Source organism: Ewingella sp. AOP8-B2-18 (assembly GCF_052376015.1).
Taxonomy (GTDB): Bacteria; Pseudomonadota; Gammaproteobacteria; order Enterobacterales; family Enterobacteriaceae; genus Ewingella; species Ewingella allii.
Window position 1 is genome coordinate 113055 of sequence record NZ_JBQSVB010000007.1, and the last position, 56852, is coordinate 169906.

Consider the following 56852-nt stretch of genomic DNA (forward strand, 5'->3'; position numbering starts at 1 on the left):
ATGAATGAGCTGATGGCGAAACATACGGGCAAAACTCTTGAAGAAATAGAGCGTGACACTGAGCGCGACCGTTTCTTGTCTGCTGAAGAATCTGTAGAGTACGGTTTAGTTGACTCCGTATTTACCCATCGCGTCTGACGACTTATTTCTGCCGGACTGATGGTCTATAGTTAAGTCATGCTGTGGCGCGTATGCGCAGTGTTGGTTGCTGCAATTACGCGTCAATTCGTCTTTGACGGAACTGACATTGGTCAACGATATGGCAGCAGTTTAAAATAGTCGTGCCGCAGTCACCCTGCGAAACAGATATTAAAGAAGAGGTTTACTGATGACAGATAAGCGCAAAGACGGTTCAGGAAAGCTGCTGTACTGCTCTTTTTGCGGCAAAAGCCAGCATGAAGTTCGCAAGCTGATTGCCGGGCCGTCAGTGTATATCTGCGATGAATGTGTCGATCTGTGCAATGACATTATTCGCGAAGAGATTAAAGAAGTTGCTCCGCATCGCGAACGCAGCGCACTGCCAACGCCACATGAAATCCGCCAACACCTCGATGATTATGTCATCGGGCAAGAGCCTGCGAAAAAGGTTCTGGCCGTTGCGGTTTATAACCACTACAAGCGCTTGCGTAACGGTGATACCAACAACGGTATTGAACTGGGCAAGAGCAACATTTTGCTGATCGGTCCAACAGGTAGCGGTAAAACGCTGTTGGCTGAGACTCTGGCTCGTTTCCTCGACGTTCCTTTCACCATGGCGGATGCCACCACCTTGACTGAAGCCGGTTACGTGGGTGAAGACGTTGAAAACATTATCCAGAAACTGCTACAGAAATGTGATTACGACGTACAGAAAGCGCAACGCGGTATCGTGTATATCGATGAAATCGACAAGATTTCCCGCAAGTCTGACAACCCATCTATCACCCGTGATGTTTCAGGTGAAGGTGTTCAGCAGGCGCTGTTGAAACTGATTGAAGGTACGGTTGCTGCTGTGCCTCCTCAGGGCGGTCGTAAGCATCCGCAACAAGAGTTCTTGCAGGTTGATACCTCAAAAATTCTGTTCATCTGTGGCGGTGCTTTTGCTGGCTTAGATAAAGTGATTGGTCAACGCATTAACACCGGTACAGGTATCGGTTTTGGTGCAGAGATCAAAGGTAAAGCTGAGAAAGCCACTGAAGGCCAATTGCTGGCTCAGGCTGAACCAGAAGATTTGATCAAATTTGGTCTGATCCCTGAGTTCATCGGTCGTTTACCCGTAGTGGCTACGCTGAGCGAGTTGAGCGAAGACGCGCTGATTCAGATCCTGAAAGAGCCGAAAAATGCCCTGACTAAGCAGTATCAGGCATTGTTCAATCTGGAAGGTGTCGAGCTAGAGTTCCGCGACGAAGCACTGGTGGCGATTGCTAAGAAAGCGATGATCCGTAAAACCGGTGCTCGTGGCCTGCGCTCTATCGTTGAAGGGGCACTTTTGGACACTATGTACGACTTGCCATCCCTCGACAGCGTCGACAAAGTGGTAATCGATGAATCCGTCATCGCGGGTCAATCCGAGCCGTTGATGATTTATGGCAAACCCGAGGCACAGCAAGCATCTGGCGAATAATTCACCAGCTGTTCCAGTGGGTTAGTTAATAAATGGGGGATTTTGTCCCCCATTTTTTTTTACTCGCATTCTTGTCGTTGAATGTCAGATATTCATCCCCATATACTCCAATAACGACTTGCTGAAACCCGTCTGACTCGTGTTTCACGAGATTTCCTTAACCTGGCGGAAGCTAAACTAAGAGAGAGCTCTATGAACCCTGAGCGTTCCGAACGCATTGAAATCCCCGTATTGCCTTTGCGCGATGTGGTGGTTTATCCGCACATGGTGATCCCGTTGTTTGTTGGCAGGGAAAAATCGATTCGGTGCCTTGAAGCCGCGATGGATCACGACAAAAAAATCATGCTGGTGGCACAGAAAGAAGCCTCTACTGATGAGCCGGGCGTTAATGATCTCTTTTCTGTAGGCACCGTTGCCTCCATATTACAGATGCTGAAACTGCCCGACGGCACCGTGAAGGTGCTGGTTGAAGGGTTACAGCGTGCGCGCATCACCACGTTGTCTGACAACGGGGAGCATTTCGCGGCACAGGCTGAATATCTCGAATCTCCGGCTGTGGACGAGCGCGAACAGGAAGTTCTGGTGCGCACGGCCATTAATCAGTTTGAAGGCTATATCAAACTGAATAAAAAAATTCCGCCGGAAGTGCTGACTTCGCTTAACAGCATTGAAGATGCAGCCCGTCTGGCTGACACCATCGCCGCGCATATGCCGTTGAAACTTAGTGACAAACAGTCCGTTCTGGAAATGTTTGATATCACTGAGCGTCTGGAATATCTGATGGCGATGATGGAATCGGAAATCGACTTGTTACAAGTTGAGAAACGCATCCGTAATCGTGTCAAAAAGCAGATGGAAAAGAGCCAGCGTGAGTACTATCTGAATGAGCAAATGAAAGCCATTCAGAAAGAATTGGGTGAGATGGATGATGCACCTGATGAGCACGAGGCGCTGAAACGCAAAATCGAAGCGGCGAAAATGCCGAAAGAAGCGCGTGAAAAAACCGAAGCTGAGCTGCAAAAACTGAAAATGATGTCCCCGATGTCCGCCGAAGCGACCGTGGTTCGCGGCTACATCGACTGGATGCTTCAGGTGCCGTGGAATTCACGCAGTAAAGTGAAAAAAGACCTGCGTAAAGCCCAGGAAGTTCTGGATACCGACCATTTTGGCCTCGAACGTGTCAAAGACCGTATCCTTGAATATCTTGCGGTGCAAACGCGTGTCAGCAAAATCAAAGGGCCAATCCTCTGTCTGGTTGGGCCTCCGGGCGTGGGTAAAACCTCTCTGGGTCAGTCCATTGCGCGTGCAACGGGCCGTGAGTATGTGCGTATGGCGCTGGGCGGCGTGCGTGACGAAGCCGAAATCCGCGGCCACCGTCGTACTTACATCGGTTCTATGCCGGGTAAATTGATCCAGAAGATGGCGAAAGTTGGCGTTAAAAACCCACTGTTCCTGCTCGATGAGATTGACAAAATGTCTTCCGACATGCGTGGCGATCCGTCGTCAGCTCTGCTGGAAGTGCTTGATCCAGAACAGAACGTGGCCTTTAACGATCACTATCTGGAAGTCGATTATGACCTGTCAGACGTGATGTTCGTGGCGACCTCCAACTCAATGAACATTCCAGCTCCGCTGTTGGACCGTATGGAAGTGATTCGTCTTTCCGGCTATACCGAAGATGAAAAGCTGAACATCGCCAAACAGCACCTGCTGCCGAAGCAAATTGAGCGTAACGCCCTGAAGAAAACCGAGCTGACAGTGGATGACAGCGCGATCATTGGCATTATCCGTTTCTACACCCGCGAAGCCGGCGTGCGTAGTCTGGAACGCGAATTGTCCAAGCTGTGTCGCAAAGCGGTTAAACAGCTGCTGCTGGATAAGACTCTGAAGCACATCGAAATCAACGGCGATAACCTGAAAGATTTCCTTGGCGTGCAGAAAGTGGATTACGGCCGTGCAGATACCGAAAACCGCGTAGGTCAGGTGACTGGCCTGGCGTGGACCGAAGTGGGCGGCGAGCTGCTGACCATCGAAACGGCCTGCGTACCGGGTAAAGGTAAGTTGACCTACACCGGTTCACTCGGCGAAGTGATGCAAGAGTCGATTCAGGCCGCGCTGACCGTGGTCCGCGCTCGTGCGGACAAGCTGGGCATCAACGCTGACTTCTACGAAAAACGTGATATTCACGTTCACGTACCAGAAGGTGCGACGCCGAAAGATGGCCCGAGTGCCGGTATTGCGATGTGTACCGCATTAGTATCTTGCCTGACAGGTAACCCGGTTCGCGCCGATGTTGCTATGACTGGCGAAATAACTTTACGTGGTCAGGTTCTGCCAATCGGCGGCCTGAAAGAGAAGCTGTTAGCTGCTCACCGCGGCGGTATCAAAGTAGTGCTGATCCCTGATGACAACAAACGTGACCTGGAAGAGATCCCAGCCAACGTTTTAGGTGATTTGGAGATCCATCCGGTTAAGCGTATTGACGACGTTTTGAATCTTGCTCTGCAAAATCCAGCGTTCGGCGCACTTCCGGTAGCGGCAAAATAGTGATCTCGACCATCACAGTTCAATAAAACTCAGGCTGGCAGGTGAAATCCCACTTGCCAGCCTTTTTTTGTGTCGTTAAGTTAGTCAGTTGTCAGCGCGTTTAAGACTGGTTTCGGTTGCTTGCATAGCCCTGACAAGCTTGATATAAAAGCTTCGCTGTCATATTCGCAGGGAAAATGCGACGTGACGATAGTATTTCAAGAGGGGATGAATAGAGTGAATAAGTCACAATTGATCGACAAAATTGCCGCCGGTGCTGATATTTCTAAAGCGGCTGCTGGACGTGTATTAGATGCAGTACTGGGATCGGTAACTGAAACTCTGAAATCAGGGGAAGAAGTTGCACTGGTTGGTTTTGGTACGTTCTCTGTACGTGAGCGTTCTGCGCGTACCGGCCGTAACCCACAGACTGGTAAAGAAATCAGCATTGCTGCGGCAAAAGTGCCTGGTTTCCGTGCTGGTAAAGCGTTGAAAGACGCCGTTAACGGTTAATTACCTGCAGGTCAGGCGTCAAACCTGCGTGACAAAAGCGAGCATGGTGCTTTTACTCTCAGGTCTGGTTGTTAAACAATAACCTGACGTCACCGGGCTGGTAAGGTAAGATACAAGGCGCATCGAATTCGATGCGCTTTTTTTATTACAGCGGAGTGTTGCCTCACTATGATGGACAATTTACGCGCGGCCGCCAATCACGTCGTGCTCAAAATCATTCTGGCCCTGATTATTCTGTCCTTTATTTTGACAGGGGTGGGCAACTACCTGATCGGCGGTTCAGGCGACTATGCAGCGAAAGTGAATGGTCAGGAGATCGGACGTGCTCAGTTGGAAGAAGCTGTGCAAAACCAGCGTAGCCGACTGCAACAACAGCTTGGAGAGCAATTCTCTGCGCTGGCTGGCAGCGAAGGTTATATGCAACAACTGCGTCAAGAGTCCCTGAATAACCTGATTGACGTCACTTTGCTGGATCAGTATTCCAAGAAGCTAGGCATCACCGTTAGCGATCAGCAGATCAAAGACGCGATTCTGGCGACCCCACAATTCCAAACTGACGGCCGTTTCGACAATGCCAAGTATCTGCAAAGTATCCAGGGTATGGGTTACAGCGCGGACAACTTCGCCAAATTGATGAAACAGCAATTGGTTAGCCAGCAGTTAGCACAGGCATTTGGTACTTCAGACTTCGTTTTGCCGTCTGAAACCAGCGCCATGTCAGACTTGCTGCTGCAAGAGCGTGATGTTCGCACTGCAACGCTGGACACCGCAGCCCTTGCGGCCAAGCAGCAGGTTAGCGACAGCGAAGCGCAGGCTTTCTACGACCAGAACAAAAACAACTTCGTTTCTCCTGAAGCAGTCAAAGTGAGCTACATCGAAATGGATGCTGCTGCTTTGCAAGGAAAAACGACAGTAAGCGATGCAGATATCACGGCTTACTACGACCAGCATAAAAGCGAGTTTGGTCAGCCGGAGCGCCGTCGTTACAGCGTTATCGTGTTGAAAAACCAAGCTGACGCCGATGCGGTTGCCGCTGAACTGAAAAAAGGCGCTGATTTTGCCGAGCTGGCAAAAACCAAGTCTATCGATACCTTGAGCGGTAAGCAGGGTGGTTTGATGGATTGGGTTGAGCCTGAAACCACGCTACCAGAGTTTAAAAGTGCCAATCTGACCACCAAAGGTCAGGTATCCGGCGTGATTAAGTCTGACAGCGGGTTCTTCATTCTGCGTCTGGAAGATATTAAACCAGAGCAAATCAAGCCTTTGGCTCAGGTTCGTGACAGCATTGTTGATAAGCTGAAACAAGATAAAGCGACTGACGCTTACTACGCGTTGCAGCAGAAAGTTAGCGAAGCCGCGAACAACGACAACGAATCTTTGGCTTCTGCTGAAGAGGTGGCTGGCGTTAAGGCGACTCACACCGACTGGTTCACTCAGCAATCTATTCCTGCGGCCATCAACTTCAAACCTGTCATTCAGGCAATCTTTGATGGCGGCCTGATTGGTCAAGACGGTACGCCGGGCAGCAACTCTGACATCATCACCGTGGATGGCGATCGCGCCTTCGTGGTACGTGTTGATGCTCACAAGGCGGAAGGCGTTAAACCTTTTGCTGAAGTGAAAGAGCAGGTTGTGACTATGGTGAAACGCCAGAAAGCTGAAGATCAGGCACGTTTGGACGGTGAGAAGCTGCTGACGGCTCTGAAAGCAGGCAAAGGCGATGAAGCTCTCAAAGCTGCTGGCCTGAGTTTCGGCGACGTGCAGAAGGTTCAGCGTTCACAACAGCCTTCGGCTTTCGAGCAGAATGTCTATGCGCTGCCTCATCCGCAAAAAGACCAGCCGGTTTACGGTTTGTCTCAGGATGATCAGGGCAATAGCGTGCTGGTTGAGCTGACGGCGGTCAACGCTGGTAAGCTGCCTGACAATGAAATCGCTCGCTTCGAGCAAGAGTTGCAGCAATCTTCTTCTAACGTGACCTTCGACGCTCTGCTGTCGAACCTGCGTCAGGAAGCAAAAATTAAGCTGGGTTCTGGCGCACAACTCCAGTAAACCTCGCAGCGTTATGCAACGTGTTGCAACAAACAAAGGCCGCTTTCGCGGCCTTTTCCACATTTTGAATCTGCCAATTGTTGCCCGAATAAACTTGCTGCACTCTGTCCGTGCTGAAAACACATGGAGGATACAGCATGAAAAAATTGGGTATTACATCACTGTCACTGGCCTTAGCGCTTGGCCTTTCCACTCTGCCGGTTATGTTACAGGCAGCCCCCGCGGCCACCAGTAAGGTTGCTACGACGGCATCTACGGCCACTCAAGCCCCGACCAGCAAGGTTGAAGCTTCTAAGGCTAAGCAGGAGAAGGCCACGACCACTGACGACACCACGGTGAGCATCAACACGGCTTCCGCAGAGGACTTCGCCCGCGTGATGAATGGCGTTGGCGTTAAGAAGGGGCAGGCTATCGTTAACTACCGTGATGACTTGGGACAGTTCACGGAAATCGAACAGCTACAGGAAGTCCCGGGGATTGGTGCCGCGCTGTTTGAGCGCAACAAGGACCGATTGAAATTGTGACGAAAGTCGCGGCGCTGACCTGTTCACGGTTAGTGCCGTTTTCTTCTGCTAATCTCAAAAGACATCTGACCAGTTGTCAGGATTTAATGACTATTTTGCAGGAGCCGGAAAGCAATTATGCATACATTTATTACCGTTCGTGGTTTTCATATTGATGTTTATCAGCACGTTAACAATGCCCGTTATCTGGAATTTCTAGAAACAGCACGTTGGGAGTGGCTGGATAACAAAAGCGGATTTAAATGGATGAGCGAGAATAACATCGCGTTCATCGTGGTAAACATCAACATTAACTACCGCAAACCCGCCACGCTGGGCAACGTGTTGCGTATCGACAGCAGCCTGCAGCAGCTGAATACCCGCAGCGGCGTGCTGGAGCAAGTAGTCACCCACGATGGCGATATCGTCGCTGACGCCACGCTGACCTTTGTGTGCATTGATCTACGCACCCAGAAGGCGCTGACGCTGGAAGGCGAGTTGTTGGAAAGATTGCGCGAGTTAGAGCTGAAAGAGGAAGAGGCGCGAGGAGGCTGAGGAAGGCGTGAACGACCGGGCTAAAGAGTTAGCCCGGCCAAGAGAGCGGATTATTTCAGCCCGGTTTTCTGCTTCAGGCTAGCCATAACGCCGACTTTGTCTTGCTGATACTGCTGCAGGCCATTGGCGCGCAGGTTACAGGCGGCGCATTCGCCACAGCCATCACCCGCGATGCCGTTGTAGCACGTCAGGGTGTGATGGCGAATCAAATCCAGCTGTTGGTAATAATCGGCCAGGGCCCATGTCTCAGCTTTGTTCAGCCACATCAGCGGCGTGTCGAAACGGATATCGCGCGCGATGCCCAAGCAAACAGCGTGTTTCAGCGCTTTGACGAATTCGTCGCGGCAATCCGGGTAGCCGGAGAAGTCGGTTTCACAGACGCCCGTTATGACGGCTTCAGCCTGAACTTGATAAGCATAAATAGCCGCCAGAGTGAGGAACAGAATATTGCGGCCCGGCACGAAAGTGCTCGGTAAGCCGTTTTCCTCAGTTTCGCCCAGCGCCGGCACCGGAATGTTGTCACGGGTCAGGCTGCTCACTGCCAGCTCGTTAAGTAAACCCACGTCCAAAACTTTGTGAGCTTTGGCGCCCAGTTCTACAGACAGCTTCTGAGCAATGTCGATCTCAGCGCGATGTCGTTGACCATAATCGAAGGTAATGCAATGTACTTCGTCATATTGCGTCAAAGCCTGAATCAGACAGGTGGTTGAATCCTGACCGCCGCTGAAAACCACTACTGCTCTTTTCATGTTTTTATCCATTTGTACTTGAATCAATTGCCACCGATTTCGGCAAATTCTATGAGGCTCATGTTACTTTTCTTTGGGATCGCTGAACAGCATCAATCATAGACTGTCACGAGAGCGGCGGGGGGATCCACGCCTGACAAAAATCGAACCATCCCCACGCGGTGAGCTGTACGCCGTTGACCCGCGGCGGCGCGCTGACCTGATATTGATAGTTGAACAGCGGCGTAATAGTGCCGCGCTTCATCAAATGGTAAAAATGGTCGCGAAGTTCTTCAGCGCGAATGTCGGCCAGAGGGAGTTGTTGAATAGTCTTAAGGCGCTGCGCCTGCTGCTCCAACTCTTCATCACTCAGAATACCCGACCACAACATATCCTGACGCAGCCAGTTCTCTAAAGTGGCCTCCGGCGCTTCGCCGATCAGACGGTCGCCCAAAAGAATATCGGCCTCATTGATACCACTTTCGTCATCCCACACGCGGCCCTGATGATAAACGATTTCTAACTCACAGTTCTCGGCGCGCAGTGCCTCTTGCAGCGCCTGCGCGACAAACTCCAACTCGACCGGCGGGTGGAACAGCAATCTCAGGGTTTTCGGTAAGATGACGTCATCGGCATGATGCTCGGGGATCGGCCATTCCGGCAGCATCTCACTGCTCGGCTTCACCAAGTCATGGTCAATAGGCAGATTATTGAGCAGGCCAGAGCGCTGGATAATCATCACCACCTTTTGCGCCTGTTCAGAGGTTAAATGCTGCCGACGCAGATTGGCGGCGATGTAGCAAAAACCCAGGCTGGTGCTGCGTTTGACCGGTTTGACATCCGCCAGTTCATCCTGCTCCCCCAGCATGATACGCACCGGGTGCTGGCAACTGACATTATCCCGCTGCGCGAACAGCTGCGGGGTTATCCAGAACTCAATGGCGGCAAGGAAAGGGCGCTGCAAGTGGTAGTAGGCATGCTGCTCGAGGCGCACCAGCTCGGCGGCAAAGCTGGCTAAACGGAAAGGCCCCGCGCCGCAGAAGGCATCGTCGGGGTGAGACAGCAAACAGCTAAGATCAGCCAGACGGTGCGCCAGCCAGTAGTCCGGCACCTCGAGGTCAAATTGCAGGCAGAGCGCGTGGGGCAGTTTTATCTCCGCTACGGCGGCGAAGGCGTGCCTGCTGCGTGGCGAAAGGCGCAGTCGCTCCAACTGCTGGCGCAGCTGCTCGGCACGGATCGGCTCGCCGTTGTGCCAATAAAGCTGGCTGCGCAGGAAGAAATACCAGGTTTTGCCGTTATTACTGATTTGCCAATGGTGCGCCAAATCAGGCTGGGGCAGCGGATCCCCGGTGGTGAAGCGAGTTAGCCCGGCGTGCAAAGTATGCGCCAAGTGCTGCTCGGCGCGGCCGGTCAGGGTTTGCGGGTCCAGTGGCTGCATGCTGCGATAGTAGGGGATACGCAGGGTCGGCGCGTCGGCCTGCCACTGGCCGCCAAGGTGGGGAGCGAGCAGGGCGTTTAAATGATTCGGGTCGACTTCGCTAAATTGCAGCGCCGCCGAGTGTTCACCGTTTTTCAGCAACTGCTGTAAGTAATTTCCCCGTAAACTTTCTGGCGTATACAGGCAGTGTAGCTCGGCGCGTTTGCCACGACCGGCTTGCGAATGCCAGTTTATCCAGCCTGCGTGCTGAAATTGCGATAGCAAAGTGCGGGTGTGGCGTTCGCTACAGCAGAAGATTTCCGCCAGCTCGCCGACATTCACCGTGGCGGGCTGACTGCCCACGCTGGCATACAGCCGTTGAAACTGATTAAGACGATTTTGCAAACGCATGCCACACCTACTCCCCTCTGAGAGAAACTCGTGGCTTGAGCATAACTCAGCGGCTGGCGGGAGACATGGAGCAAATTCACGGAGTGTGAGCTAAATCAGGAACACTATTTTTAAAATGTTCACTATTACTTCCGCAAATCGAGTTGCATACTCAGTTTGCTTACTTTCCACACCAAGGCGGCTGAAATTGTTCATCCTGCCCGGTGGGATAATCGCGAGGTGTTATGTTTCGTTTGGCTGCATTTGATATGGACGGCACGCTGTTAATGCCTGATCACCGTTTAGGTGAAAAGACACTGGCCACGCTGGCTCAGCTGGCTGAGAAGCCCATGACGCTGACTTTTGCAACCGGGCGTCACTACCTTGAGATGAAAGACATTCTGGCGAATCTCGGCCTGGAGGGTTATCTCATTACCGGCAACGGCACGCGCATCCACAATCTGCACGGCGATCGCCTTTACGCCAGTGATTTACCCGACGACTGCGCCGAAGAACTGCTGAGAACCCAATGGGATACCCCGGCCAGTCGCCACGTTTTCCGTGATGAAGGTTGGTTTACCGACCTCGACGACCCTAAGTTGCTGATCCCCCATGAGTTCAGCGGATTCCGCTATCAGCTGTGCAACTTTGCCGAACTGCCTATCAGCGGCAACAGCAAAGTCTGCTTCTGCGCACCGCACGACGTCCTGCTGCAACTGGTGCCACAGTTGGAAAGCCACTTTGGCGGACGCATTGATTTATGCTTTTCGGCGGCGGACTGTCTGGACATCATGCCAGCTGGGAGCAATAAAGGGAGCGCCTTGGCGTTTCTCACCCAGCAATTGGATATCGAAATGGCCGAGTGCATGGCCTTCGGCGACGCCATGAATGACCGCGAAATGCTGGAAAGCGTGGGTATGGGGCTGGTAATGGGCAACGCCCTGCCGGTCCTCAAACAGCAGGCTCCACACTTACAAGTTATTGGACATTGCCAACATCAGGCGGTGTCCCACTTTTTACAACATTGGCTGCATTCACCACACCTCACCTATTCCCCCGAATATTAAGGTTATTTCAGCCAGCCGGGCTATCTGTCCCGGCTTTTTTCTGTCTAACGGGCATGTGTCACAAAACTGTCATATGACTTTCATATAGTTCGCCCATTCTCCGCCACGCGTCTTTTTCTTATTTTCGCTTTTATTTATAGTCCAGACAGGTAGTTAACCTTTTAAGGATAAAATAATGATCACTACTCCACGAGTAACCCGCGTTGCTCTTGCTTTAGCTTTTTTGATTTCTGCCAACGTGTCCGCCAGGGCCATCGATACCGTTCAGCCACAGGCTGATTATCAACAATATATTTCCGAACGCCAAACCGTTGATTTTCTGATTCAAGATGCGCTGACGGCGTTTAAATCTCCGGCGCGCGTGTCCGACGCTGGCTTTACTGGCAAGCTGCCAACCAATATGGAAATTGTCGCCGACAGGCTGCAACAGGCCAGTAAGTTAGAGCCTTACCGTGCCGATCTGCTGTTCAGCACCGCCAGCGCGTACATCTACAATAACAACGTGGATAAAGCCCTTGAGCTGTACAAACAGATTCTGGAGATCGCGCCGGACGACGTTGACGCCCACAGCTACATCGCGGCTTGGGATCGTTTCAAAGGTGACACTGCCGGAACCGACGCCCAGCTCGCCGCATTGCAGCAGCTGAATCCGGGTCGCGTGGACCAACTGAAGAAAGTGTTCGCGGTAATTGACCACGTCACCACCATGCCGCTGCGCGACCATCTGCCTGCTGACGAAGCCAAATCCTTCACCGGGCCGACGGCGATTGTGACGCTGGGCTACGCGCTGGACCCAGATGGCTCGATGAATAAAATCCTGATTCAGCGTCTGGAGAAAACGCTGGAGCTGGCTAAACAGCTGCCTGACGCGATGATCGTGGTCACCGGCGGCGTGCCGCAGAACCATCAAACCGAAGGTAAACTGATGGCGCAGTGGCTGGTGGAGAAGGGCGTGGACAGTAAACGCATCTATCAGGACAACTTCGCTCGCTCGACGGTGGAAAACGCGCTGTTCAGCCGTTACGCCTTGGCTAAACACCGCATCAAGAATGCCGTGATTGTCAGCTCTGGCAGCCACGTGCGCCGCTCGCAGGCTCTGTTCACCATCGCCAGTTGGGAAACCGGCCCGCGTGACATTAAGTATGTTTCGGTGGCCGCCATCGACAAGCCGCTGGCTGAGATGCAAAGCGTTTCTCAGGGCGATAAGCAGGGGATTTACCGCGATGCGCTGAAAACCATGGGGTTGTGGAGCTTCCGCAGCTATCCATTGGAAGAGCGTTAATAGCCTGATACACAGAACTTTGATCCACAAAACATTGATGCAAAAAAGGCGACCTCAGGTCGCCTTTTCACTTTTGAGCAGTCTTAGCGGATGCCCGCCAGCTGCGCGCTGTAGTGGCTGATATCGCCGATATTCGCCGCCACCCATTCCGGATCGAAATAGGTATTCAGGTAGCGCTCGCCGCTGTCGCACAGCAGGGTGACGATGGAGCCGGTTTCGCCTTTCTCGCGCATCTGTTTCGCCAATTGCAGCGCGCCCCAGACGTTGGTGCCGGTTGAACCGCCGACTTTGCGACCCAGCACCACTTCCAGCCATTGCACGGTCGCCACGCTGGCGGCGTCGGGCACGCGCATCATGCTGTCGATAACGCTCGGAATGAAAGACGGCTCGGCACGCGGTCGGCCAATGCCTTCAATCTTACTGCTGCACTGCGCGGTGACGCTCGGGTCGCGCTGCTGGTAATAGTCGTAGAAAACTGAGTTTTCCGGGTCAACTACCACCAGTTCGGTGTCGTAGCCCTGATAGCGAATATAGCGGCCGAGCGTGGCCGAGGTGCCGCCGGTCCCGGCGCTCATCACCAGATAACGCGGCACCGGGTTAGGTTCCAGCGACATCTGGCGGAAGATGCTGTCGGCAATATTGTTGTTGCCGCGCCAGTCGGTGGCTCGCTCGGCATAGGTGAATTGATCCATATAGTGACCGTTCATTTCGCGCGCCAGCTGCTCGGAGGCAGCGTAGATCTGGCTGGAATTTTCTACGAAGTGACAGCGCCCGCCGTAGAACTCAATTTGCTGAATTTTACGCGGCGCGGTGCAGGATGGCATAACTGCGATAAAGGGTAGGCCGAGTAAACGTGCAAAATAGGCTTCGGAAATGGCGGTACTGCCTGAAGAGGCTTCAATGATCGGCGTATTTTCGCGGATCCAGCCGTTGCACAGCCCGTAAAGGAACAGCGAGCGGGCCAGACGGTGCTTCAGGCTGCCCGACGGATGGGTGCTTTCATCTTTCAGATAGAGCGCGATGCCGGGGAAATCGCTGAGGCTCAGGCGCATTAAGTGGGTATCGGCTGAGCGCTGGAAGTCGGCGTCGATTTCTTTTATGGCGTGGTTTACCCAAGCATTAGTCATGATGAAGTCCGTCGGCAAAGAGATGTTGATTGCGCTTAGATTAACGCATTGTGCAGAGAAATAAGTTACTCTTTAGCCCATAAATGAAGACCTAAAGAGAATGATTTTCTCTCAGGAGGCGACTTGGTAGATAAAATTGACCGCAAGCTGCTGTCGATGCTGCAACAGGACTGCACCCAGTCCATCAATGTGTTGGCTGAGGCGGTGAACCTGACCACCACGCCTTGTTGGAAGCGTCTGAAGCGCCTCGAGGATGAGGGCATTATTCGTGGCCGGGTGGCGTTGCTGGATAACGAGAAGCTGGGGCTGGATCTCACGGCCTTCGTGCTGATAAAAACTCAGCACCACAGCAGCGATTGGTACCAACATTTTGTCGGTCAAGTGGCAGCATTACCCGAAGTGTTGGGCTTTTATCGCATGGCGGGGGAGTACGACTATTTGCTGCAAGTGCAGGTGGCCGACATGAAAAGCTACGACAGCTTTTACAAACGTCTGGTAAACGGTGTGCCGGGATTGATCGACGTGACCTCGAGTTTCGCGATGGAGCGGATTAAATCCACCACCGAGCTGCCGCTGTAACCAGCTCTTGAACTGGCAAGCCGTGAAGGCCAGCTCGAAAAAAGTTTCATCTGTCTGGCATGTTAAGGATGGTATTCTTGCCGCTGCTTGATAATAAAAATCTTAAGAATATGGATAAATCTGCGTGAGACTGTTTGCTCAACTGGGTTGGTATTTCCGCCGCGAATGGCGACGTTACCTCGGGGCCGTTGCATTGCTGATCATTATCGCTATTTTGCAACTGCTGCCGCCGAAATTGGTCGGTATTGTTATTGATGGCGTGACCTCTAAACAGATGACTTCCGGCGTGTTATTCGCCTGGTTGGGTCTGATGCTGGGCACTGCTATTTTGGTTTACCTGCTGCGCTACGTCTGGCGCGTGCTGCTGTTCGGTGCCTCTTATCAGCTGGCGGTGGAGCTACGGCAGAATTTCTTCAAACAGCTGAGTCGTCAGCATCCGGCGTTTTATCTGCGCCATCGCACCGGTGACCTGATCGCTCGCGCCACCAATGACGTCGACCGCGTGGTGTTTGCCGCCGGTGAAGGGGTGCTGACGCTGGTGGACTCGCTGGTGATGGGGCTGGCGGTGTTGATCGTCATGGCGACGCAAATCAGCTGGGAGCTGACGCTGCTGTCGCTGGTGCCGATGCCTATTATGGCGATTGTGATCAAACGCTACGGCGACCAGTTGCATCAGCGGTTTAAAACCGCGCAGGCCGCGTTCTCTTCCCTCAACGATCAGGCGCAAGAGAGCCTGACCAGTATTCGCATGATCAAAGCCTTCGGCCTTGAGAATCACCAGTCTTCGCAGTTTGCCGATGTCGCCGCAGATACCGGCGTGAAGAACATGCACGTCGCGCGCGTGGATGCCCGTTTTGACCCGACGATCTATGTCGCCATCGGCATGGCTAACATGCTGGCGATTGGCGGCGGCAGCTGGATGGTGGTCAATGACCACCTGACGCTCGGCCAGCTCACCAGTTTCGTGATGTACCTTGGCCTGATGATTTGGCCCATGCTGGCGCTGGCGTGGATGTTCAACATCGTTGAGCGCGGAAGTGCCGCCTATAGCCGTATTCGCAGCCTGTTACAGGAAGCGCCGAGCGTGGTGGATGGCAAAACGCCTCTGCCTGCCGGGCGTGGCACGCTGGAGGTGAAGATTGATGATTTCCACTATCCAGAGAACAGCCAGCCTGCGCTGCACGCCGTGGACTTTGTGCTCAAGCCGGGCCAGATGCTGGGCCTCTGCGGCCCGACGGGTTCAGGCAAAAGCACCTTGCTGGCTTTGATTCAGCGCCAGTTCGACATCACGCAGGGTGACATTCAGTTCCACGGCCTGCCACTGCCAGAAATCCAGCTGGACGACTGGCGCGGGCGCATGGCGGTGGTCAGCCAGACGCCATTCTTATTCTCCGATACCGTCGCGCAGAACATCGCGCTCGGCCGCCCTGATGCCACCCAGCAGGAGATTGAAGAGGCCGCGCGGTTAGCCAGCGTCCATGAAGATATCCTGCGCCTGCCGCAGGGCTACGAAACGGAAGTCGGCGAGCGCGGCGTGATGCTCTCCGGTGGCCAGAAGCAGCGTATTTCCATTGCCCGCGCCTTGCTGCTTCAGGCTGAAATCCTGATTTTGGACGATGCGCTTTCCGCCGTCGATGGTCGCACCGAGCACCAAATTCTGCATAACTTGCGGACCTGGGGCAGCGACCGCACGGTGATCATCAGCGCCCATCGCCTGTCAGCGCTGGTGGATGCCAGCGAAATTCTGGTGTTCAGCAATGGCACCGTGGCCGAACGCGGCAACCACGAGCAGCTCTCCTCAAGGCCCGGCTGGTATCGCGATATGTATCGCTATCAGCAGTTAGAGGCTGCGCTGGACGATGTTCCGGCGGATGACCTTCCAGTGGATCAGCTTCCTGTGGATCAACAACCCCCGAGTTTGGTTGACATAAAACATGATTAAAATTCAGAAAAGCTGGCCGACGCTCAAAAGGCTATTGAGCTACGGCAAGCCTTACAGCAAACCCCTGTCGATAGCCGTGTTGATGCTGTGGGTGGCGGCGGGCGCCGAAGTGCTCGGGCCGATCCTCATCAGCTACTTTATTGATAACTATGTGGCGAAGGGCCAGTTGCCGCTGGGCATGGTCAGCCTGCTGGCGATAAGCTTTATCGTGCTGCAATTCCTCGCCGCCGGCCTGCATTACTATCAGGCGCTGCTGTTCAACCGCGCCGCGGTGGGCGTGGTACAGAAGCTGCGCACCGACGTGATGGACGCCGCGCTGCGCCAGCCTCTCAGCGCTTTCGACACCCAGCCGGTAGGGCAGTTGATCTCCCGCGTCACCAACGACACCGAGGTGATCCGCGACCTGTACGTCACCGTGGTATCCACCGTGCTGCGCAGCGTGGCGCTGATTGGCGCCATGCTGATTGCCATGTTTAGCCTCGACTGGCGGCTGGCGACCATCTCTGCCTGCATCTTCCCGGCAGTGTTTATCGTGATGGCTATCTATCAGGTGTACAGTACGCCGGTGGTGAGACGCGTTCGCAGCTATCTGGCTGATATTAATGACGGTTTTAACGAAGTCATTAACGGCATGGGCGTTATTCAACAGTTCCGCCAGCAGAAGCGTTTCGGGCAGCGTTTGACCAATGCCAGCCAGTCCCACTACGCGGCGCGCATGCAGACGCTGCGGCTGGAAGGCTTTCTGCTGCGCCCGCTGTTGAGCCTGTTTGCCTCGCTGATCCTCTGCGGCCTGCTGCTGTTATTCGGCTTCAGCGCCGAAGGGACGATTGGCGTCGGCGTGCTTTACGCCTTCATTAACTACCTCGGGCGTTTAAACGAGCCGTTAATTGCGCTGACCTCGCAGCAGTCTATCTACCAGCAAGCCGTGGTGGCCGGGGAGCGCATTTTTGATTTGATGGATCGCACCCAGCAGCAGTACGGCAGCGATGACAAGCCGCTGTGCAGCGGCGAGATTGATATTCGTAATGTCAGCTTCGCCTATCGCCCGGACAAATGGGTGCTGGAGAATATCTCCCTGCAGGTGCCGTCGCGCGGCTTTGCGGCGCTGGTTGGCCACACCGGTAGTGGTAAAAGCACCTTAGCCAACCTGCTGATGGGCTACTACCCGGTGAATCAGGGGGAGATCCGCGTGGACGGCCGCCCGCTGTCCGAGCTTTCCCATACCAGCCTGCGTAAAGGCATCGCCATGGTGCAACAGGACCCCGTAGTACTGGCGGAGTCGGTTTTTGCCAACGTTACTTTGGGCCGTGACATTGATGAAGAACAGGTGTGGCACGCACTTGAAGTGGTGCAACTCGCGCCGCTGATCCGCGCAATGCCGGATGGCATCAACACCCGTCTCGGCGAGCAGGGGAATAATCTGTCGGTCGGGCAGAAGCAGTTGCTGGCCATGGCGCGCGTTCTGGTGCAAGCGCCAGAAATTTTGATCCTTGACGAGGCAACCGCCAACATCGACTCCGGCACAGAACAGGCGATTCAGCGCGCGCTGCGGGCTATTCGCCAGCAGACCACGCTGGTAGTCATCGCCCACCGTCTTTCCACCATTGTCGATGCCGATAACATTCTGGTGCTGCATCGTGGGCAGGCGGTAGAGCAGGGTAACCATCTCCAGCTGTTAGCCGAAAAAGGCCGTTATTATCAAATGTATCAGTTGCAGCTGGTGGGCGAGGAGCTCGCCTCTTCGCAACACGAGCAGCCAGTCGCTGAAAACGGCTAAGCCTCTCGCGGTGACCTGACGCCCTCCGGTCACCGCGCTTCTTTTCTCTCCTGTTTCCCAAGCCTTGCCCTTTAGCGTTGCACCAACTTCATGCAGCCTTTCTTTAGGTCAAATTTCCCTTGCACTGAAAAATAGCGTCGCGCACTTAAACAGTGCGCGATGGGCTGGGCTATTTGCACCATTTTGAGCCTCGCACCTGCTGCGACTATTCCGAAATCCCGCCTTTAAGCCACAAAACGCCAGATCTCAGCTCTTAAACAACTCTGGCACAGCCTTTGCTTTATCCATTGCGTATCGGCGAGAGTCCTCTCGCGGCAGGCTCTTAATTCGAGGAGTGGCAACATGAAGCTGGTTACTGTGGTGATCAAACCTTTTAAGTTGGAAGACGTGCGTGAAGCACTGTCAGCTGTAGGAATTCAGGGCCTGACCGTGACGGAAGTCAAAGGGTTTGGCCGCCAGAAAGGACACGCAGAGTTATATCGCGGCGCGGAGTACAGCGTTAACTTCCTGCCAAAAGTAAAAATCGATATTGCGATCGCCGACGATCAGCTTGATGAAGTGATCGACGTGATTAGCAAAGCGGCCTACACCGGTAAGATCGGCGATGGCAAAATTTTTGTTGCTGAACTGCAACGCGTTATTCGCATCCGTACCGGCGAAACCGACGAAGCAGCACTGTAATTTCAGCCTTATTACTTTAAATCACAATTTGCAGTCTTTGAGAAACGGGGTGGGTTAACAATGAAAAAACTTCTCGCGATGATGGGGCTCGGTGCAACTGCCCTGTTGCCATCGATTGCCATGGCTGCTGCACCTGCGGTGGCTAACGGCGCAGATAACGCCTTCATGATGATCTGTACCGCGCTGGTACTGTTCATGACGGTTCCGGGCGTGGCGCTGTTTTACGGCGGCTTGCTGCGTTCCAAAAACGTCTTGTCTATGCTGACTCAGGTCATCGTGACCTTCGCGCTGGTTTGCGTACTGTGGATGCTTTATGGCTACAGCGTCGCGTTCAGCGAAGGTAACGCCGTGTTTGGTGGCTTCAGCAACGCTATGCTGAAAGGCATCGGTCTTGACTCTGTTACCGGCACCTTCTCACAGCTGATTCACGTTGCGTTCCAATGTTCCTTCGCCTGTATTACCGTGGCGCTGGTGGTTGGCGGACTGGCAGAGCGCGTTCGCTTCTCCGCGGTACTGATTTTCACCGTGATTTGGCTGACTTTCTCTTACCTGCCAATCGCACACATGGTTTGGGCGGGCGGTTTCTTGGCGGCTGACGGCGCGCTGGACTTCGCGGGCGGTACAGTTGTTCACATCAACGCCGCGGTTGCTGGCTTGGTGGGCGCATACATGGTGGGCAAACGTGCTGGTTTCGGCAAAGAAGCCTTCAAACCGCACAACCTGCCAATGGTCTTCACTGGCGCATCAATTCTGTATGTTGGCTGGTTCGGCTTCAACGCCGGTTCTGCCAGCGCAGCAAGCTCTATCGCAGCCTTGGCCTTCCTCAACACTGTTATGGCGACCGCGGGTGCAATCCTGTCTTGGACGCTGGTTGAGTGGATGGTGCGCGGCAAACCTTCACTGCTGGGCGCAAGTTCCGGTGCTATCGCGGGTCTGGTCGCTATCACCCCGGCGTGCGGTACCGTAGGCGTTGGCGGTGCATTGATTATCGGTCTGGTAGGCGGCGTTGCTGGCCTGTGGGGCGTGGTTACGCTGAAACATTGGCTCAAGGTTGATGACACCTGTGACGTGTTTGGCGTTCACGGCGTGTGCGGCATTGTTGGCTGTATCCTGACTGGCGTGTTCTCATCCAGCTCTCTGGGCGGCGTGGGTTATGCAGAAGGCGTGACCATGGGTCACCAAGTGTGGATCCAGCTGCTGAGCGTGGGCGTGACCCTGATTTGGTCTGGCGTGGTTGCCTTCATTGCTTACAAAGTGGCAGACGTGCTGGTTGGCCTGCGCGTTCCTGAAGAACAAGAGCGCGAAGGTCTGGACGTAAACAGCCACGGCGAAAACGCTTACAACCAATAATTGGTTAAGCGTCTGATTTCAAAGAAAGTAGTGCGCTAAATTCTGTTCGACAGAAACATAATAAAAAGCAAACACAACAACCTATCCGGCGTGCTGATAAAGACTTAACGGATAATGATGAAAGCAAAAAGGGGCGATAGAGATATCGCCCCTTTTTTATGTATTTTCGATGCAGTTTCAACCCGACTTAAGGGATTTCGCGCTGGCGAATCACACCCTCTTGCACGGTAGTGGCAATCAGCACGCCTTCGCGAGTGTAGAACTGCCCGCGCACAAAGCCGCGCGCGCCCGATGCCGAAGAGCTCTCAACGGCATACAGCAGCCAATCGTCCAGCTTGAACGGACGGTGGAACCACATGGAGTGGTCAATGGTGGCCACTTGCATGCCCGGCTCAAGGAAGCCGACGCCGTGCGGCTGAAGAGCCGTGGGCAGGAAGTTGAAGTCCGAGGCATAACCCAGCAGATACTGATGCACGCGCAGGTCATCCGGCATCTCGCCGTTGGCTTTAAACCATACCGCGCGGTGTGGCTCTTCTTTACTGCCTTTTAGCGGATTGTGGAACTTCACCGGGCGCATTTCGATCGGTTTCTGGCCGATAAACTTGTCGCGCACTTTCTCAGGGATCAGGTGAGCAAGGCTCTTGGCGATATCCGATTCGGAGATTAAGGACTCCGGCGGCGGCACGTCCGGCATGGTGTTCTGATGCTCGAAGCCCTCTTCATGGCTCTGGAATGAGGCGGTCATATAGAAGATCGGCTTACCGTGCTGGACGGCTTTTACGCGGCGGGCGCTGAAGCTGTTGCCGTCGCGCAGGATTTCGACGTCATAAATAATCGGCTTGCTGCTGTCGCCGGGGCGTAAAAAATAGCTGTGGAAAGAGTGAATACCACGGTCGCTAGGCACGGTTTGCTTGGCAGCGTAGAGAGCCTGCCCAACTACCTGCCCGCCAAAGACCTGACGCAAGCCAAGATCTTCACTTTGGCCACGAAACAACCCTTCTTCGATTTTTTCCAGATCTAGCAGATCCAGTAATTTTTTTAGTGCCTGACTCATAGGTGGCCTCATGAAAGTTAGCCTTTTGCCGCCTCGGAAAACTCTGATAAATCAATGTGCAGCATCAGGAACGATGGGGTATCTCATTCATAATAGTGGATAAAAGCATGGCTCAGAAGCTGATTTTGGTCAGCGACAGGAAAAGGTCAGTTTTTTGTGCCATGATTAATGCGCAAGGTGGTTAAAGCCACTACTCATAGTCGGCGTTTATTTGAGCTTGTCGACAAGCGAATAATAAAAAGGAGAACGATCAATGAAACTTTGGCAGATTGTAGGTGGAACCGCGCTGTCTCTCACACTGGCCGGTTGTGCATCGCACCCAGCACCAGCACAGGAAGCACCCGCCAATACGTCGGCGAGTCCGTCCGGGCCAGCTATCACCGGGCCAAACGTGTCGGGTACGGTTAACATCTCACAGCGCGTGGCCTTGCCACCTGATGCTGTGTTGACGGTAACTATGTCTGATGCTTCTCTGGCTGATGCGCCTTCACGCGTTATCGCGCAGAAAGTGGCACGCACTGGTGGGAAACAGGCTCCATTTACCTTTATCCTGCCTTACAATCCGCAGGATGTCCCGCCAAACGCACGCGTTATCTTGAGTGCGGCGGTGACGGTGAATGGTCATTTGGCCTTCATTACGGATAGCATCAAAGAAGTGGTTAACCGCGGTCAGGGTACCAAAGCTGACTTGCAGTTAGTCCCAGTAGCCTCAGTGCCTGTGACGACCAAGCCAACCGGATTAGGGCCAGAAAGCAACCCTAACCAACCGGGTCTTGAAACTCCTCCAGGTGCGCCAGGTGCTCCAGCCCCGACTCAGCCAATGTATTAATAGTTAATTAATACCGAGTCAGTCGAGCAAAAGAAAAACACCGCCCAGGCGGTGTTTTTTTATGACCAGGATTCACCATTTCCAGCCATATTTTTCCAGATCAATCTGCCCGCCTTCGAACATAATGCCTTCTTCGAGCAGGGCCTGACGCTGGCGCTTAAAATCCTCCCCTTGCTGGGAAATTTCGCCGTGGCGATTAATCACCCGGTGCCAAGGCAGGGTGCTGCCCTCGGGCAATTTGCGCAGCACGCCGCCGACCTGTCTCGCAGCGCGCGGCGACCCGGCCAACTGGGCGACATTGCCATAAGTTGTCACTTGGCCGTAGGGGATGGCGGCGATGATCTGTAGGACGCGATGGCGAAAGTTATCTGTCTCCGACATGGTTGGCTCCTTGTGGGTTGCATTGCCATTATGCCGCAAACTGCTGCTGGATAAACGAGGTATCAGGCGTGGTTGTATAAGAAAACAACGGTCGTCGGCGGTTAACTTGCAATTGCCACGGCCATCACTGATAATGCCCACCGCTTCGATTATTCAGCAATGAGTCGCGAAGCCAACAACGACAATGGAGGCCCTGTTGGTTCTCCCGCAACACTAACTTGTTAACTCGGTCAGGTCCGGAAGGAAGCAGCCATGGCAGGTGTCGTGTGTGCCGGGATGTAGCTGGCAGGGCCTCCACCATTTCAGGCCTTCCGCGTTTTTCGCTCACTCCCTACTTAGTATTGATTCCCTAACTTTATTCACTTATCGCTGAGTTATTGGCGGGATTTGTCGTGCAAAAAAAGCTGGGGCTCAGCCCAGCTTTAGGTCTTAGCGTGCTTTATTGGCTTGAGCAATCACTGAGCCGGCCAGCGTTTTGGCGACCTCGCTTGAGGAGGCGCTTTTTAAGGCTTTGGATGCGATAGCTTCCATCTCGGCACCGGTTTGGTTTTTAGAGCTGGCCTGTGAAAGCACCGAACCCGCGAGGCTTTTTTCTAGATCAGTTGCCTTGGGGTTGTTAAGCGTTTCTGATGCGAGGCGTGCGACGGTTTTCGAGGATTGTTTATCGTTGCGTGTCATGTTTTTCACCTATCCATGTGGTAAATAATCAAATATGTAGTATTCCATATATCTATTAATAGCTATATATGGTGTTTCATCTTAGGGCGATATGTTGAATTTCTACAACAGTATTTTGGTTTTTATGCTTTTTATAGGCATAAAAAAGGGCACGATGAACGTGCCCTGATGAGGGATCCCTGCCGCCGTCAGTGGTGGACTAAGGTCGCGAAGTAGTACGCCAAAGGGACAGCCAAAATATACAGGCCAATCGGCACTTCACGGGCTTTCCCGGCCACGACTTTGATGATCACATAGAACAGCAGGCCACCGGCGATCCCCGTGCCGAAGCTGTTTGAAATCAGGGTGATCATCACCATCATCAGAACTGGCAGGCCATCAGTAAAGTTGCCCAAATCGACTTTGCGCAGCCCGCTGAACATGTTCAAACCAATCAGAATTAATGCCGGTGCCGTCGCCTCTTTGGGGATCATCAGCGCAATCGGCGTAAACAGCAGCATCAGCAGGAACATCAAGGCCGCGGTCAGCGCCGTCAGGCCAGTTTTGCCTCCAGCTTCGGCGGCGGCTGAGGATTCAATCAGCGCCGTTGCAGCAGGGATGCCGACAATGGGCCCGAGTGCCGCCGCAATAGAGTCAACCACGAATGGACGATTAATGTTAGGCATGTTGCCTTGCTCGTCGAGCAACCCGGCCTCGCCGCCAACGGCCAGCGTGGTACCCATGGTGGAGAAAAACTCAGACGCGAAGAAGATAAACAGGAAGGGCAGGAAGGCGATATTAATCGCGCCCATCAAATCGACTTTACCCAGCAGCGGCCCGACGGAGTGCGGCAGGGAGAACCACTGCTGCGGCAGGTGGGTGACGCCAAAAGGAATGCCAATCAGCGTAGCGAAAAGAATGGCCCACAGCAGCGCGCCGGGGATTTTTCGCGCCTGAAGAGCGACTGCTACCAACAGGCCGAGCAGGGCGATAATGGCGCCCGGCGCGGTGAAGTCACCCAAGGCTAAAGCGTTGGTTTTCACCGTCGCGGCCACCAAACCGGCATTGCGGAAACCCAATAAAGCCACAAAAATACCAATCGACGCCGTTAAGCCAAGCTTGATGGATTGCGGAACGGAGCGAGTAACCACTTCGCGCAGACCCAGCACCGTCATTACGAAAAACACGATGCCCGACCAGCAGGCGATGCCCAGCGCGATGGGCCAGCTGATGCCGTCCCCGGCCAGCGTAATGCCGACTAACACTGAACCGCCGATGCCCGGCCCGACCATAAACGGCAGGTTGGCATAGAACGCCATCAGCAAGCTTCCCAATACAAAAACGATAATGACGCCGGTGGTGGCCGCGCCTTTATCGATGCCGCCTGCGGCCAGCAGGCTTGGGATGACAATCAATAAATAGGCGGCGGCTAAGAAGCCAGTAATGCCCGCCAGACACTCAGTTTTAGCTCGGGTGCCGCGCTGCTGTAGTTTAAAACGACGCTGTAACCAGCTTTCTCCGGCTGGCGCAGCGGCCTGTTTAACAGAACTGTCACTCATGTTGGAAATCCCCTGAAACTTTATGTTTTTTATGATGTTGCGGTTGCTATCACTGTGTTGCAGTACGGCTAAATCTCGTCTTCCCACATTTCGAGGATCGGGTCGACTATTTCTCTTAACCCGCCATCGGTCAGACCTAAATCAGTCAGATGGGGACCGGCGTTGCAGGCCAAACAGGTGCCTTCGATGGCTTTGAAAACGCGATAAGGCGGCTCCCAGTCGGCGACTTTGGAACTCAGATCTCGCAGGTTTTTGAACTGCGCCGCCAGCTCGTCGGCCGGTAAATCAGAAAGCATCCCGGCGATTGGCATCGCCACGTGGGCCAGCAGCTGTTCATTTTGGCTCAGCGCCATGCCGCCGCCGCTAGCTATCAGCTGATTAGCTGCCAGCACCATATCCGCAGGATTTCGGCCCAGCACCACCAGATTATGCGAGTCGTGGGAGTAGGAGGTGGCAATGGCCCCGCGCAGTTCACCCCAGCCTTCCAGCAGCGCCATGCGCGGCGCGGCGTGATGGCGGCCATGGCGATGCTTGACCCAAATCAGGCTGAAGCCGTCAGGGATCTGCACCTCGCCGTCGCGCACGTTAACCACCACTTCGCTCCACTGGGTGAAGCGCGCGCCTTTGATGTTTCTCAGGCGAGCTTTGCCATTTTTCAGACCGGGAATGCGCAGCACAAAGTCGCCTGCCGACAGACTGGAGATATGCATGGTGTCGCGCGGCGGCGTCACGCCGGTGGCTTTTTTCGGACTGAACAGCAGCTTGCCGTCTTGCGCCACTTTCTGCCCGCTCACGTAAACGGCTAAAGGATTGAGCGACTCCAGCGAGTCGAACACAATCATATCCGCCGTGCGTCCGGCGGCAATCAGCCCTAAATCAGCACGCTGCATGCGGATCGCCGCGTTGAAAGTCGCCATGCGCAGCACGTCTTCAGCAGGCAAGCCGTGGGATATCAGTAGTTTAATCAGGGCGATCAGGCCGCCTTTTTCCAACAGGAAATCGGGCGGGACGTCATCCGTGCAGAGGGTGATTTGCGAAGAGAGGTGCGGCAGGGTTTTCAGTGCCGCGACGATTTCTGGCAGTAGATATGGGTGCGAGCCGCGAATTTGCAGCGTCAGGCCAGCCCGCAGTTTCTCCAGCGCGTCTTCGGCGGAGGTCAACTCATGGTCAGAAGTGATCCCGGCGGCGAGGTAGGCTTGCAGCCCGGCACCTTTCAAGCCGCGCGCGTGCCCTTCAATCAGTTTACCGCTGCTCAGGCCAGCTTCGAGGATTTCAATCATGCGCTCGCTGGCGTTGAGCACGCCGTGCATATCCATCACTTCCGCCACGCCCGCGACTTCCGGCCAGCTCAGCATGGTTTGCATTTCACGCCCTTTGAAATCGGCCCCGGACATTTCCAGACCCGGAGTAGAAGGCACGCTAGACGGCGCGGCGCAAATCACCCGCAAAGGCAGGTCACGGCTGGATTCAACAGCATAACGCACGCCGTCTACGCCGAGCACGTTGGCTAATTCATGCGGATCCCAGAAAACCGTGGTAGTGCCTTGAGCGACTACGATCTCGGCGTAACGCTCCGGCGGCAGGTGGGAGCTTTCTATATGCACGTGGGTGTCGATAAAACCGGGAGAGAGCAGCGCTCCGGCAAGGTCATCGACATTTTCTGTCTGCAAAAACTCGCCGCAGGGGTGCACGCTGGCGATCATATGGCCGACTAGCCCGACGTCGGCGTCGCGGATCTCTCCTGTCACCATGTCGATGACGCGCGCATTGCGCAGTAAGCGGTCGAAGGGAATTTTGCCTAAAGCGGCTTGTACGGCGCGCTGGCGCAGGGCGATCGCGGGAGAAGAAACAGTCATAGGAGTATCCAATATCGGCAAGTCATTGCGCTAATGTAGGCAGCGTGAAGAGCTTTGGACAGATGATTTATTTTATCGGGTTATAAGATGGGGTTATGCTGAGCAAACGTTTACTTTCTTTTGACTGGAACACGGGAAACTATGTCTGAACCCTGGCGTCGATTGCCTGCTTTATCCCTCAAACAGATACAATATTTTGTCACGCTGGCCCAGCTGCGCAGTTTTACCGAAACAGCCAATCGCTTGGCTATCAGCCAGCCGGCGTTGAGCAGCGCGCTGCGCCAAATTGAGTCAGTTTTAGGCGGGAAGCTGGTAAACCGAACCGCGCAGGCGGTGACGCTCACCGAGGAAGGCATTGCCATTTTGCCCCATGCCCAGCGTTTGCTGAACGCCGCTCACAGCGCGTTTGACGATATGCAGCAGATTATGGAGCAGGGCGGTGACGGCACGTTGAGAATTGGGCTGGTCCCTTCCGTCAGTACGCTTCTCTTTCCCGCCGTTCCGCAGTTGCTTTCCGAACATTTTCCGGCCATGCGCGTTGAGTTTCACGATTTGACCAATGACGCCCTGCTGGTGGAACTTGAAAACGGTTCTCTGGACTTTGGTATCGGTGCCACTGACAGCACGGTGCCGGACAGCCTGACGGTCTATCCCCTGCTGGAAGACCCTTTTGTGGTGGTGATGCGCAAGGATGATCTATTAGCAGAAACGCACAATCTTCCGTGGCGGCAGTTGGCCAAAAGACCGATAGCGCTTTTTCTAAAAGGCAATGTCAGCCGATTGGTGGCGTCGCTGGTGGAAAGCCATAAATTGAACCTGAGTATCAATTACCGGGTGGATTTTCAGGAAACCCTCTATGGGTTAGTCCGATCGCGGCTGGCACTGGCTATTTTGCCTGAGTTATATACCGCAACGCTGAATGATGAAGAATTAAAGGTGGTCCATTTACAGCAACCGACCTTAAGCCGAACCGTGGCGATGATGCGAAAACCCGCCCCTTTGCGTTCGGCGCAAACAGAACAGTGTTTTCAGTTTCTATTACAGGCTTTTTTAGAAAGGATTAAGAAAGGGAATAAAGAGTTTCAATAATTGGAACTGATAAAGGAAGTGAATGTTTTGTCTGAATAATAACCATAGGGCCGCGGTTAAATACGGCCCTATGAAGTCATGTATGGAAACGTTACCGGACGAATTTCCAGACGGCGACAGGAACTTTGTCGTAAAGCTTATTCATTGTTAATTCTGCCAGGCGATGGTCGGCCGCAGAGTAAAACAACTCCAGTTCGTCGTCGGAAAGCTCGTACTTATTTTTCTCAATAACGCGTTCAAGAGTGTCAATAGTGGTGCATTTTCTCAAACGCATCAAATAGTCGATTTTGTTCATCATGACCTTTTCATTATTTATCTAAATTACTGCTGGTGTTGGTTAAAGTATTACTTAAGTTTTCATCAGGGTACAGACATACTCACCTGAGAACATTCTGAATAATCGTTTTTTGGTCTTTTGCCATTGACGTAAGTCAGAATCGTTTATTCCGTAATTACTGAAGAGGGTGTAGGTATCGTCCAGGTACTCCTCAACCAAATCGGTCAGAGGGGTATCATCCGGGTATTTTATTTTAAAACTCATCACAAACGAAGCGATGTGCTCGATCAGTTCATTAAGTTGCAGGTTTACCGCGGAAGTAGGGTCGTTGACCCAACCGTGGTGGCTATCCCCCAGCGTAGCTATCCCTTCATCGTACAGACTTTCATTCAGGAACCGCAGCTGCGCTATATCGTGTCGCTTAGGCGAGTACTCATCCATATCATCCCCTCCGTAATGGCTTATTCGGTGTTGACAACACTCTGTGAGTAAACAACAAAACTTGGTGGTTTCCGGGTACATCACTTACAACAGAACTCTATGAACTAAACCTAAAATATAGATGAGATTTAGCAATAATAAACACTTTCTTCAATAAATGTTGGGGATAAGATTTATTCAAAACATTACGATTTAAATATAATTCATTTTGGCAATTATGCACCAGTGCATTACTTAAAATTACAGTTCTTCAGCGGAAGTCGAACGTTCAGTATCAATAATATCAAATTCAAGCCCGTGGCCTTTAACTTTAAATGACACGCGCTCAGTGGTGAACTCATCTGCGTTAATGTCAAGGCAGGCGTTGAAGATAGTCCATTTGAATCCATAACTCATCGAATACTGATCATTACCGATAACTGTGATAGAGATAATCTTCAAAGTGTCAGGCGTATATTGAGAATTTTCGGAGTAATAACTCAAATCCCCAACTAAATCTGTTTCTATTTGTGAGAGATTGAGTTCAATAATCTTTTGCAAATACTCGGTTGAAACTTTGTTCCCATCGATTTCATAAGGGATTAATTTTTTCACCTCGTTCCCCACGTGAAATAGTCTTCCTCTATTATCGCACGTTTTGGCGAGATTTGCCCACGCAATGGCAAAATTCTTGCCTAACAAGGAAGAGTTATCTATATGATTTTTCAGTTTTTTATGAATGGTTAATATTTAATTACTTTTTCCTTACGTTAAAATTAAGCCAGAGATAAATAAAAAAAGAGTGAAGATTTGAATCTTATTAATGGCTAGCAAGACACGAAAGATTACAACTTTACGGCTTGAATAGTTGAACGTCATGTGATGTTATATTGTAACATTCATGAGGTTTATCGATGAACAAGACATTATTTACACTCTCCGCCGTGACCCGTTGCGGGGCTGCTGCCATTTTACTGGCCCTATTGTGGGGCGGTATCTATTGGGCTATTTCGCTGCCATGATTTCTGTCTCACAACTTAAAGTCGGCTATGACCGACGCGCCGTCGCGATGCCCATCGAGGGCAATTTTAGCGAAGGTTCGCTCACCGCCGTGATCGGTGCTAATGGCGCAGGAAAGTCTACCTTTCTCAAAACGCTGGCGGGACTTCAGCCCGCCATTTCCGGCAATTTATCTTTTAATGCGGCAGGCAAGCCTGCTTCCCGCCCGCGCTTGGCTTATTTACCGCAGCAGGCAGAGCTGGATCGCGCATTCCCTATTAGCGTGTTTGATCTGGTGGCGATGGGCTGCTGGCCGCAAAGTGGCCTGTTTGGCGGAATTAATCGCCGCTCCGGCGAACGGGTGGAACAGGCTCTGGAAACCGTGGGAATGACATCCATGGCGCACTTGCTGGTTGGCGAGTTGTCTGGCGGCCAGCTGCAACGCACTTTATTCGCTCGATTGCTGATCCAACAAGCCCCGCTGATCATGCTCGATGAGCCTTTCACCGGCATCGACAGCCAAACCACCGAGCTGCTGTTGAAGGTGATTGCCCAGTGGCACCAGGAAGGGCGTACGGTGATTGCCGTGCTGCACGATATTTCCATGGTTGCGCGCCATTTTCCGCACGTTTTATACCTCAGCGCACAGCGTAATATTTGGGGGACCACCGATCACGTCCTGAGCCATTTCCCCAATCCGACCCACGCCTGTGTCTCCAACGACACCTTTACCCTTGCCGCTGGGATTACTGCTTGATGATGTTATTCCACCTAATTGCCGATCCTTTTATTGAATTTGGTTTTATGCGCCGCGCGCTGATTGCCTGTTTGGCGCTCTCCATCAGCGCCACGCCGCTCGGCGTTTTTCTGTTACTGCGCCGGATGAGTCTGGTGGGCGACGCCTTATCCCACGCCGTTTTGCCCGGTGCGGCTATTGGCTATCTGATTTCCGGCATGTCGCTGGTCGCCATGGGCGTCGGCGGTTTTATCGCGGGTTTGGCCGTCGCCATGCTATCAGGCTTGGTGAGCCGCCGAACGCAGTTAAAAGAAGATGCCAGCTTTGCCGGTTTCTATTTGGGATCGCTCGCCTTGGGCGTCACGCTAGTCTCCCTGCGCGGCTCAAGTGTCGATCTTCTACACGTGCTGTTTGGCTCGATTTTGGCCATTGATTCTCCGTCGATCGTCATGGTCGGTATTATCACCTCCGTATCCGTCTTAGTGCTGGCCGCGGTGTATCGCGCGCTGGTGATTGAGTCATTTGACTCACTGTTCTTGCGCGTTAGCGCAGGCAAATGGCTGGCGGCGATCCACGGGATATTCTTGGCACTGGTGGTAGTTAATCTGGTCGCGGGGTTCCAAATCCTCGGCACGCTGATGTCCGTCGGCCTGATGATGTTGCCTGCGGCGAGTGCGCGCTTCTGGGCGCGAGACCTGCCACACACCATTTTAAGCGCCATGGTGATTGGGGTGATCAGCAGCATTGTTGGCCTTGAGTGGTCATATTACGCCTCGCTGCCTGCTGGCCCGGCCATCGTGCTTAGCGCCAGTGCCATATTCTTTATTTCAGTTTTATTTGGAACGCGCGGCGGCATGTTGACCGCCTCGCGCCGTTAAGCAGTACCACAAGAAAGGAGAAATGATGAAACGTTTACCTGTTGCTCTGGCAGTAGCTGCCCTGCTGTCGAGCCCACTGGCTATGGCGAAAACCGTCACCGCCGTGGCCAGTTTTTCAATTTTGGGGGATATCGTTCACCAGGTTGGTGGCGATCACGTGAAAGTGAATAGCCTGGTTGGCCCGGATGGCGACCCGCACAGCTTCGAACCTTCGCCGCAAGACAGCAAAGAGATCAATGCCTCAGATGTCGTGTTCGTCAGCGGCTTGGGTCTGGAAGGGTGGATCGACCGTCTGGTTTCCGCATCAGGTTATAAAGGCAAAGTGGTGACCGCCTCCGAAGGCGTGAAATCCAGCCAGATGGTTGATGATGGTAAAGAGATCACTGACCCGCACGCCTGGAACAGCATGGCGAATGGCGTGATTTATGCCACCAACGTGATGAACGCCTTGATTGCCGCGGACCCTGAAGATGCAGACTATTTCCGCAAACGGGGTGGCGCTTATATCGAACAGCTGAAAAAGCTCGATGAGTGGGCGAAATCCGAATTCGCCAATGTCCCGCAAGAGAAGCGTAAGGTTCTGACCAGCCACGATGCTTTCGGCTATTTCGGCCGTGAATATCACGTCACCTTTATGGCGCCGGTGGGCTTCTCAACCGAAGCTGAAGCCAGCGCCAGCGGCGTTGCCTCGCTGATTAAGCAGATCAAAGAAGAGAAGGTGAAAACCTACTTTATCGAGAACCAAACTGATCCTCGCTTAGTGAAGCAAATTGCTGCAGCGACCGGGGCTCAGGCCGGTGGCGAACTGTATCCAGAGGCGTTGTCTGGTCCGAAAGGCCCGGCGACCACCTATGAGAAAGCCTTTAAACATAATGTTGAGACTATCGTCGCCAGCATGAAGTAAGCACTAACCCTTTCCGCCGTTGATGCGGAAAGGGATTCATCATTTCTGTAAAAAAGAAAAAGCCCCGTCCGGGCAAGCGGCGGGGCTTTTTTATTAAGGTGTTGGCGCAAAGCGTCGCCTTTTAGCGTTTTTTCTTCTTACCTTGTACCGCTTTAAATCGCGGATTGGTTTTGCAAATCACATAAACTCGGCCCTTGCGACGCACCACGCGACAGTCTGGATGGCGGTTTTTCGCAGAGCGAAGTGAACTTAAAACCTGCATGACTGACTCCTAACCTGTTACTTCTTTTTGCCAAGGAAGCTGCCAAAACGCTGGTTGAAGCGCGCGGTGCTGCCTTCTTTGGAGAAGTCCTTTTGCTTACCTGTGTAGTACGGGTGAGATTGAGAAGAGACTTCAATTGTAATGTAAGGGAAGGTGGTGCCTTCCAGTTCGATGGTGCGATCGGTCTTGATGGTTGATCCCACTTTGAAATATTCATCGGCGCTGGTGTCGTGGAATACCACGGTGCGATAGGCAGGATGGATACCTGGCTTCATAATAACCTCAAATGTTATGTTATACTATAACAAATAGTATGCGCCAGTTGCTGCGTGGGTTCAAGTCTTGAAATAAAAAAAGGCCGCTATTCGCGGCCTTTTCAATTTGCTTCACACTGGATTAGTGTTTTGGTTGCTGCTCTACAGCGTGAGTATGTTCGATATCCTCATTCTTCTTACCAAAGCGGCGGCGTACCACCACGAAGAAGACCGGAACAAAGAAGATAGCCAACAGCGTTGCGGTGATCATCCCGCCCATTACGCCAGTACCTACGGCATTCTGAGAACCGGAACCTGCACCGCTACTGATAACCAGTGGCATAACACCGAGGATAAATGCCAGTGATGTCATCAGAATCGGACGCAAACGCATACGAACCGCTTCGAGAGTCGACTCAACCAGACCTTTGCCTTCCTTGTCCATCAAGTCTTTGGCGAATTCCACAATCAAGATTGCGTTCTTCGCCGACAGCCCGATGGTGGTCAACAGGCCTACCTGGAAGTAAACGTCATTGCTCAGACCACGCATAGTTGCTGCGATCAACGCACCGACTACGCCCAGCGGAACAACCAGCATGACCGAGAATGGAATCGACCAGCTTTCATACAGCGCTGCCAAACAGAGGAATACCACAATCAGCGAGATAGCATACAGGGCAGGGGCCTGGTTCCCTGACAAACGTTCCTGATAAGAAAGGCCTGTCCAGTCAAAGCCGATACCATTTGGCAGCTTCGATGCTAAAGATTCCATCATTGCCATGGCATCACCACTACTCTTGCCCGGTGCCGGCTGACCAAGGATTTCCATCGATGGCAGACCGTTATAGCGTTCAAGACGTGGCGAACCGTATTCCCACTTCATGCTAGAGAAGGCTGAGAACGGCACCATCTGACCTGAACTACCACGAACATAGAGGTTGTTAATGTCTGATGGCAGCATGCGGTATTTGTTTTCCGCCTGCACGTACACTTTCTTCACGCGGCCACGGTCGATGAAGTCATTGACGTAACTACCGCCGATTGACGCACCCAGCGTGGTGTTGATGTCAGACAGTGAAACGCCCAGCGCCGACGCTTTCTCTTGGTCGATTTCCACTTTGAACTGTGGCGTATCTTCCAGACCGTTAGGACGAACCTGCGTCAGCAAGTCAGGGTGTTGCGCGACCATGCCGAGCAGTTGGTTACGCGCCTGAGTCAGTTTGTCGTGACCCAAGTTAGCCTGGTCAATCAACTCGAAGTCGAAGCCGCTGGCTGTACCCAATTCCACGATAGCTGGCAGGTTGAACGCAAACACCAAACCGTCTTTGATTTGACTGAAAGCACCCATTGCACGCGCCGCAATCGCCGGAACTTTGTTTTCAGCGCCGCTACGATCGGCCCAGTCTTTCAGACTGATAAACGCAATACCGGTGTTCTGACCACGACCTGCGAAACCAAAGCCGTTAACGGTAAAGACCGATTCCACGTTGGCTTTCTCTTTAGTCAGATAGTAATTACTGACTTCATCCAACACCTTCTGCGTACGTTCCTGAGTGGCACCCGCCGGTAGCTGGGCCATGGTCAGGAATACACCCTGGTCTTCTTCTGGTAAGAACGAAGTCGGCAGGCGGATAAACAGGAATGCCATGCCCACAACGATCAGCAGATACAGAATCAAGTAACGACCGGTGCTGCGCAGAATGTTGCCTACGCTGTCGGTATAGTGATGCGTACTTTGGTCGAATTTCTTGTTAAACCAGCCGAAGAAGCCTTTTTTCTCGCCGTGGTCACCCTTGGCGATAGGTTTCAGCATGGTGGCACACAGTGCCGGAGTCAGGATCATCGCTACCAGTACTGACAGCACCATCGCGGAAACAATGGTGATGGAGAACTGACGGTAGATAACGCCGGTTGAACCACCGAAGAACGCCATCGGGATGAATACCGCTGACAGAACCATGGCAATACCGACCAGTGCACCCTGAATCTGCTCCATCGATCGTTTGGTGGCTTCTTTCGGCGGCAGGCCCTCTTCGACCATGACGCGCTCGACGTTTTCTACCACCACGATGGCGTCATCCACCAATAGCCCTATCGCAAGCACCATACCGAACATCGTTAGGGTGTTTATCGAATAACCAAACGCGGACAAAATCGCAAAAGTACCTAACAACACGACTGGCACGGCAATCGTTGGGATAAGCGTTGCGCGGAAGTTTTGCAGGAACAGGTACATTACCAAGAAGACCAATATGATGGCTTCTAACAGGGTTTTCCCTACTTCTTGAATCGAAATCTTAACAAATGGCGTGGTGTCGTATGGATAAACCACTTTCAAGCCAGCAGGGAAGAACGATTGCAGTTTTCCAAGCGTAGCTTTTACTGAGGCTGCGGTATCCAGGGCGTTAGCGCCTGTTGCCAGTTTAATCCCCAGACCTGCTGCCGGTTGGCCGTTAAAGCGCGCAACCACGTCGTAGTTTTCACCACCCAGCTGGATTTTAGCCACGTCTTTCAGGCGAACCTGAGAGCCATCTGGATTCACTTTCAGAATGATTTTGCCGAACTCATCCGCAGACTTCAGACGGGTCTGAGCAACGATTGATGAGTTAAGCTGCTGGCCTGGAACTGGTGGTGTACCACCCAACTGGCCCGCTGCAATCTGGTTGTTCTGAACTTTAATCGCGTTGATAACATCAACCGGCGTGAGCTGGAAGTTGTTGAGCTTGTTCGGATCCATCCAGATACGCATCGCGTACTGAGCACCAAACAGCTGAACGTCACCAACACCCGCAGTACGGCTGATAGGATCTTTAATGTTTGAACCCACGTAGTCGGCGATATCATCCTGAGACATGGTGCCGTCAGTGGAGATAAAGCCCGCAACCATTAAGAAGCTGCTACTGGATTTTTCTACCGAAATACCTTGCTGCTGAACTTCTTGCGGCAGCAACGGCGTTGCTAGCTGCAGTTTGTTCTGCACCTGTACCTGGGCAATATCTGCGTCAGTACCGGAAGCAAAGGTCAGGGTTATCTGAACCGTACCTGATGAATCACTGGTCGACGACATATACATCATGTTGTCGATACCGTTCATGTTTTGTTCGATAACCTGAGTGACGGTGTCCTGAACCGTTTGTGCATCAGCACCTGGATAAGTAGCCGTCAACTGTATCGCTGGCGGCGCAACGGTTGGATACTGCGCGATAGGTAGCGAGATTATTGCTAATCCCCCCGCCAACATGATGATGATGGCGATAACCCACGCAAATATCGGGCGATCTATAAAAAACTTAGCCATGAATTACCGGCTCCTATTAAGACTTCGGCGCTGTATCAGATGCAGCCTGTTTCTTAGCGTCTGCGTTTTGATCGACTTCCTGCGCATTAACCTGCACGCCTGGTTTGATTTTCTGTAGTCCGGTCACGATAACTTTGTCACCAGATTTCAGGCCATCGGTTACAACCCATTTGTCGCCGATCGCTTGCGTCGTGGTAACAGTGCGCAGCTCAACTTTGTTGTCTGCACCCACCACCATGGCAGTGGCGTCACCACGTGGGTTACGGGTGATCCCTTGCTGTGGAACCAATAATGCGTTGTTGTTTACACCTTCATCCAGACGGGCGCGAACGAACATACCCGGCAGCAATGCGTCATCTGGGTTCGGGAACACTGCGCGTAAGGTAATGGAGCCGGTGGTTTCATCAACGGTAACATCAGAGAATTCCAATGTACCCGCTTGCTTATATTCACTACCGTTATCTAACAGCAGCTTAACTTGCGCTTTGCCATTAGCTTGCTTCAGAGAGCCATCAGCCAGTTCCTGCTTCAGACGCAGGAAGTCATTGCTTGATTGGGTCACGTCGACATAGATAGGGTCGAGTTGTTGCACCGTTGCCAACGCATCCGCCTGACCGTTAGTCACCAGCGCACCTTCGGTGACAGCAGACTTACCAATACGACCGGAAATCGGAGAGGTGACTTTGGTGTAAGCAAGGTTGATACGCGCAGATTCAACCGCGGCTTTCGCTGCAACTACTGCCGCATCGGCCTGTGCTGCGTTAGAGAAAGCGGTGTCGTAGTCTTGTTTACTGACGTAATTGGTGCCTAACAGTGGCTTGTAACGATTAACCGTAACGCGAGCAACTTGAGCACTAGCTTGGGCTTTAACTAAATCGCCTTTCGCACTGTCGTAAGCAGCCTGATAAGTCGCAGGATCAATTTGATACAAGGACATGCCAGCTTTTATGTCACTGCCTTCCACGAAGTTGCGCTTCAGGATAATGCCGGTGACTTGGGGACGAACTTCTGCAATGCGGAAGGAGGCTGTACGACCAGGAAGCTCGGTGGTCACATTCATGGCTTCAGTTTTCAGTGTTACGACACCGACTTCTGGAGCTTTTGGCGCGCCTTGTTGAGCTTCTTTATCATTACATCCTGTAAGTGCTAAGCTTCCGGAAAGCATCAGAACTACCGCCAGAGGCGTTAACCCTCTGTTTCTGTTCATAAATAAACCTCAAGTGTCCGATTTCAATTTGTCCAATGGATCACAAGCTTTAAAACCCATTGCTGCGCTTTTAATATGTGCGTGCTATGTTACATACATTCCCGAATGTATGTAAATCAAACGCCCCCAAAAGCTGACGCCATGGCACGAAAAACCAAATTACAGGCCCTTGAGACTCGACAACAGATTTTAGATGCTGCTGTTCAGGAGTTCTCTGCCCGTGGCGTTGCCTCAACTTCGCTGACTGATATTGCCAATGCCGCCGGCGTCACTAGGGGCGCAATCTACTGGCATTTCAAGAATAAGGTTGAATTGTTTAATGGGGTCTGGGAAGAGTGTGAGTCCCAGATGCACTTACTCGAATTAGAGTATCAGACAAAGTTTCCCAATAATCCACTGCGGGTTTTGCGCGAGATACTGATTTATTTCTTACGTGCCACAGTAAACAATCCCCGTCGTAGGGCTTTGATGGAGATAATATTTCACAAATGTGAATTTGTTGGGGAGATGACGTCAGTTCATGAAGCGCGCAAGGCGCTATATCTTGAAGGCTACGGCAAGATAGAACGTATTCTTCAGAAATGCATTGATGCCGAGGAATTACCGCAGAATTTACACCCGCGTCAGGCGGCTATTATTCTTCGCGCTTATATCACTGGATTAATGGAGAACTGGCTGTTCGTCCCCGAAAGCTTTGATTTAGAAGGGCAGGCGGCCCAACTGATTGATACCTATATTGAAATGCTAAGGTTCTGCCCGAGCCTGCTCCTGCCAAAAACCGCGCCTTAATCCGTCTCCTTCATTCTGTGAGTTTTTTGTCATTTTGTGACGTATTCTGACACGCTTTTCCGACTTCATAACTCTGTGTCACCTGTTAGTGTAGTGTTAATATCAACCTCTCTTTCTCGACACAATGTGCATCCATGTTTAAGCGATCCTCCGCGTTGCCATACTCGTCTTCATATTATCTATTTCCGCTGACTTTTTTGCGTGGCCTGACTTTGACATTACTGGTGTCGTTGGCGCTTTCCTTTATTACATGCGCTAATGCGGCAGTTAATAATGATCTGCCTACTCGTTCTGAAGTGCAGAACCAATTTGATGCGCTGAATAAGCAAAAAAGCCTGACGCCGGTCGAGAAACTTTCGCAGCAGGATTTAGTCCACACCCTCGAGTATTTAGACGCCCTCGAGCGCGTGAAGCAGGATACGGCGCAGCTGCGCCAACAGGTGGCTGATGCCCCGGTCAAATTGCGCAACGCGGCAGATGGCCTGGATAAGCTGAAAAACGGGAATAACGACGGTGTGACCAAAGAGTCGCTGGCGACACTCTCTCTGCGCCAGTTAGAAAATCGCCTGAATGATACGCTCGACGATCTGCAATCCTCGCAGGAGGATTTGTCCACTTTCAACACCCAGCTTATCTCATTGCAAACCCAGCCCGAGCGGGTGCAGGGCGCGATGTACAACTACTCGCTGGCTATCCAGAAAGTGCGTAACCAGCTAAACGGCATGGCGCCGGGACAGCAGGATCTGCGCGCTACCCAGCAGACCATGTTGGTGACAGAGCAAGCCTTGCTCAACGCGCAGATTGATTACCAGCGCAAAAGTCTGGAAGCCAACACCACGCTGCAAGATTTACTGCAAAAGCAGCGCGATTTCACCAATGCGCACATCGGCCAGCTGGAGCGCGTGGCGCAAATGCTGCAAGAGGTGGTGAATGGCAAACGCCTGACCCTCTCCGAGCGCACCGCCAAAGAGGCGCAAACGCCGGATGACACCTCCAATATTCAAAATGACCCGCTGGTGGCCCAAGAGTTGGGGATTAACCGCACCCTGAGCCAGCGACTGATTGCCGCCACCGAAGAGGGTAACCAGCTGGTTCAAAAGAACATTACGGTCAAAAACTGGCTCGATCGCTCTTCGCAGGCCGAGCACGATCTGAAAGAGCAGATCAGCGTGCTGAAGGGCAGCCTGCTGCTGTCGCGCATTCTTTATCAGCAGCAGCAAAATACCATTCCGCCGACTGGCCTGATGACCGACATGAGCGCCAAGATTGCCGATTTGCGCCTCGAGCAGTTCACCATCAACCAGCAGCGCGACGCGTTATTTCAGGGCGATAGCTACATTCAGGGCGTGGTGGACAGCAGCAAAGAGAAGATTAACGACGACATTAGCGACGCGCTGGATCAGATTGTCGACATGCGCCGCGAGCTGCTGGACCAGTTGAATAAGCAGTTGGGAAATCAGCTCTCGCTGGCGATCAATCTGCAAATTAACCAGCAGCAGTTGCTGAGCATCAATGAGTCCTTAACCCAGACGCTGACCCAACAGATCTTCTGGGTGAGCAGTAACAAGCCGATGAACTGGGACTTCATCAAAACCCTGCCGAGCGAGGTCAAAAGCCAACTTAGCGAGCTGCGAATCAAGATGCCGCTGGGCGAGCTGATGATGGGAGGGTTACATTCGCTGCCGGTCAACGTGCCGCTGCTGGTGGTGATTCTGGTGCTGTTGCTGCGTCGCCGCGCGTTGCAAAGGCATCTCGACAAGCTCAATAGCGACGTCGGCCAGCTCAAGCGCGACACCCAGCTGCACACGCCGCGCGCCCTGATGATCATCATGCTGAGCACTCTGCCGGGCGTGTTGCTGACCCTCGGCATCGGCTATTGGTTCTCGCAGTGCGATATCGAACTCAGCGATTTCCTCTGGGCGCTGTCCCAGCGTCTGGCGGTCTTCATACTGGTGATGGGCTTCTGCTTCCGCCTGCTAAAACCCAATGGCGTCAGCGAACGCCATTTCAACACCTCGGCAACCCAATGCGCCCATTACCGGCGCTCGGTGGTGCGGCTGGCGCTGGTGATGCTGCCGCTGATCTTCTGGTCGGTGCGCGGCGAGAAAGCGCCGCTGGGGCTGGTGGATGACATCATTGGTCAGGTGGTGATCCTCTTGACCTTAATCGCGCTGGCCGTGCTGGTGTTCCCAATTTTCCGCGACAGCTGGCGGGAGAAGAACACCCACAGCGTGCGGCTGGTGATTGTGGCGGCTATTGCGATTGCGCCGCTGTTGCTGGTCGGGCTGATGGTCGCGGGCTACTTCTATACTACGCTGCGCCTTGCCGGGCGCTGGATAGACAGCTTCTATTTACTGATTTTGTGGAATATTACCTATCTCAGCGCGCTGCGTGGTTTGAGCGTCGCGGCGCGCCGTCTGGCTTATCGCCGTGCGCTGGCGCGCCGTCAAAGCATTAATGCCAAAGAGGGGGCGGAAGGGAGTGAGCCAGTGGAGGAGGCGCCACTGGGTTTAGACCAAATTAACCAGCAGTCGCTGCGTTTGACCACCATGGTGCTGTTCTTTATTTTCGCCAGCGTATTCTACTGGATTTGGTCCGATTTACTCACCGTTATCTCCTATCTCGACAGCATTTCGCTGTGGCATTACTCCAGTAATGTCGCGGGCAGCGTGGTGCAGCAGACGGTCACTCTCGGCAATCTGTTGCTGGCCTTTGTGGCGGTGATTGTGGCCTATGTGCTGACTCGCAACCTGCCGGGCCTGCTGGAAGTGGTGGTGCTGTCGAGGCTACAGCTGCGGCAGGGCACCTCCTACGCCATCACCACCATCATGACTTACTCGATTACGGTGATCGGTACGGTGACGGCGCTCGGCTCGCTCGGCGTCTCTTGGGATAAACTCCAGTGGCTGGTCGCGGCGCTGTCAGTGGGCTTAGGCTTTGGTTTACAAGAGATTTTTGCCAACTTCGTTTCAGGTTTGATCATCCTGTTCGAACGCCCGGTGCGTATCGGCGACACGGTAACCATTGGCACTTTCTCGGGCACGGTGAGCCGAATTCGTATTCGCGCCACCACTATTATCGACTTTGACCGCAAAGAAGTGATCATCCCGAACAAAGCCTTTGTGACCGAAAGGCTGATCAACTGGTCGCTGTCCGACACCGTCACGCGCATCATCATTAAAGTCGGCGTGGCCTATGGCTCGGATCTGGATAAAGTGAAAGAGATCTTGCTGCAAGCCGCCCATGAAAGCTCACGCGTCATGAGCGATCCGGCGCCGCTTGTCTACTTCCTTAACTTTGGTGCCAGCACCTTAGATCACGAATTACGGGTTTATGTGCGTGAACTAGGGGATCGCAGCCACACGGTGGACGAACTCAACCGCACCATCGACAGGCTGTGCCGCGAAAACGATATCAACATCGCCTTCAACCAGTTGGAAGTGTATCTACACGATAAAAACGGGGGAGAAGAGGTGCAGGAAGTGAAGCGGGAACTGCGTCAGCCGGGGGAACCTTTGCCGCCAGAGGCGGTGTAAGTCCTGTTTTTACAGGGAATGTGCTGAAGACATTCCCTGTTTCTTCCAGTCAGTCTCTGACCGAAATTACAAATAACTCACAGACAGCGTATTCAAGCTGCCTTTAAGCTTTTCCTGATAATCGCGTTTGACGATCTCAAGCGCGGCGAGCGCGGTTTCAGGTGCAATTTCATTGCACTCAAGTAAGTAGATCAAATCAACAGCGAGTTGTAGCTCGGGTGGCGCATTTTCGACAGACATGGGAGCCAACGTTCAGTGTAGTGTGCGATGTAAATAAAGATCCGTTTTTGTTCAAATGACAGTTTTCAACGGATCCGAAGTCAGCCTGAAGCAGGTAAGGAGTGGCTCAGTTAAGCAGCAGCCAGGACCTTTTAGGAAATTTAATCACTCAGGCATGGAAACTGATTATAGATAATAAATGTCTCCACCTGCCTGCAGTTTTCAAAAAATGTGATAAACATTCAAAAACCTTTTTCCTGCCTTTCAATTTGCCGCTCGATTTTGGCTAACGCCTGCCTGCATCTCATCAATCGACCTTCCAGCGCGGCCAGTTCCTTCTGCACTCTTTGCTGATCGCTGAAAGTGGCAAGCTGCCCAAGGGTGCTCTCACGGTCTTCAATCATGGCGATTAAACGGCGCTCAAACTGCTGGGTTTCTGCCAGCCGGGTGTAGTTGTCGTGGCTTTTACGCTCTGGCGTTTGGTGAGTCTTGCGCAGACCCTGAGTTGCCAGTTCGCGCTGCAAGGCTGTAATTTGGGAAATCAGCCGCTCGGCGACAAAAGCCACCTGCGCCTGACGCTTCTCCGCCACCACCTGATGCAGCTGGCCAAGATTGACCCGCACTTCAGCCAGATAGTCGCGCAGTCGGGTGCCTTTGGTGGCAAACAGCGTCACGTCGAAACGCGCCTGCTGGGCCGAAACGTGGCCGACAGGTTCAATTTCTTGCGCGAGCGCCTCTATTTGTTGGCTCAGGGCGTGCAATATTTGTTCAGTGCTCACTGGGGTTCTCCGCGTTGGACCTGATTAGCTTACCCTGAAGCTCACCAGATACAAGGCACGCGGTGTTTGGCAGCGGCTGGGCAGTTGTTTACACTGATGACATAGCGACATCGATAACATAGACAAGTCGACAGGGATTGTATGAAACGTGTTTTGTTGATCATTCTGGGGTGGGTATGCGTGGTGCTGGCGACGCTGGGCGTAGTGCTGCCTTTATTACCTACCACGCCGTTTCTGCTGCTGGCGGCATGGTGCTTTGCTCGCTCGTCGCCGCGTTTTCACTACTGGCTGCTATATCGCTCGTGGTTTGGCAGTTACCTGCGCCACTGGCAGGAACATCGCGCCTTGCCACCCGGCGCAAAAGGCAAAGCCGTGCTGGTGATCCTCATTACGTTTGCCATTTCTCTCTATTTTGTCCCGCTGTGGTGGGTGCGCGTTTTACTGCTTTGTATCATGTTCGGGCTGCTTATCATGATGTGGCGCTTACCAGTGGTTGACCTAAAGCAACAAAAAAGGTGATCATGTCCGGCTGCGGGTTGCTTTTTAAAGCGGCTTTGCATAGATTTGGGCATCTCGCGCACCCTCATGCGCGCCAATTTCCTTCCTTAAACAGCCAAACACTTTTGTAAGGCATGAGCCATTTACTGGTTCGCGTTTAAGTATGAACAGCAGTTTTATCAGGCACTTATTATGACAGCTACCGCACAGCAGCTAGAGTTTATCAAAAACAGCATTAAATCCATTCAAGACTACCCGAAACCGGGCATTCTGTTCCGCGACGTCACCAGCCTGCTGGAAGACCCGGCAGCCTATGCCGCCAGCATTCAACTGCTGGCCGACCGTTATCGTGACTCCGGCGTCACCAAAGTGGTGGGTACCGAAGCGCGTGGTTTCTTGTTTGGTGCTCCGGTGGCCTTGGCTCTGGGTGTGGGTTTTGTGCCTGTGCGTAAACCGGGCAAATTGCCACGCGAAACCCTGAGCGAAAGCTATGAGTTGGAATACGGCACTGACAGTCTGGAAATCCACACTGACTCTATCAATGCCGGTGAGAAGATCCTGGTTATCGATGACCTGCTGGCAACCGGCGGCACCATCGAAGCCACCGTGAAGCTGATCCGCCGTTTGGGGGGGGAAGTGACTGACGCAGCATTCATCATTAATCTGTTCGATCTCGGCGGTGCAGAGCGCCTGAGCAAGATGAATATCAACTGCTACAGCCTGGTCGACTTCCCAGGCCATTGATTGACACAAGCCTCGCCTGCCCAGGCGAGGCTGTGATAGCATGACCCTCCCGACCACTCGACTTCTCCGGTATTAATGAGCTATCAGGTTCTGGCCCGTAAGTGGCGCCCTCAAACTTTCGCCGACGTCGTCGGACAGGAACATGTGCTGACCGCGCTGGCCAACGGCCTGTCGCTCGGACGCATCCATCACGCTTATCTGTTTTCCGGCACCCGCGGTGTGGGGAAGACCACCATTGCGCGCCTGTTAGCGAAAGGGCTGAACTGTGAAACCGGTATTACTTCAACGCCGTGCGGCGTGTGTGATAACTGCCGTGAAATCGAACAGGGCCGTTTTGTTGATCTGATTGAAATCGACGCCGCGTCCCGCACCAAAGTAGAAGATACCCGCGAACTGCTGGACAACGTGCAATATGCGCCAGCGCGCGGTCGCTTCAAAGTTTACCTGATTGACGAAGTCCACATGCTCTCGCGTCACAGCTTCAATGCGCTGTTGAAAACGCTGGAAGAGCCGCCTTCGCACGTCAAATTCTTGCTGGCTACTACTGATCCACAGAAGTTGCCGGTGACTATTCTCTCCCGCTGCCTGCAGTTCCACCTGAAGGCGCTGGATGTCGAACAAATTCGCAAGCAGCTCGACGTGGTGCTGACCGCCGAGCAGATCAGCAGCGAGCCGCGCGCTCTGCAACTGCTGGCTCGCGCGGCCGACGGCAGTATGCGCGACGGCCTGAGCCTGACCGACCAAGCTATCGCCATGGGGCAGGGCGCAGTAACCACCGAAACCGTGTCGCAGATGCTGGGGACGCTGGATGACGAGCAGCCGCTAGCCGTGCTTGAAGCCCTGGTGAGCGCCGACGGCGCGCAGATGATGGCGCAGGTGGAGCATGCTGCTTCTCGCGGCGTTGACTGGGAAAACCTGCTGGTGGAAACGCTGGCGTTGCTGCATCGCATCGCTATGGTACAGCTGTTACCCACGGTGCTCGACAACCATTACGCCGCCATTGAGCAACGCTTGCGCGAGCTGGCGCGGGTTATTCCGCCTGCCGATGTGCAGCTTTATTACCAAACGTTGCTGATTGGCCGCAAAGAGCTGGCCTACGCGCCGGACAAGCGCATGGGCGTCGAGATGGCCCTGCTGCGCGCCTTGGCTTTCCACCCAAAAGTGGTGATTGCTGAACCTGTAGTCCAGCCGTCGGTAGCCCCAGCAGCCACTGTGCCAGCGCCTTCTGCTGCGCCAGAAGCCCAGCCGCAAAGCAGAACTTCTCAGCAAGAAACACCGCCGCCGCAAGGCGCGCCGCAGCCAGGTATCTCAGATACCACGGCGCAACTGTTACAGGCCCGAACACAACTACTCAGGCAGCAGGGGAATACCACCCCAAAAAAAGCTGAGCCGGCAGCGCCAGGAAAAGCGCGGCCGGCAAACTCAGCCCTGGAGCGTTTAGCTTCGGTGACTGAGCGTGTGCAAACGCAGGCCAGCGCCAGAAAAGAGAAAGAACCTGAGCAGCCCGTAAAAGAAGAAGCTTATCGCTGGAAAGCCCTGAACGAGCCGGAAGAGGCACCCGAGCCGGTGGCGACGCCCAAGGCGCTGCGCACCGCGCTGGAGCATGAGAAGTCGCCGGAACTGGCCGCGCGTCTGGCGGTCGAAGCCACTGAGCGCGACGGCTGGGCGGCTGAAATCAACCAGATGGTGATGCCAAAACTGGTTCAGCAACTGGCCCTGAACGCGTGGTGTGAAAAGGTTGAAGCCGGGAAAATCACTTTGCATCTGCGCTCTTCGCAGCGCCACTTGAATTCCCCTTCGGCACAAAAAGTGCTGACGGACGCACTATCGACACTCCATCAGACGCCGGTTGAACTCACCGTGCTAGAAGATGATAATCTGGCGGTCAAAACGCCTCTGGAGTGGCGACAAGCCATATATGAAGAGAAGCTGGCGCAGGCGCGCCAGTCGATTATTGCGGATAACAATATTCAAACTCTGCGCCGTTTCTTCGACGCCGAGCTTGATGAAGAGAGTATTCGCCCTGTTTAAACGCCGCAAATCCCCGCGGCCCGACGCAAAGAGAGATGATTATGTTTGGAAAAGGCGGCATTGGTAACCTGATGAAACAGGCCCAGCAAATGCAGGAAAAAATGCAGCAGGTACAGGCAGAAATCGCCCAGTTAGAAGTGACCGGCGAATCTGGCGCGGGCATGGTTAAAGTCACCATTAACGGCGCGCACAACTGCCGTCGTGTGGAAATCGACCCAAGCCTGCTGGAAGACGACAAAGACATGCTGGAAGACCTGATCGCGGCGGCTTTCAACGACGCGGCGCGTCGCATTGAAGAAACTCAGAAAGAGAAAATGGCTTCTGTATCCGGCGGCATGCAATTGCCACCAGGCTTTAAGATGCCATTCTGATGCAAACCAGCCCACTCCTTGAATCACTAATGGAGGCGTTGCGCTGCCTGCCGGGCGTTGGCCCGAAATCGGCGCAGCGCATGGCATTCCAACTGTTGCAGCGCGATCGCAGCGGTGGAATGCGGCTGGCGCAGTCGTTAACGCGTGCGATGTCTGAAATCGGCCACTGCGCTGATTGCCGCACTTTCACCGAGCAGGATATCTGCACCATTTGCGCCAACCCACGGCGCAAAGAAAACGGTCAGATTTGCGTGGTAGAAAGCCCGGCTGACATCCATGCTATAGAACAAACCGGTCAGTTCTCCGGTCGCTATTTTGTCCTGATGGGGCATCTGTCTCCGATGGACGGCATTGGCCCGGATGACATCGGTTTAGATCGTTTAGAGCATCGTCTGGAAAGCGAAAGCATGAAAGAGGTGATTCTGGCGACCAACCCGACGGTCGAAGGTGAGGCGACGGCGAACTACATCGCCGAAATGTGCGGCCAGTACGGCGTGCTGGCGAGCCGCATCGCCCACGGCGTACCGATGGGCGGTGAGCTGGAGATGGTGGATGGCACCACGCTGTCGCACTCTCTGGCGGGACGCGCACCTTTCAAGTTCTGACCTGTTAATTCCCGCCACGCGCGCGATTTCACGCGTGGCGGTTCAGTTTTAAGCCAAACGCTCTCTTTTCCCTTGAATTATCCTCCTGATAACCCCATCTACTCCTCAGCGTTTTATTTTGGCCAATGTGCCGCCTGTAAGGCTGGGCTTGCCAGCATAATGACAATTCAAATAGCGTAACTGAGGTAATTTGATGAGTATGAAAGGACAAGAAACCCGCGGCTTCCAGTCTGAAGTTAAGCAGCTGCTGCATCTGATGATCCACTCCTTATATTCCAACAAAGAGATTTTCCTGCGTGAGCTGATCTCCAACGCCTCAGATGCCGCCGACAAACTGCGTTTCCGCGCACTCTCCAAGCCTGAACTCTATGAGGGTGATGGCGAACTGCACGTGCGTCTGGCGTTCGATAAAGAAAAACGTACCCTGACCCTGAGCGACAACGGCATCGGGATGACCCGTGACGAAGTGATCGACAACCTCGGCACTATCGCTAAATCAGGTACTAAAGCCTTCCTGCAATCCGTCGGTTCCGAGCAGGCGAAAGACAGCCAGCTGATCGGCCAGTTCGGCGTAGGTTTCTACTCCGCGTTTATCGTGGCGGACAAAGTGACCGTGCGCACCCGCGCTGCTGGCGCGAGCAAAGATGAGGGCGTGTTCTGGGAATCTGCTGGTGAAGGCGAGTACACCCTGGCGGATATCGAGAAAGCCGATCGCGGCACCGAAATCACTCTGCACCTGCGCGAAGATCAGGACGAGTTCCTCGACGATTGGCGCGTGCGCTCGATTATCAGCAAATACTCTGACCATATCGCCTTGCCGGTTGAAGTTGAAACCCGCAATGAAGAAGATGACACCGTCACCTGGGAGCAAATCAACAAGGCGCAGGCCTTGTGGACCCGCGGTAAATCGGAAGTCACCGACGAAGAGTACACCGAATTCTACAAACATATCTCCCATGACTTCAGCGATCCGCTGAGCTGGAGCCACAACCGCGTTGAAGGTAAGCAGGAGTACACCAGCCTGCTGTACATCCCTTCACAAGCGCCTTGGGACATGTGGAACCGCGACCACAAGCACGGCCTGAAGCTTTACGTGCAGCGCGTGTTCATCATGGACGAAGCCGAGCAGTTCATGCCGAACTACCTGCGTTTCGTGCGTGGTCTGATAGATTCCAACGACCTGCCGTTGAACGTCTCGCGTGAAATCCTGCAAGACAGCCGCATCACCCAGAACCTGCGCAGCGCGCTGACCAAACGCGTATTGCAGATGCTGGAGAAACTGGCGAAAGACGACAACGAGAAGTACCTGCAATTCTGGCAACAGTTCGGTCTGGTGCTGAAAGAAGGCCCGGCAGAAGATGGCGCGAACAAAGAAGCCATTGCCAAACTGCTGCGATTCGCCAGTACCCGCAACGACAGCTCCAGCCAGACTCTCTCTCTGGAAGAGTACGTTGCCAAGATGGTGGAAGGTCAGGACAAAATTTACTACATCACCGCCGACAGCTATGCCGCCGCGAAGAGCAGCCCGCACCTTGAGCTGTTCCGCAAGAAAGGCATCGAAGTTCTGCTGCTGTCCGATCGTATCGACGAGTGGATGATGAGCTATCTGACTGAGTTTGATGGCAAAGTCTTCCAATCCGTGAGCAAGGCCGACGACACGTTGGACAAGCTGGCTGACGAAGAGAGCGAAGAGCAGAAAGAAGCTGAGAAGGCGCTGGAGCCGTTCGTTGAGCGCGTGAAAACCCTGCTGGGCGACCGTGTGAAAGAAGTGCGTCTGACCCACCGTCTGACTGATACGCCAGCGATTGTCACTACCGGCGCTGATGAAATGACTACCCAGATGGCGAAGCTGTTCGCCGCTGCCGGTCAGGAAGCGCCAGAAGTGAAATACATCTTCGAGCTGAACCCAGACCACGCGCTGGTGAAACGTGCTTCCGACGTGGCCGATGACGCGCAGTTTAGCGAGTGGGTTGAACTGCTGCTGGATCAGGCGCTGTTTGCCGAGCGCGGCACGCTGGAAGATCCAAACCTGTTTATCCGCCGTATGAACCAACTGCTGCAAGCATAAGGTTCAGATGCTCATAAAAAGCCCTGTCATCGCGACGGGGCTTTTTTTGCTCTTAAAAGCAGGAAAACGGCTTACCCTCCGCTGGCTTCTTCCAGCAACCAGCCGCGAAATGCGGTGATCTCCGGCTCATGGCTGCGATCGCTTTTCACCAGCATATAGGTGGCGCGATCCACCTCGGCGAAGCCCAGCGGCGCGATCACCGTGCCATCCTGTAGCTCCTTCTTCACCAGAATCTGCGGCGTCATGATGATCCCCAGCCCGTTTTTTGCCGCCTGAATCGCCAGCGTCAGGTTGTCGAAATGCTTGCCCGCAATAAAATCGCCTTTGGCATTGGTTTTCTTAGCCCACTCCTGCCAGGCATTAATTTTGGTGTCGGCGTGCAGCAATGGCAGGGTGGAGAAGTCCGTCTGATAAGTAAAATGGTGGCGGAAATTTGGCGAACAGACCGGGCCGATATAATCGACGGTGATCAGCGTTGATTCAATATCGCTGGTCAGCTGGTTCTCATTACTCTTAATTAGAATATCTGTCCGCTGTTCATGGACTTGCTGAACATCGGTATGCGTTTGGAAAGTCAGGACAATATTTTCATGACGTTCCGAAAAGCGGCTAATCCGCGGAATAAGCCACTGGGCTAAAAAACTTGGCGCGCAGGAGATAATTAAATTATTTTCCTGCCGGGCTTTAATGTCACGGCAGGTATTTTCTATTTCGACAAATACCTGATCGCAGCATTTTTTTAATTTCTCACCGTCGCGGGTTAAATAGACCCGGCCCGCCGCGCGTTTAAATAACGGCGTGCCCAGCCAGCCCTCTAAATTCTTAATTTGATGACTCACCGCGCTGTGAGTCACGTTCAGCGATTCCGCCGCCAGACTGAAGCTTTCAAAGGTCGCAGCCTGCTTGAAATAGTGCAGGGCGCGCAGGGAAGGCAGGTTTGCCATATCAACACCTTGTTAGAAAAATTCAACTCAACTGTCTGTTTATATCATTTTCTTGTGCCGAAAAAACCCATTAGTCTCAACCTCGTTCCGAAGCACATCTCTCTAACAGGCGCTGTAATTCTACTGAAGATAATTCAGTAAGTGCGCCAGTCTGCGCCTTGCGCGCTGGTTAAGTCTGTATAAAAAATAAGGATGACTATGAACAACTCACTTTCTGGTACAACGGCTTCCACAGCAAATACGACTCCACGAACGCAGTTAGTTATGTTCACAGGTGGCCGCGATAGCACGCTGGCCGCATGTTATTTAATGTTACAGGGTATCCCTGTGCATCTTTACTCTGCCAACAGCGGTTGCTCCCTGCACCGCGGCATTCTCGCCCACCGTGTAGACGAACTGCGTAATCGCTTTGGCGATTTAGTGGTGGAACACACCGTCGAGGATATCAGCGGGACTTTCCGCTCCATCGCCATTGAAAATATCGAAAGCGATATTTTGCGTCATCGTAAAAATCTGGTGTTACTCGGCGAGAAATTAGCGATTCACGCCCATTTAGTGGATTTCTGCCGCCGCAACGATATTAGCGTGATTAACGACGGTATTACCCACTACCAGCAAGAATTCCCCGAGCAGCGTCTGGTTGCCAAAGAGTTCTTGGTCAACCTGATGAATGAATACGACATTCAATACCACTCGCCAATTTATGAATTCGCTCAATCTTCTGACGACGTGAAATATCGCCTGCTGCAATTAGGTATTTCCACTAAATCGCTGGAAGGGGTGAGTATTTTCGGTGACAGCTTCTCGACGCCGAATGACGAAACCATTCTGGCTTATCTGAATGAGAAAACGCCGCTGGCGCGCAACATCATTAAATTCCTCTCCGGTGAAACCCTGAGTCTGGGGTTAAAAACGGCGACTCACGCTGCGGCGTAATGAAGGACAACCCGATGAAAACTATCGTCAAATGTTCGGCAGTGATCATCCGTGACCGCGCGTTATTACTAACGCGCAAGCGCGGAACTGACATCTTTATCTCTCCCGGCGGTAAGCCGCTGACCGGAGAAGACCACATCAGCTGTTTGCGTCGTGAGTTAAAAGAAGAACTTAACGTTGATACAGCCAAAATCACGCCGCTGGGCTTATTCCACGGCGTGGCGGAGTTCGAAAAAGTGGCGATTGAAAATCATGTTTATCAGGTGGAAGTGGTGGGGCAGCCCGTCGCCAGCGCGGAGATCGCGGAAATCGCCTGGGTGAATTACCGCAAGCCGCCTTGCGAAGTGGGAGTGGGATCCGTGTTTCGCGACAACGTCCTGCCGTTACTGTACCAGCGTGAGTTGATCGACTGATGGACCCTTCATCTCTCTCTCCCGCCTTGCAGCAACAGCACGGTGATCACTATTACAGGGAAGTAAACCGGCTGCGGGAAGTGCTGCGCGACAAGCTGACGACGGTCTATCGTCTTGGCGATTATGACATTTTTCTAGTGCAGTCGGTGCGTGTGGGCTTAGCCATGCTCTCCCACTTGCTGCATAAACATAATATGTCGCTGAATCTGGCCGCCCATCGCCACTATCAGCCGATTGAACTGCTGTTCTCCAAACCCGCGCCGATTGACGCGCCGGGGCAAAACAGCGGCGTCAACATGGTCACGCACGTTAACCCTTATACCGGGGTCATTAACGATCTTGATGGTTTGAATCATAAAACCGTGGTCGACGGTTCGCACAGTTTCGCCACCGGTCTGCATGATGAGTTGGTGAATAACAGCTCGATTTTCCTCGCGCCGCTGCATAAACACGCGTCGGTGGCCGTGGGTCTGACGCTGATTGCCGTGCGCCCTGAGCACTACAGCTGTTTGTTCCGCAGCGAGCTGCGCCTGTACGAAGGATCAACCGTCTCTCAGCGGCCATTGCAGGAGGCCATTGCCGCGATGGAGGCCCCGGATTGGCAGCCTTACAACGTGGCCAGCGTCGAGAAAATCGACCTGCCGCTGGCCAATGGCCTACGCCTGACCTCGCTCAGCGCGTCTGGCCTGCCTTTCGCCTGCTTCCCCGTGGCGACGCTGTCTGAAGACCAGCTGCGTAAGGTCAAACAGATCAATGGCAGCTATTTCGAGCATACCCAAACTTTGCGTATTTCCCGCTGGGCGCGGGGCAATCGCTTTCAGCAAGTGGATAGCACCGGCAGTGTTATCGACGATTTAGCCCGACTTTGGAGTCAAAAATGAGTAAATCTACCCCAGTTAACGGCAACCTGATCGGTATTCTCGGCGGCATAATTCTGAGTACCGATTCCGTGTTTATCCGACTCATGAGTATCGATAACTCATGGATGATTGTGATGCTGCGCGGCCTGTTTATGTGGGGGCTGGTGGTGCTGGTTTACCTGCTGTGGCCGAAGAGCCGCTCGGTGCTCGGCGTGCCGTGGATCACCCGTCAAAACGCGTTGTCGACGCTGTTTTTCTGTATCGCGTCGGCCTGCTTCGTTAATGCGTTAAATCGCGGCAGCATCGCTACCGTGCTGGTGATCATCTCCTCGACGCCGTTTGTTTCCGCGATCATTTCGCGCCTGTTCTTTGGCACCAAAATTGATAAATCGCTGCTGATGGCCGCCATCGCGGGCATGCTCGGCGTGGCTATCGTGATGACCGGCCGCGCGACGGGCTATGACCCGCTGGCCAACTACTTCGCGCTGGCGACGGCGGTGTCTATGGCGCTAGCCTTTATCTTTGCTTCAAAAGTGGAAAACGGCACCGTGGGCTTGCCTTCAATCGGCGGCGTGCTGGCCTCGGTTTGCGTGGTGGGCTTCACCGGCGGCGGCGTGCTGCACGCTGTTCCGCTGCTCAGCGTTTCGCAGTGGCTGTGGCTGTTCGTCGAAGGCGCGGTGATTATGCCGCTGGCGATGGGGCTGATTTCTCTCTCCACGCGCTTTGTTTCTCCGGTTAACGCCGGACTATTTTTACTGCTCGAAACCGCCCTCGCGCCGCTGTGGATTTTCCTGTTTCTTAATGAGGCCCCAACGCTGCAAGCCGTTGTTGGTGGGTGCATTATTGTGCTGGCCGTTATCTCCCAGACCTTGCGAATTAAACGCCAGGAGGCGCTGGCTTAACCTTGATTGCGCGCAGCCTGTTCCTTGAGGAAGGGCGAGCAGAATGATATGGTTGGTCGTTTTGTACGTTTTAATAAAAATTACATGCAAGGGGATTTACGCAATGCGTATCATTCTGCTGGGCGCTCCGGGCGCTGGTAAAGGAACTCAAGCGCAATTCATCATGGAGAAATATGGCATTCCGCAGATTTCTACCGGTGACATGTTGCGCGCAGCTGTTAAAGCTGGAAGTGAGCTCGGCAAGAAAGCAAAAGAAATCATGGATGCCGGTAAACTGGTGACCGACGAATTGGTGATTGCACTGGTTAAAGAACGCATTCAGCAGGAAGACTGCCGCAATGGTTTCTTGCTCGACGGCTTCCCACGCACCATCCCTCAGGCTGATGCCATGAAAGACGCTGGGATCAAAGTGGACTACGTGCTGGAATTCGACGTACCTGACGAACTGATCGTTGATCGCATCGTAGGTCGCCGCGTTCATCCAGGCTCAGGCCGCGTTTATCACATCAAATTCAATCCGCCAAAAGTGGAAAACAAAGATGATGTGACCGGCGAAGAGTTAATCACCCGTAAGGACGATCAGGAAGAAACCGTGCGTAAGCGCCTGGTTGAATATCACGATCTGACCGAGCCATTGGTGTCTTACTACAGCAAAGAAGCTGAAGCGGGCAACACTCAATACGTTCGTATCGACGGTACTCAGAAAGTGGACGAAGTGCGCCAAGAGCTGGCTTCTATCCTCGGTTAATGTCGTTGTCGTAAATAATAGAAGCAACAAAAGCGACTCCGGTCGCTTTTGTTATTTCTGCTTCCCGCACTTTTATTCATCAAATGAATGGTATTGATTACTTCTGCCATTAGCTGTTATCGGTTCCGCTCCCCGTCTTTTTGGTTACAATGTGCAAAGTTAAGTCGAAGCCCGCATTTTTGGCTTCCAGTCACCCAGGCTCAAGAGCCGTAATAATTTAGGAAATTCAGCATGATGCAGACGAAATTCGGTGTGTTACTGGTCAATCTCGGTACGCCCGAAGCACCAACGCCGCAGGCCGTAAAAAAGTATCTGGCTGAGTTTTTAGGTGATCCACGGGTTGTTGATACTAATCGTTTGATTTGGCTGCCGATCCTTTACGGCGTGATCCTACCTCTGCGATCTCCGCGCGTCTCCAAACTGTATAAGGGCGTGTGGATGGAAGAGGGCTCGCCGCTGATGGTGTTTAGCCGCCGCCAACAAAAGGCACTGGCCGAGCGCCTGCCGGGCACTCCGGTAGAACTGGCAATGAGCTATGGCAAGCCAAGCATGGAAGATGCCATCGACAAACTGCTGGAGCAGGGCGTCACCAAAATGGTGGTTCTGCCGCTTTACCCGCAATACTCCTGCTCCACCAGCGCCGCGGTATTTGACGGCGTAGCGCGCGTGTTAAAAGAGAAGCGCCGCCTGCCGTCACTGAGCTTTATTCGCGACTACGCCGAGCATCCGGCCTATATTTCCGCGCTGAAAACCACCGTTTTGCGCTCCTTCGCCGAGCACGGCGAGCCGGATCGCCTGATGCTCTCCTTCCACGGTATTCCGAAGCGCTTTGTGGCCTTGGGCGACGATTATGAACAGCGTTGCCGCGACACCACTCAGGCGCTGACTCAGGCACTGGGCCTGCCGACGGGAAAAATCATGCTGACCTTCCAGTCGCGCTTTGGCCGTGAACCATGGCTGACGCCTTATACCGACGAGACGCTGAAAGGCTTGCCGGCGCAGGGCGTGAAGAACATTCAGATCATGTGTCCAGGCTTTGCGGCAGACTGTCTGGAGACGCTGGAAGAGATTAAAGAAGAGAACCGTGAGATCTTTATGCACGCAGGCGGCGAGCAATTCCATTATATTGACGCCCTTAACGATCAGCCTGAGCATATCGATCTGCTTCAGCAGTTAGTGACTCAACATTTTTAACGTTTTTTGATCCACAGAGAGCATCAATGAAATTTCCTGGTAAACGTAAGTCTAAACACTATTTCCCTGTCAGCGCGCGCGATCCTTTACTGCGTGATTCAATGTTGCAGAGCATGATGCCTGACAGCGAAGTAGGGGCTTCTTATATCGTCGGTATCGATCAGACGATGGTAGATATTGAAGCGCGTGTAGACGAAGACTTCGTTACCCGTTATGGCCTGAAGGCCGGCGAGTCCAGCGTTATCGACGATGCGACCGCCGAGGCGTTGTATCAGGAGTTAATGAGTCAGGCGCTGATCACCCATCAGTTTGCCGGTGGCACCATCGGCAACACTTTGCACAACTACTCGGTGCTGGCCGATGACCGCTCAGTGCTGCTCGGCGTGATGTGCAGCCACGTGCAGATTGGCAGCTACGCCTATCGCTACCTGTGCAACACCTCGAGCCGCGTGGATCTGAACTACCTGCAAGGTGTGGATGGCGCCATTGGCCGCTGCTTTACCCTGATCAGCGACAGCGGCGAGCGTACCTTTGCGATTAGCCCTGGGCATATGAACAATTTGCGTCAGGAAAGCGTGCCGGAAGACGTGATTGCCGGTGCTTCGGCGCTGGTGCTGACTTCTTACCTGCTGCGCAGTAGCGAAGGCGAACCTATGCCAGAAGCCACGATGCAGGCTATCGCTTATGCCAAGAAGTATCAGGTGCCAGTGGTACTGACTCTGGGTACCCAGTTTGTGATTGCTGAGAACCCGCAGGCGTGGCGCGACTTCATCGCTGAAAATGTCTCTATTTTGGCGATGAACGAAGATGAAGGTTTTGCGCTAACGGGCTTGAAAGACCCGCTGATGGCGGCCGATAAGGCGCTGGAGTGGGTGGATCTGGTGCTCTGCACCGCCGGTCCGAACGGACTGTTTATGGCCAGCTACACCGAAGAAGAGTACAAACGCGCGACGAATCACCCGCTGCTGCCGGGGGCCATTGCCGAGTTCAACCAGTATGAATTCAGCCGCGCCATGCGCCGCGACAGCTGCCAGAACCCGCTGAAAATTTACTCCCACATCGCGCCATACATGGGCGGGCCGGAGAAGATCATGAACACCAACGGTGCTGGAGACGGCGCGCTGTCTGCCCTGCTGCACGACATCGCCGCCAACGGCTTCCACCGCACCAGCGTGCCAAACTCCAGCAAGCACGCCCGCGACTATCTGACCTACTCCTCACTGTCTCAGGTCTGTAAATACGCCAACCGCGTAAGCTATCAGGTCCTCAACCAGCACTCCCCGCGCCTGACGCGTGGCCTGCCGGAGCGCGAAGATAGCCTCGAGGAGTCGTATTGGGAACGTTGATGCTAAGGCGTCAATAAGCAGAAAAAAAACGCGGCGCTCGCCGCGTTTTTGCATTTAAACCTTAAGCGTTACGTCCCGCCATCACGCCGCCGTCGATGTCCCAGATGGCGCCGGTAACCCACGTCGTTTTATCAGACAGCAAGAAAGCCACGGTGTCGGCGATATCGCGCGGCGTACCGACGCGGCCGATTGGGTGGAAGCTGTCGAAGCTGTTCATCACGCCGCCCACGTCCTCTTTAGGAATAAAGCCTTCATAGATCGGCGTGTGAACCACGGCTGGCGAAACGGCATTCACGCGGATGCCGCTCTGACCCAGCTCCAGTGCCAGATTTTTGGTCAGGGCGTGCAGGCCCGCTTTTGCCATGGAATAGGCCGAGGATGGCGTCGCGCCGATGGCCTGCTGCGCCCACATGGAGCCGATGTTCACAATTGAGCCTTTGATGCCCGCTGCCACCATGTTTCTTGCCACGTCGCGAGTGATGAAGAAGGTCGCACGGTTGATGTTCATATACATGTCATAGTCGGCTTCTTCGTTTTCGACGAAGGCTTTCGGGAAGAACACGCCAGCGGCGTTGACTAACAGGCTGATATCGCGATGGTCGCGGTTAATTTCCGCCATCACGTGCTTCATACCGGCTTCTTTCATTAGATCGGCGACGATAATGGATACCGGACCAAGGGATGACAGGGCTTGGCGCGCTTCTTCTGCTTTGGCCTGACGATTGCCCACCAGCACCACGCTGCCGCCGTTTTCTAACACAATGCGCGCCGTTTCCAGACCCATGCCGCTGGTGCCGCCGACGACTAATAGTTTTTTACCTGCAAATGATGCTGACATATTGACCTCGAATTCTTATTTATCAATCAGTTATTAACAAGGCATCTGTCAGATTCAGCTGCCCGGCGATGAACCCAGATTGCCACGGGGCGAGCAGGCTGACGAATCAGAAGATATTGCCTGATGACAAAGAAAATCTATGTCGTTAGCCGTTTTCTGGGCTAGGATGAAGGCATGACTAATCAGCAGGTGATTTTGCGATGCGCTCCTTAAATAGACTTAAATGGCTGCACGCCTTTGAAGCGGCGGCACGCCACGGCAGTTTTACCGGGGCGGCGGAAG

Annotated in this window: 54 protein-coding genes, 1 other RNA gene and 1 other annotated feature (2 of these 56 cut by a window edge); of the genes, 36 read left to right on the forward strand and 19 right to left on the reverse strand. The window is 53.4% G+C overall.

Annotation, left to right across the window (positions count from 1 at the left end; translation table 11 throughout):
- The 7 genes from clpP to ACT3RR_RS15065 form a co-directional block, all read left to right on the forward strand.
- Positions 1–138, forward strand: the 3' portion of a protein-coding gene (gene clpP, locus ACT3RR_RS15035; protein ID WP_034792385.1) for an ATP-dependent Clp endopeptidase proteolytic subunit ClpP. Its footprint begins 486 nt before the window's first position; the window shows 138 of its 624 coding nt (coding positions 487–624); its start codon lies off the left edge, out of view; the stop codon is at positions 136–138.
- Positions 139–328: 190 nt separating this feature from the next.
- The gene (clpX, locus tag ACT3RR_RS15040) at positions 329–1603 is read left to right on the forward strand and encodes an ATP-dependent protease ATP-binding subunit ClpX (RefSeq protein ID WP_034792384.1); all 1275 of its coding nucleotides are present in this window, start codon (positions 329–331) and stop codon (positions 1601–1603) included.
- Positions 1604–1795: 192 nt separating this feature from the next.
- On the forward strand, positions 1796–4150 hold the full coding sequence (lon, locus tag ACT3RR_RS15045) for an endopeptidase La (protein WP_353503072.1): 2355 nt from the start codon (positions 1796–1798) through the stop codon (positions 4148–4150).
- 216 nt (positions 4151–4366) lie between these two features.
- A complete protein-coding gene (gene hupB / locus ACT3RR_RS15050; RefSeq protein WP_034792380.1) occupies positions 4367–4642 on the forward strand; it encodes a nucleoid-associated protein HU-beta in 276 nt (91 codons plus the stop codon).
- 168 nt (positions 4643–4810) lie between these two features.
- Entirely contained in the window at positions 4811–6691 is a 1881-nt protein-coding gene (gene ppiD / locus ACT3RR_RS15055) for a peptidylprolyl isomerase (protein WP_441656094.1), read from the forward strand.
- A gap of 137 nt (positions 6692–6828) precedes the next feature.
- Complete coding sequence (locus tag ACT3RR_RS15060) at positions 6829–7215, forward strand: ComEA family DNA-binding protein (protein WP_485903564.1); 387 nt, start codon at positions 6829–6831, stop codon at positions 7213–7215.
- A 117-nt stretch (positions 7216–7332) separates the two neighbouring features.
- Positions 7333–7749, forward strand: a complete 417-nt coding sequence (locus ACT3RR_RS15065) for a YbgC/FadM family acyl-CoA thioesterase (protein WP_353503069.1) — start codon at positions 7333–7335, stop codon at positions 7747–7749.
- A 50-nt stretch (positions 7750–7799) separates the two neighbouring features.
- Here the strand turns inward: ACT3RR_RS15065 and queC are convergent, their stop codons facing one another.
- Both queC and ACT3RR_RS15075 read right to left on the reverse strand, forming a co-directional pair.
- Positions 7800–8498, reverse strand: a complete 699-nt coding sequence (gene queC, locus ACT3RR_RS15070) for a 7-cyano-7-deazaguanine synthase QueC (protein WP_496200591.1) — start codon at positions 8496–8498, stop codon at positions 7800–7802.
- A gap of 106 nt (positions 8499–8604) precedes the next feature.
- Positions 8605–10305 carry an SgrR family transcriptional regulator gene (locus tag ACT3RR_RS15075; RefSeq protein ID WP_353503067.1) on the reverse strand — a complete coding sequence of 567 codons (1701 nt, stop codon included), beginning with the start codon at positions 10303–10305 and terminating at the stop codon, positions 8605–8607.
- A 224-nt stretch (positions 10306–10529) separates the two neighbouring features.
- Here ACT3RR_RS15075 and cof point away from each other — a divergent pair, with 224 nt between their 5' ends.
- Positions 10530–11351, forward strand: coding sequence for an HMP-PP phosphatase (cof, locus tag ACT3RR_RS15080; protein ID WP_353503066.1), 822 nt, complete (start codon positions 10530–10532; stop codon positions 11349–11351).
- 175 nt (positions 11352–11526) lie between these two features.
- Positions 11527–12633 carry an ElyC/SanA/YdcF family protein gene (locus tag ACT3RR_RS15085; RefSeq protein WP_496200592.1) on the forward strand — a complete coding sequence of 369 codons (1107 nt, stop codon included), beginning with the start codon at positions 11527–11529 and terminating at the stop codon, positions 12631–12633.
- 83 nt (positions 12634–12716) lie between these two features.
- Here ACT3RR_RS15085 and ACT3RR_RS15090 read toward each other — a convergent pair whose 3' ends face one another.
- A complete protein-coding gene (locus ACT3RR_RS15090; RefSeq protein WP_034792364.1) occupies positions 12717–13760 on the reverse strand; it encodes a PLP-dependent cysteine synthase family protein in 1044 nt (347 codons plus the stop codon).
- Between the two features lie 123 nt (positions 13761–13883).
- Here ACT3RR_RS15090 and ACT3RR_RS15095 point away from each other — a divergent pair, with 123 nt between their 5' ends.
- From ACT3RR_RS15095 to amtB, 5 genes are all read left to right on the forward strand, one after another.
- Positions 13884–14339 carry an Lrp/AsnC family transcriptional regulator gene (locus ACT3RR_RS15095; RefSeq protein ID WP_496200593.1) on the forward strand — a complete coding sequence of 152 codons (456 nt, stop codon included), beginning with the start codon at positions 13884–13886 and terminating at the stop codon, positions 14337–14339.
- Positions 14340–14463: 124 nt separating this feature from the next.
- Positions 14464–16281, forward strand: a complete 1818-nt coding sequence (locus ACT3RR_RS15100; protein ID WP_496200594.1) for a SmdA family multidrug ABC transporter permease/ATP-binding protein — start codon at positions 14464–14466, stop codon at positions 16279–16281.
- Positions 16274–18058: a SmdB family multidrug efflux ABC transporter permease/ATP-binding protein gene (locus ACT3RR_RS15105; RefSeq protein WP_100937471.1), complete on the forward strand. Its 1785-nt coding sequence runs from the start codon at positions 16274–16276 to the stop codon at positions 18056–18058. The genes ACT3RR_RS15100 and ACT3RR_RS15105 overlap by 8 nt, the downstream gene beginning before the upstream one ends.
- A 342-nt stretch (positions 18059–18400) precedes the next feature.
- A complete protein-coding gene (glnK, locus tag ACT3RR_RS15110; RefSeq protein ID WP_009639071.1) occupies positions 18401–18739 on the forward strand; it encodes a P-II family nitrogen regulator in 339 nt (112 codons plus the stop codon).
- Positions 18740–18799: 60 nt separating this feature from the next.
- On the forward strand, positions 18800–20089 hold the full coding sequence (amtB, locus tag ACT3RR_RS15115; protein ID WP_496200595.1) for an ammonium transporter AmtB: 1290 nt from the start codon (positions 18800–18802) through the stop codon (positions 20087–20089).
- A gap of 187 nt (positions 20090–20276) precedes the next feature.
- Here the strand turns inward: amtB and tesB are convergent, their stop codons facing one another.
- Positions 20277–21143 carry an acyl-CoA thioesterase II gene (gene tesB / locus ACT3RR_RS15120; RefSeq protein WP_485903578.1) on the reverse strand — a complete coding sequence of 289 codons (867 nt, stop codon included), beginning with the start codon at positions 21141–21143 and terminating at the stop codon, positions 20277–20279.
- Between the two features lie 253 nt (positions 21144–21396).
- Between tesB and ACT3RR_RS15125 the strand changes: the two genes are divergently transcribed.
- Positions 21397–21972, forward strand: coding sequence for a YbaY family lipoprotein (locus tag ACT3RR_RS15125; protein WP_496200596.1), 576 nt, complete (start codon positions 21397–21399; stop codon positions 21970–21972).
- A 72-nt stretch (positions 21973–22044) separates the two neighbouring features.
- On the opposite strand, the gene ACT3RR_RS15130 is transcribed toward ACT3RR_RS15125, so the two are convergent.
- A complete protein-coding gene (locus tag ACT3RR_RS15130; protein ID WP_154145597.1) occupies positions 22045–22353 on the reverse strand; it encodes an MGMT family protein in 309 nt (102 codons plus the stop codon).
- Positions 22354–22547: 194 nt separating this feature from the next.
- Between ACT3RR_RS15130 and ffs the strand changes: the two genes are divergently transcribed.
- An RNA gene (gene ffs, locus ACT3RR_RS15135) (signal recognition particle sRNA small type) lies at positions 22548–22644 on the forward strand.
- A 138-nt stretch (positions 22645–22782) separates the two neighbouring features.
- Here the strand turns inward: ffs and ACT3RR_RS15140 are convergent.
- The 3 genes from ACT3RR_RS15140 to ACT3RR_RS15150 all read right to left on the reverse strand — a co-directional run bounded on the left by ACT3RR_RS15140 (position 22783) and on the right by ACT3RR_RS15150 (position 26425).
- Positions 22783–23031, reverse strand: coding sequence for a hypothetical protein (locus ACT3RR_RS15140; protein WP_185689413.1), 249 nt, complete (start codon positions 23029–23031; stop codon positions 22783–22785).
- Between the two features lie 188 nt (positions 23032–23219).
- Entirely contained in the window at positions 23220–24569 is a 1350-nt protein-coding gene (locus ACT3RR_RS15145; protein WP_496200597.1) for an NCS2 family permease, read from the reverse strand.
- 68 nt (positions 24570–24637) lie between these two features.
- Positions 24638–26425 carry an adenine deaminase gene (locus ACT3RR_RS15150; RefSeq protein ID WP_496200598.1) on the reverse strand — a complete coding sequence of 596 codons (1788 nt, stop codon included), beginning with the start codon at positions 26423–26425 and terminating at the stop codon, positions 24638–24640.
- Between the two features lie 141 nt (positions 26426–26566).
- Here ACT3RR_RS15150 and ACT3RR_RS15155 point away from each other — a divergent pair, with 141 nt between their 5' ends.
- Complete coding sequence (locus ACT3RR_RS15155; RefSeq protein WP_496200599.1) at positions 26567–27514, forward strand: LysR family transcriptional regulator; 948 nt, start codon at positions 26567–26569, stop codon at positions 27512–27514.
- 91 nt (positions 27515–27605) lie between these two features.
- Here ACT3RR_RS15155 and ACT3RR_RS15160 read toward each other — a convergent pair whose 3' ends face one another.
- The 3 genes from ACT3RR_RS15160 to ACT3RR_RS15170 all read right to left on the reverse strand — a co-directional run bounded on the left by ACT3RR_RS15160 (position 27606) and on the right by ACT3RR_RS15170 (position 28826).
- On the reverse strand, positions 27606–27809 hold the full coding sequence (locus ACT3RR_RS15160; RefSeq protein ID WP_034792706.1) for an HHA domain-containing protein: 204 nt from the start codon (positions 27807–27809) through the stop codon (positions 27606–27608).
- Between the two features lie 54 nt (positions 27810–27863).
- Positions 27864–28232: an Hha toxicity modulator TomB gene (gene tomB / locus ACT3RR_RS15165; protein ID WP_353503054.1), complete on the reverse strand. Its 369-nt coding sequence runs from the start codon at positions 28230–28232 to the stop codon at positions 27864–27866.
- 240 nt (positions 28233–28472) lie between these two features.
- A complete protein-coding gene (locus ACT3RR_RS15170; RefSeq protein ID WP_496200600.1) occupies positions 28473–28826 on the reverse strand; it encodes a hypothetical protein in 354 nt (117 codons plus the stop codon).
- 403 nt (positions 28827–29229) lie between these two features.
- On the opposite strand from ACT3RR_RS15170, the gene ACT3RR_RS15175 reads away from it, so the two are divergent.
- From ACT3RR_RS15175 to ACT3RR_RS15185, 3 genes are read left to right on the forward strand one after another with little or no spacing between them, the layout of a single operon-like run.
- A complete protein-coding gene (locus tag ACT3RR_RS15175; RefSeq protein WP_496200601.1) occupies positions 29230–29967 on the forward strand; it encodes a metal ABC transporter ATP-binding protein in 738 nt (245 codons plus the stop codon).
- Entirely contained in the window at positions 29967–30824 is an 858-nt protein-coding gene (locus ACT3RR_RS15180) for a metal ABC transporter permease (protein WP_353503051.1), read from the forward strand. Before ACT3RR_RS15175 ends, ACT3RR_RS15180 begins: the two co-directional genes overlap by 1 nt.
- 25 nt (positions 30825–30849) lie before the next feature.
- Complete coding sequence (locus ACT3RR_RS15185; RefSeq protein ID WP_353504015.1) at positions 30850–31728, forward strand: metal ABC transporter substrate-binding protein; 879 nt, start codon at positions 30850–30852, stop codon at positions 31726–31728.
- A 121-nt stretch (positions 31729–31849) separates the two neighbouring features.
- On the opposite strand, the gene ykgO is transcribed toward ACT3RR_RS15185, so the two are convergent.
- The 4 genes from ykgO to ACT3RR_RS15205 form a co-directional block, all read right to left on the reverse strand.
- A complete protein-coding gene (ykgO, locus tag ACT3RR_RS15190; RefSeq protein WP_072009903.1) occupies positions 31850–31990 on the reverse strand; it encodes a type B 50S ribosomal protein L36 in 141 nt (46 codons plus the stop codon).
- Positions 31991–32007: 17 nt separating this feature from the next.
- Positions 32008–32265 (reverse strand): type B 50S ribosomal protein L31, encoded by a 258-nt coding sequence (locus tag ACT3RR_RS15195; protein WP_353503050.1) that lies wholly within the window; start codon positions 32263–32265, stop codon positions 32008–32010.
- Between the two features lie 121 nt (positions 32266–32386).
- Positions 32387–35542, reverse strand: a complete 3156-nt coding sequence (gene acrB / locus ACT3RR_RS15200) for a multidrug efflux RND transporter permease subunit AcrB (protein ID WP_353503049.1) — start codon at positions 35540–35542, stop codon at positions 32387–32389.
- Between the two features lie 16 nt (positions 35543–35558).
- Positions 35559–36749 carry an efflux RND transporter periplasmic adaptor subunit gene (locus tag ACT3RR_RS15205; RefSeq protein WP_353503048.1) on the reverse strand — a complete coding sequence of 397 codons (1191 nt, stop codon included), beginning with the start codon at positions 36747–36749 and terminating at the stop codon, positions 35559–35561.
- Between the two features lie 141 nt (positions 36750–36890).
- On the opposite strand from ACT3RR_RS15205, the gene acrR reads away from it, so the two are divergent.
- The gene (acrR, locus tag ACT3RR_RS15210) at positions 36891–37538 is read left to right on the forward strand and encodes a multidrug efflux transporter transcriptional repressor AcrR (RefSeq protein WP_485903589.1); all 648 of its coding nucleotides are present in this window, start codon (positions 36891–36893) and stop codon (positions 37536–37538) included.
- A 134-nt stretch (positions 37539–37672) separates the two neighbouring features.
- Positions 37673–41074, forward strand: a complete 3402-nt coding sequence (gene mscK, locus ACT3RR_RS15215) for a mechanosensitive channel MscK (protein ID WP_353503046.1) — start codon at positions 37673–37675, stop codon at positions 41072–41074.
- A gap of 66 nt (positions 41075–41140) precedes the next feature.
- On the opposite strand, the gene rsmS is transcribed toward mscK, so the two are convergent.
- Both rsmS and priC read right to left on the reverse strand, forming a co-directional pair.
- Positions 41141–41314: a pleiotropic regulatory protein RsmS gene (gene rsmS, locus ACT3RR_RS15220; RefSeq protein WP_072009902.1), complete on the reverse strand. Its 174-nt coding sequence runs from the start codon at positions 41312–41314 to the stop codon at positions 41141–41143.
- A gap of 221 nt (positions 41315–41535) precedes the next feature.
- The gene (gene priC / locus ACT3RR_RS15225; protein WP_353503045.1) at positions 41536–42072 is read right to left on the reverse strand and encodes a primosomal replication protein PriC; all 537 of its coding nucleotides are present in this window, start codon (positions 42070–42072) and stop codon (positions 41536–41538) included.
- A 141-nt stretch (positions 42073–42213) separates the two neighbouring features.
- Between priC and ACT3RR_RS15230 the strand changes: the two genes are divergently transcribed.
- From ACT3RR_RS15230 to htpG, 6 genes are all read left to right on the forward strand, one after another.
- Complete coding sequence (locus ACT3RR_RS15230) at positions 42214–42591, forward strand: DUF454 family protein (protein WP_353503044.1); 378 nt, start codon at positions 42214–42216, stop codon at positions 42589–42591.
- A 171-nt stretch (positions 42592–42762) separates the two neighbouring features.
- A complete protein-coding gene (gene apt, locus ACT3RR_RS15235) occupies positions 42763–43314 on the forward strand; it encodes an adenine phosphoribosyltransferase (RefSeq protein ID WP_353503043.1) in 552 nt (183 codons plus the stop codon).
- Positions 43315–43389: 75 nt separating this feature from the next.
- The gene (gene dnaX, locus ACT3RR_RS15240) at positions 43390–45345 is read left to right on the forward strand and encodes a DNA polymerase III subunit gamma/tau (protein ID WP_496200602.1); all 1956 of its coding nucleotides are present in this window, start codon (positions 43390–43392) and stop codon (positions 45343–45345) included.
- Positions 44672–44736 (forward strand) — a sequence feature (DnaX frameshifting element). Its footprint overlaps the gene before it by 65 nt.
- A gap of 41 nt (positions 45346–45386) precedes the next feature.
- Positions 45387–45716 (forward strand): YbaB/EbfC family nucleoid-associated protein, encoded by a 330-nt coding sequence (locus tag ACT3RR_RS15245; protein ID WP_353503041.1) that lies wholly within the window; start codon positions 45387–45389, stop codon positions 45714–45716.
- A complete protein-coding gene (gene recR, locus ACT3RR_RS15250) occupies positions 45716–46321 on the forward strand; it encodes a recombination mediator RecR (protein WP_353503040.1) in 606 nt (201 codons plus the stop codon). Before ACT3RR_RS15245 ends, recR begins: the two co-directional genes overlap by 1 nt.
- A gap of 199 nt (positions 46322–46520) precedes the next feature.
- Positions 46521–48389 carry a molecular chaperone HtpG gene (gene htpG / locus ACT3RR_RS15255; RefSeq protein ID WP_353504014.1) on the forward strand — a complete coding sequence of 623 codons (1869 nt, stop codon included), beginning with the start codon at positions 46521–46523 and terminating at the stop codon, positions 48387–48389.
- Between the two features lie 71 nt (positions 48390–48460).
- Here htpG and ACT3RR_RS15260 read toward each other — a convergent pair whose 3' ends face one another.
- The gene (locus ACT3RR_RS15260; RefSeq protein WP_496200603.1) at positions 48461–49333 is read right to left on the reverse strand and encodes a LysR substrate-binding domain-containing protein; all 873 of its coding nucleotides are present in this window, start codon (positions 49331–49333) and stop codon (positions 48461–48463) included.
- 264 nt (positions 49334–49597) lie between these two features.
- Here ACT3RR_RS15260 and ACT3RR_RS15265 point away from each other — a divergent pair, with 264 nt between their 5' ends.
- From ACT3RR_RS15265 to ACT3RR_RS15295, 7 genes are all read left to right on the forward strand, one after another.
- Positions 49598–50269, forward strand: coding sequence for a hypothetical protein (locus ACT3RR_RS15265; protein ID WP_034792312.1), 672 nt, complete (start codon positions 49598–49600; stop codon positions 50267–50269).
- Between the two features lie 14 nt (positions 50270–50283).
- Positions 50284–50682, forward strand: coding sequence for an NUDIX hydrolase (locus ACT3RR_RS15270; RefSeq protein WP_100937457.1), 399 nt, complete (start codon positions 50284–50286; stop codon positions 50680–50682).
- Positions 50682–51563 (forward strand): DUF6024 family protein, encoded by an 882-nt coding sequence (locus ACT3RR_RS15275; protein WP_496200604.1) that lies wholly within the window; start codon positions 50682–50684, stop codon positions 51561–51563. The genes ACT3RR_RS15270 and ACT3RR_RS15275 overlap by 1 nt, the downstream gene beginning before the upstream one ends.
- Positions 51560–52444 carry a DMT family transporter gene (locus tag ACT3RR_RS15280; protein ID WP_485903599.1) on the forward strand — a complete coding sequence of 295 codons (885 nt, stop codon included), beginning with the start codon at positions 51560–51562 and terminating at the stop codon, positions 52442–52444. The genes ACT3RR_RS15275 and ACT3RR_RS15280 overlap by 4 nt, the downstream gene beginning before the upstream one ends.
- 103 nt (positions 52445–52547) lie before the next feature.
- On the forward strand, positions 52548–53192 hold the full coding sequence (gene adk / locus ACT3RR_RS15285; protein ID WP_353503037.1) for an adenylate kinase: 645 nt from the start codon (positions 52548–52550) through the stop codon (positions 53190–53192).
- A 231-nt stretch (positions 53193–53423) separates the two neighbouring features.
- On the forward strand, positions 53424–54386 hold the full coding sequence (gene hemH, locus ACT3RR_RS15290) for a ferrochelatase (protein WP_486031296.1): 963 nt from the start codon (positions 53424–53426) through the stop codon (positions 54384–54386).
- Between the two features lie 26 nt (positions 54387–54412).
- On the forward strand, positions 54413–55732 hold the full coding sequence (locus ACT3RR_RS15295; protein WP_496200605.1) for an inosine/guanosine kinase: 1320 nt from the start codon (positions 54413–54415) through the stop codon (positions 55730–55732).
- Positions 55733–55793: 61 nt separating this feature from the next.
- On the opposite strand, the gene ACT3RR_RS15300 is transcribed toward ACT3RR_RS15295, so the two are convergent.
- Positions 55794–56570 (reverse strand): SDR family NAD(P)-dependent oxidoreductase, encoded by a 777-nt coding sequence (locus ACT3RR_RS15300; protein ID WP_034792301.1) that lies wholly within the window; start codon positions 56568–56570, stop codon positions 55794–55796.
- Between the two features lie 200 nt (positions 56571–56770).
- On the opposite strand from ACT3RR_RS15300, the gene ACT3RR_RS15305 reads away from it, so the two are divergent.
- Positions 56771–56852, forward strand: the 5' portion of a protein-coding gene (locus tag ACT3RR_RS15305) for a LysR substrate-binding domain-containing protein (RefSeq protein ID WP_496200606.1). Its footprint extends 845 nt past the window's final position; 82 of the gene's 927 nt are visible here — the first part of the coding sequence; its start codon is at positions 56771–56773; its stop codon lies beyond the right edge, outside the window.

Excerpts from the sequence above, each read along its gene's own strand:
- clpX (WP_034792384.1), top strand. The coding sequence starts at position 329 with ATGACAGATAAGCGCAAAGACGGTTCAGGAAAGCTGCTGTACTGCTCT.
- lon (WP_353503072.1), top strand. The coding sequence starts at position 1,796 with ATGAACCCTGAGCGTTCCGAACGCATTGAAATCCCCGTATTGCCTTTG.
- ppiD (WP_441656094.1), top strand. The coding sequence starts at position 4,811 with ATGATGGACAATTTACGCGCGGCCGCCAATCACGTCGTGCTCAAAATC.
- ACT3RR_RS15060 (WP_485903564.1), top strand. The coding sequence starts at position 6,829 with ATGAAAAAATTGGGTATTACATCACTGTCACTGGCCTTAGCGCTTGGC.
- ACT3RR_RS15065 (WP_353503069.1), top strand. The coding sequence starts at position 7,333 with ATGCATACATTTATTACCGTTCGTGGTTTTCATATTGATGTTTATCAG.
- queC (WP_496200591.1), bottom strand. The coding sequence starts at position 8,498 with ATGAAAAGAGCAGTAGTGGTTTTCAGCGGCGGTCAGGATTCAACCACC.
- ACT3RR_RS15075 (WP_353503067.1), bottom strand. The coding sequence starts at position 10,305 with ATGCGTTTGCAAAATCGTCTTAATCAGTTTCAACGGCTGTATGCCAGC.
- cof (WP_353503066.1), top strand. The coding sequence starts at position 10,530 with ATGTTTCGTTTGGCTGCATTTGATATGGACGGCACGCTGTTAATGCCT.
- ACT3RR_RS15085 (WP_496200592.1), top strand. The coding sequence starts at position 11,527 with ATGATCACTACTCCACGAGTAACCCGCGTTGCTCTTGCTTTAGCTTTT.
- ACT3RR_RS15090 (WP_034792364.1), bottom strand. The coding sequence starts at position 13,760 with ATGACTAATGCTTGGGTAAACCACGCCATAAAAGAAATCGACGCCGAC.
- ACT3RR_RS15105 (WP_100937471.1), top strand. The coding sequence starts at position 16,274 with ATGATTAAAATTCAGAAAAGCTGGCCGACGCTCAAAAGGCTATTGAGC.
- glnK (WP_009639071.1), top strand. The coding sequence starts at position 18,401 with ATGAAGCTGGTTACTGTGGTGATCAAACCTTTTAAGTTGGAAGACGTG.
- amtB (WP_496200595.1), top strand. The coding sequence starts at position 18,800 with ATGAAAAAACTTCTCGCGATGATGGGGCTCGGTGCAACTGCCCTGTTG.
- tesB (WP_485903578.1), bottom strand. The coding sequence starts at position 21,143 with ATGAGTCAGGCACTAAAAAAATTACTGGATCTGCTAGATCTGGAAAAA.
- ACT3RR_RS15125 (WP_496200596.1), top strand. The coding sequence starts at position 21,397 with ATGAAACTTTGGCAGATTGTAGGTGGAACCGCGCTGTCTCTCACACTG.
- ACT3RR_RS15130 (WP_154145597.1), bottom strand. The coding sequence starts at position 22,353 with ATGTCGGAGACAGATAACTTTCGCCATCGCGTCCTACAGATCATCGCC.
- ACT3RR_RS15140 (WP_185689413.1), bottom strand. The coding sequence starts at position 23,031 with ATGACACGCAACGATAAACAATCCTCGAAAACCGTCGCACGCCTCGCA.
- ACT3RR_RS15145 (WP_496200597.1), bottom strand. The coding sequence starts at position 24,569 with ATGAGTGACAGTTCTGTTAAACAGGCCGCTGCGCCAGCCGGAGAAAGC.
- ACT3RR_RS15150 (WP_496200598.1), bottom strand. The coding sequence starts at position 26,425 with ATGACTGTTTCTTCTCCCGCGATCGCCCTGCGCCAGCGCGCCGTACAA.
- ACT3RR_RS15155 (WP_496200599.1), top strand. The coding sequence starts at position 26,567 with ATGTCTGAACCCTGGCGTCGATTGCCTGCTTTATCCCTCAAACAGATA.
- ACT3RR_RS15160 (WP_034792706.1), bottom strand. The coding sequence starts at position 27,809 with ATGAACAAAATCGACTATTTGATGCGTTTGAGAAAATGCACCACTATT.
- tomB (WP_353503054.1), bottom strand. The coding sequence starts at position 28,232 with ATGGATGAGTACTCGCCTAAGCGACACGATATAGCGCAGCTGCGGTTC.
- ACT3RR_RS15175 (WP_496200601.1), top strand. The coding sequence starts at position 29,230 with ATGATTTCTGTCTCACAACTTAAAGTCGGCTATGACCGACGCGCCGTC.
- ACT3RR_RS15180 (WP_353503051.1), top strand. The coding sequence starts at position 29,967 with ATGATGTTATTCCACCTAATTGCCGATCCTTTTATTGAATTTGGTTTT.
- ACT3RR_RS15185 (WP_353504015.1), top strand. The coding sequence starts at position 30,850 with ATGAAACGTTTACCTGTTGCTCTGGCAGTAGCTGCCCTGCTGTCGAGC.
- ykgO (WP_072009903.1), bottom strand. The coding sequence starts at position 31,990 with ATGCAGGTTTTAAGTTCACTTCGCTCTGCGAAAAACCGCCATCCAGAC.
- ACT3RR_RS15195 (WP_353503050.1), bottom strand. The coding sequence starts at position 32,265 with ATGAAGCCAGGTATCCATCCTGCCTATCGCACCGTGGTATTCCACGAC.
- acrB (WP_353503049.1), bottom strand. The coding sequence starts at position 35,542 with ATGGCTAAGTTTTTTATAGATCGCCCGATATTTGCGTGGGTTATCGCC.
- ACT3RR_RS15205 (WP_353503048.1), bottom strand. The coding sequence starts at position 36,749 with ATGAACAGAAACAGAGGGTTAACGCCTCTGGCGGTAGTTCTGATGCTT.
- acrR (WP_485903589.1), top strand. The coding sequence starts at position 36,891 with ATGGCACGAAAAACCAAATTACAGGCCCTTGAGACTCGACAACAGATT.
- mscK (WP_353503046.1), top strand. The coding sequence starts at position 37,673 with ATGTTTAAGCGATCCTCCGCGTTGCCATACTCGTCTTCATATTATCTA.
- rsmS (WP_072009902.1), bottom strand. The coding sequence starts at position 41,314 with ATGTCTGTCGAAAATGCGCCACCCGAGCTACAACTCGCTGTTGATTTG.
- ACT3RR_RS15230 (WP_353503044.1), top strand. The coding sequence starts at position 42,214 with ATGAAACGTGTTTTGTTGATCATTCTGGGGTGGGTATGCGTGGTGCTG.
- apt (WP_353503043.1), top strand. The coding sequence starts at position 42,763 with ATGACAGCTACCGCACAGCAGCTAGAGTTTATCAAAAACAGCATTAAA.
- dnaX (WP_496200602.1), top strand. The coding sequence starts at position 43,390 with ATGAGCTATCAGGTTCTGGCCCGTAAGTGGCGCCCTCAAACTTTCGCC.
- ACT3RR_RS15245 (WP_353503041.1), top strand. The coding sequence starts at position 45,387 with ATGTTTGGAAAAGGCGGCATTGGTAACCTGATGAAACAGGCCCAGCAA.
- recR (WP_353503040.1), top strand. The coding sequence starts at position 45,716 with ATGCAAACCAGCCCACTCCTTGAATCACTAATGGAGGCGTTGCGCTGC.
- htpG (WP_353504014.1), top strand. The coding sequence starts at position 46,521 with ATGAAAGGACAAGAAACCCGCGGCTTCCAGTCTGAAGTTAAGCAGCTG.
- ACT3RR_RS15260 (WP_496200603.1), bottom strand. The coding sequence starts at position 49,333 with ATGGCAAACCTGCCTTCCCTGCGCGCCCTGCACTATTTCAAGCAGGCT.
- ACT3RR_RS15265 (WP_034792312.1), top strand. The coding sequence starts at position 49,598 with ATGTTCACAGGTGGCCGCGATAGCACGCTGGCCGCATGTTATTTAATG.
- ACT3RR_RS15270 (WP_100937457.1), top strand. The coding sequence starts at position 50,284 with ATGAAAACTATCGTCAAATGTTCGGCAGTGATCATCCGTGACCGCGCG.
- ACT3RR_RS15275 (WP_496200604.1), top strand. The coding sequence starts at position 50,682 with ATGGACCCTTCATCTCTCTCTCCCGCCTTGCAGCAACAGCACGGTGAT.
- ACT3RR_RS15280 (WP_485903599.1), top strand. The coding sequence starts at position 51,560 with ATGAGTAAATCTACCCCAGTTAACGGCAACCTGATCGGTATTCTCGGC.
- adk (WP_353503037.1), top strand. The coding sequence starts at position 52,548 with ATGCGTATCATTCTGCTGGGCGCTCCGGGCGCTGGTAAAGGAACTCAA.
- hemH (WP_486031296.1), top strand. The coding sequence starts at position 53,424 with ATGATGCAGACGAAATTCGGTGTGTTACTGGTCAATCTCGGTACGCCC.
- ACT3RR_RS15295 (WP_496200605.1), top strand. The coding sequence starts at position 54,413 with ATGAAATTTCCTGGTAAACGTAAGTCTAAACACTATTTCCCTGTCAGC.
- ACT3RR_RS15300 (WP_034792301.1), bottom strand. The coding sequence starts at position 56,570 with ATGTCAGCATCATTTGCAGGTAAAAAACTATTAGTCGTCGGCGGCACC.